The sequence below is a fragment of the Streptomyces armeniacus genome (genome assembly GCF_003355155.1).
Lineage (GTDB): Bacteria > Actinomycetota > Actinomycetes > Streptomycetales > Streptomycetaceae > Streptomyces > Streptomyces armeniacus.
The window spans coordinates 7210978-7268648 of record NZ_CP031320.1 but is presented as its reverse complement, the minus strand read 5'-3'; the positions used below and the strand labels follow the sequence as shown (position 1 = coordinate 7268648).

The following is a 57671-nucleotide window of genomic DNA, read 5'->3' as shown; positions in this document are numbered from 1 at the left end:
GCGGCCTCCTCCAGCGAGGCGGGCACGGCCCGTACGTACCCCTGGAGCATCCAGAGGGCGAACGGGAGGTTCCACACGACGTAGACGAGGATCAGCCCGAACAGCGAATTGATCAGCTGGAAGTTCTTCAGCACCAGGAACAGCGGGATGATGACGAGCACGAACGGGAACATCTGGCTGACCAGGATCCAGCCCGTGGCGGCCTTGCTGACCGGCGAGCGGTAGCGCACCATCGCGTACGCCGCCGGGACCGCGATCAGCACCGAGATGCCCGCCGCCGAGCACGCCACGATCAGGCTGTTCAGCGCCGAACGGGCCAGCGGCTGCTGGTCGAAGGCGTCCCGGAAGTTGTCCAGCGACCAGTGCTGCGGGAGCCAGGACGGGTCGACCGTGCCCAGCTCCTGTGGCGACTTGAAGGCGCTGGAGACCAGCCAGAAGAGCGGGAAGGCGAGGAAGACCAGGTAGCAGAGCAGCGCCGCGTACTGGCCCGCGCGGCCCAGCCGGGGGCCGAGCCTGCGGCGCCGGCGGGCGGTCGCGGGGGCGGGGGCGGGGCCGGGCTCGCGCTGCGGCGCGCTCGCGTTCACCGTGCTGCTCACTGGTCGGCCTCCTTCAGACGGTTGCGCAGGAAGATCGTCAGCAGGACGGCGATGACCGCGATCATCACCATGCCCATGGCCGCGGCGTAGCCGAACTGGCCGTAGCGGAACGCCTCTTCGTAGGCGAACAGCATCGGCAGCCGCGTCTCGCCGCCGGGGCCGCCCTGGGTCAGCACGTAGACCAGGCCGAAGGAGTTGAAGTTCCAGATGAAGTTGAGCGCGGTGATGGACAGCACGATCGGCTTGAGCGCCGGCCAGGTCACCGCGCGGAAGCGGCGCCACAGGCCGGCGCCGTCGAGGGCGGCGGCCTCGTGGAGTTCGTGCGGGACGTTCTGGAGTCCGGCCAGCAGGACGACCGTTGTCTGCGGCATGCCGGCCCACACGCCGACCGCGATCACGGCGGGCAGCGCGAGGGAGAGGCTGGAGAGCCAGTTGACGTTCTCGGTGATCAGATGCAGGTCGCGCAGCGTGGCGTTGAGGATGCCCGCGTCCTGGTGGTAGACGAGCCGCCACATGATGCCGATGACGACCTCGGGCATGGCCCACGGTACGAGCGCGAGCGTGCGCGCCAGCCAGCGGAAGCGGAGGTTCTGGTTGAGCAGCAGCGCCAGGCCCAGCGCCAGTACGAACTGGATGGCCGTCACGCTCACCGCCCAGACCAGACCGATCCGGAACGAGTCCCAGAACAGCGTGTCGTGGCGCAGGTCGGCGAAGTTGTCGAAGCCGATCCACTGCGTCGGGTCCGTACGGCCCGCCTGCGCGTCCGTGAACGCCAGCGACAGCCCGTACAGCAGCGGCCCGACGCTCAGGATCAGGATGGGCAGCAGCGCGGGCAGCAGCAGGAACCAGGCGTCGCGGTCCAGCCCGAACGCCGTTCTGCGCTCGCGGACCGAGCGGGGCGGCGGCGAGCCGCGGTGGCCGGGCGTACGGGTGCCGGGGCCGGAAGCGGGGGGAGGTGCGGGGTCGGCGACGGTCACCGGGTCACCTCCTGGCCGTTCTCCGCCGCGGTGTGCGCGGTATTCGGGGGGTGCGCGTCCTGCGCGTCCTGCGCGGCGTTCGCGGTCTCCGCGGGGGCCGAGGAGGCGCGTACGACCAGACGGGGCGTGACGGTCTCGGTACGGGCGGGCGCGCGGGAGGTGCCGTCCCGTTCGGTGATGCGGTCGAGCAGCATCTCGGCGGCGATCCGGCCGCGTTCGGCGGAGCCGAGGTCGACGCTGGTCAGCGGCGGCCAACTGGCCCTGGTCAGCGACGTGTCGTCCATCCCGGCGACCGCGACGTCCGCCGGAATGCGCAGCCCGCGCGCGTGCAGGGCGTGCGCGGCGCCGAGCGCGAGCTGGTCGTTGGCGCAGAACACGGCGTCGAGGCGGCCGGGTCCGGAGCCGCTTCCGGCGCGGTCTTCGTCGAGCAGCCGGTGCAGGGCCTCCGTACCGGCCTCGATGGTGAAGTCGGTGTTCGTGACGAGCGCCGGATCGGACGCGAGGCCGCAGTCGGCGAGCGCGGCGCGGTAGCCGCGGTACCGGTTGCGGCCCGGCACGGTGTCGGCGGGCCCGTTGACGAAGGCGATACGGCGTCTGCCGGTGCGTATGAGATGGCGTACGGCCAGCTCCGCCCCCGTCACGGAGTCCGCGCGCACGCTGTCGACGGGCGGCTCCGCGTCGTCCGGCAGCGAACCGATGACGACCACCGGCTGCGCGGCGCCGCGCAGCGCCTCCAGGTGCTCCGGCGTGATGCGGATCGGGCAGAGGACCAGCCCGTCGCTCGTACGGTCGGCGAGGCTGCGCACCACGGCGAGTTCGTCCTCGACGACGGCGTCCGTGGAGTGCAGCAGGAGGCGGTAGCCGTGCGCCTTCGTGATGGCCTGTATCTGGCGGACCATCGATACGTAGACCGGGTTGCCGATGTCCTGCATGGCGAAGGTCAGTTGCAGGGAACGGCCGCCCTTGAGGGAGCGGGCGACGGCGTTCGGCACGTAGCCCAGCTCGGTGGCGGCCCGTTCGACGCGCCGGACGGTGTCGGGGCGTGCGCCGTGGCCGTTGAGTACCCGGGAGACCGACGCGATCGAGACCCCGGCACGCTCGGCGATCGTCTCGACGGTGGGAGGCCCGCCTGTCGTCACCACAAGTGCCCCTTCGCTGGATCGGGATGGAGTGGGAGGCTCTGAACTGAAAACGTTTACAGAATCGGCCGCCGGACACAAGGCCGTGGCATGGATGGATGAAGAGAATGTTGCGCGAGGGTTTCCCGGCCGTCAATGCGCTGTGATCCGGATCTCGTCTGAATGTGCTCGGCCCGGGGCGGCTCGGGGAACGGTTTCGGGGCGGCTCGGGGCGGTCCGCAACGCGGGGGCCGAGAGGGCAAAAGCCCTGGTAAGTACGGCCTTCCTTGCTGGCGAGCGCCCTTTCGCGGGCCTACGGTCGAGGTGCCGGAGGGGACGGTGGCGCCGTGGCGGTGGCACCTCGGAGACCCCTCGGGGAAGGGAGCGGGCAGCGATGACGGCCGACGGCAGGGGCACGGGCGGCACAGGCGCCGAAGGCGGCGCAGGTCGTGCCGGTGGCGTCGGTGCGGAGGGCGGAGCGCCCACGGGTACGGGCGCGGGAGCGGGCGCCGGCGTGCCCGCCGGCGGCGCGCTCACGGGCGCCGCCGAGGCGCACTCGCACACGCACCGCGACGTCACCGGCGGCTGGCTGCGCCCCGCCGTGTTCGGCGCCATGGACGGGCTCGTCTCCAACCTCGGCCTGATGTCCGGCGTCGCGGGCAGCTCCGCGTCCTCCCAGGCGATCGCCGTCGCCGGACTGGCGGGACTGGCGGCGGGCGCCTTCTCCATGGCCGCCGGCGAGTACACCTCCGTCGCCTCGCAGCGCGAGCTCGTGGAGGCCGAACTGGAGGTGGAGCGCCGCGAGCTGCGCCGCCACCCCGAGGACGAGCTCGACGAGCTCACCGACCTCTATGTCTCGCGCGGCGTCGAGCCCGGTCTCGCGCGCGAGGTCGCCACGCAGCTGACCCGCGACCCGGAGCAGGCGCTGGAGATACACGCCCGCGAGGAGCTGGGCGTCGACCCGTCCGATCTGCCGTCGCCCACGGTGGCGGCGATGTCGTCGTTCGGCGCGTTCGCGGCGGGCGCGGTCCTGCCGGTGCTGCCGTACCTGTTCGGGGCGACGGCGCTGTGGCCTGCCGTACTGCTGGCGCTGCTCGGCCTCTTCGCGTGCGGCGCTGTGGTGGCGCGGGTCACGGCCAGGCCGTGGTGGTTCAGCGGGCTGCGGCAGCTGGCGCTGGGCGGCGCGGCGGCCGCGGTGACGTACGGGCTGGGCGCGGTCTTCGGCACGGCGGTGGGCTGACCGTACGGGCGCCGACCGCGTGACGGAGCGCATTCACCGTACGGCGCCGGGCTGCCCCTGCGAGGCGGGCCGACCGCACCCATGGCGCCGCGCGCGTACGCCGGTATCCTCGCAAGCCGTCGCCCCTCGCCCGCGACGGATCCGGACGATCCGTGGGTTACCTCTCGGTTTCACGGCTGTCACGGTGGGCAGAAGGCGGAAAGTCCCCAAGCAAGAGTGTCCACGGGCAACGACGCCCGTGCGCGCTGCGTGTCCGCAGCGCGTGCGCCGCGTAACCCGCTGCGTGCGTGCCGCACCCATTCGCCGCGTGTCAGGTCCCAGCAGGGGCGGACAGCGCCCGCTGGGCTGGAAAGCGACTGGAAAGCGAGCCGGAAGACGCGTCCCGGGAAGCGCCGGAACCGCGTCGGAAGGTCACCGGAAGGCCGTCGGAAGGACCCGGAAGAACGGCCGTTCCACGCTTGTGCGGCCGGTCCCGTGCACCCGGCCAACCGTCCGCATGCTGGGATGAAGTATCCGCTTTCTGGGAAGATGCGCCATCATGTAATCTGCACGAAAATTTGTTCTCTGAGGGCCAACGTCGTCCCTCGGCGCCTGCACATGCCACCGACGACGACGGGAGAGCCGATGCGCGCAGCATCTCTGGCGGCCCACCCTGCCAAGCAGGGGATGTACGACCCCCGGTACGAGCACGACGCCTGCGGTGTCGGCTTTGTGGCCACTCTCACCGGCGTACCGAGCCACGAGCTGGTGGAACAGGCACTCACCGTGCTGCGCAATCTCGAGCACCGCGGAGCCACCGGCTCCGACCCGGACACCGGCGACGGTGCCGGCATCCTCCTCCAGGTACCGGACGCGTTCCTGCGCGAGAGCGTCCCGTTCGAGCTTCCCGAGGCGGGCGCGTACGCCGTCGGCATCGCGTTCCTGCCCGTCGACGAGGCGGACGCGGACGCGGCCGTCTCGCAGATCGAGACGATCGCCGCCGAGGAGGGTCTCGACGTCCTCGGCTGGCGCGAAGTCCCCACCGCGCCGCAGCTGCTGGGCGCCGGCGCCCGCGCGACCATGCCCGCGTTCCGGCAGCTGTTCGTCGCCGACGCCGCGGGCGAGCGCAGCGGACTGACTCTGGACCGCGCCGCGTTCGTGCTGCGCAAGCGCGCCGAGCGCGAGGCCGGGACGTACTTCCCGTCGTTCTCCGCGCGGACCATCGTCTACAAGGGCATGCTCACCACCGGCCAGCTGGAGCCGTTCTTCCCCGACCTGTCGGACCGCCGGTTCGCGACCGCCATCGCGCTCGTGCACTCGCGCTTCTCGACGAACACGTTCCCCAGCTGGCCGCTGGCCCACCCGTACCGCTTCGTCGCGCACAACGGCGAGATCAACACCGTCCAGGGCAACCGGAACTGGATGCGCGCCCGCGAGTCGCAGCTCGTGAGCGACCTGTTCGACACCAAGAGCACCGCGGACACGGACGGCACCGCCGACGCCGACGGCAAGCAGGACCTGGAGCGGATCTTCCCCGTCTGCACCCCGGACGCGTCCGACTCCGCGACCTTCGACGAGGTGCTGGAACTGCTGCACCTGGGCGGGCGTTCGCTGCCGCACTCGGTGCTGATGATGGTCCCGGAGGCGTGGGAGAACCACGACTCCATGGACCCGCAGCTGCGCGCGTTCTACGAGTACCACTCCACGATGATGGAGCCGTGGGACGGGCCCGCGTGCGTCACGTTCACCGACGGCGCCCAGGTCGGCGCCGTTCTCGACCGCAACGGCCTGCGCCCCGGCCGGTACTGGGTCACCGAGGACGGGCTCGTCGTCCTCGGCTCCGAGGTGGGCGTCCTGGACATCGACCCGGCGAAGGTCGTACGCAAGGGCCGGCTCCAGCCGGGCCGCATGTTCCTGGTCGACACCGTCGAGCACCGCATCGTCGAGAACGACGAGCTGAAGGCGCAGCTGGCGGCCGAGCACCCGTACGAGGAGTGGCTGGAGGCCGGCCTGATCGGCCTGGCCGACCTCCCCGAGCGCGAGCACATCGTGCACACGCACGCGTCCGTCACGCGCCGCCAGCAGACCTTCGGCTACACCGAGGAGGAGCTGCGCGTCCTGCTCGCGCCCATGGCCCGTACGGGCGCCGAGCCGATCGGCTCCATGGGCACCGACTCGCCCATCGCCGCGCTCTCGGACCGGCCGCGGCTGATCTTCGACTACTTCACCCAGCTGTTCGCGCAGGTCACCAACCCGCCGCTGGACGCCATCCGCGAGGAGCTGGTCACCTCCCTGCACTCCTCGGTGGGACCGCAGGGCAACCTGCTGGAGCCGACCGCGGCGTCGTGCCGCAGCGTCACGCTGCCGTTCCCGGTGCTCGACAACGACGAGCTGGCCAAGCTCATCCACGTCAACGCCGACGGCGACCTGCCCGGCTTCAAGGCCAGCACGCTCTCCGGCCTCTACCGCGTACACGACGGCGGTGACGGGCTGGCGGCCCGGCTGCGCGAGATCTGCGCCGAGGCGGACGCCGCGATCGCGTCCGGCACCCGGCTGATCGTGCTGTCCGACCGGCACTCGGACGCCGAGCACGCGCCGATCCCGTCGCTGCTGCTCACCTCAGCCGTGCACCACCACCTGATCCGCACCAAGCAGCGGACGCAGGTCGGCCTGCTGGTGGAGGCGGGCGACGTACGCGAGGTCCATCACGTCGCGCTGCTCATCGGCTACGGCGCGGCCGCGGTCAACCCGTACCTCGCCATGGAGTCCGTCGAGGACCTCGTGCGTGCAGGTACGTTCCTGCCGGACGCCGAGCCCGAGCAGGCCATCCGGAACCTGATCAAGGCGCTCGGCAAGGGCGTGCTGAAGGTGATGTCCAAGATGGGCATCTCCACCGTCGCGTCCTACCGCGGCGCCCAGGTCTTCGAGGCCGTCGGGCTCGACGAGAGCTTCGTGGACACGTACTTCCACGGGACCACCACCAAGATCGGCGGCGCCGGCCTGGACGTCATCGCCAAGGAGGTCGCCGCGCGGCACGCCAAGGCGTACCCGGCGTCGGGCATCGCCCCGGCGCACCGCGACCTGGAGATCGGCGGCGAGTACCAGTGGCGCCGCGAGGGCGAGCCGCACCTCTTCGACCCGGACACCGTGTTCCGGCTCCAGCACTCGACGCGGGAGCGCCGCTACGACGTGTTCAAGCAGTACACGTCGCGGGTGGACGAGCAGTCGCAGCGGCTGATGACGCTGCGCGGCCTGTTCCAGCTCAAGGAGGGCGAACGGGAGCCGGTGCCGATCGAGGAGGTCGAGCCGGTCTCGGAGATCGTCAAGCGCTTCTCCACGGGCGCCATGTCGTACGGCTCCATCTCGCAGGAGGCGCACGAGACCCTGGCGATCGCCATGAACCAGCTCGGCGGCAAGTCCAACACCGGTGAGGGCGGCGAGGACGCCGACCGGCTGTACGACCCCGCGCGCCGCTCCAGCATCAAGCAGGTCGCGTCCGGGCGCTTCGGCGTGACCAGCGAGTACCTCGTCAACTCCGACGACATCCAGATCAAGATGGCGCAGGGCGCCAAGCCCGGCGAGGGCGGCCAGCTGCCCGGCCACAAGGTGTACCCGTGGGTGGCGAAGACCCGGCACTCGACGCCGGGCGTCGGCCTCATCTCGCCGCCGCCGCACCACGACATCTACTCGATCGAGGACCTCGCCCAGCTCATCCACGACCTGAAGAACGCCAACCCGCGGGCCCGTATCCACGTCAAGCTCGTCTCCGAGGTCGGCGTCGGCACCGTCGCCGCCGGCGTCTCCAAGGCGCACGCCGACGTGGTGCTGATCTCCGGCCACGACGGCGGAACGGGCGCCTCCCCGCTGACCTCCCTCAAGCACGCGGGCGGCCCGTGGGAGCTGGGCCTCGCCGAGACGCAGCAGACGCTGCTGCTCAACGGGCTGCGGGACCGTATCGTCGTGCAGACCGACGGGCAGCTGAAGACCGGGCGCGACGTGCTGATCGCCGCGCTGCTCGGCGCCGAGGAGTACGGCTTCGCGACCGCGCCGCTGGTCGTGTCCGGCTGCGTGATGATGCGCGTCTGCCACCTGGACACCTGCCCGGTCGGCATCGCCACGCAGAACCCGGTGCTGCGCGACCGGTACGCGGGCAAGGCCGAACACGTCGTGAACTTCTTCCAGTTCATCGCCGAGGAGGTCCGCGAGCTGCTGGCCGGGCTCGGCTTCCGCACCCTGGCCGAGGCCGTCGGGCACGCCGAACTGCTCGACACCAGCCGCGCCGTGGACCACTGGAAGGCCCAGGGCCTGGACCTGGCGCCGCTGCTGCACACGCCCGAGCTGGCCGAGGGCGCGGCGCTCCATCAGACGGTCGAGCAGGACCACGGTCTGACCAAGGCCCTCGACAACGAGCTGATCAAGCTGTCCGCCGACGCGCTGTCCGCGGGCAGCCCCGAGGCGGCCCAGCCCGTACGCGCCCAGCTCGCCATCCGGAACATCAACCGGACGGTCGGCACCATGCTGGGCCACGAGGTCACCAAGAAGTTCGGCGGCGCGGGCCTGCCCGACGACACAATCGACCTCACCTTCACCGGTTCCGCCGGCCAGTCCTTCGGCGCGTTCCTGCCGCGCGGCGTCACGCTGCGCCTGGAGGGCGACGCGAACGACTACGTCGGCAAGGGCCTCTCCGGCGGCCGCGTCGTCGTACGGCCCGACCGGGGCGCCGACCACCTCGCCGAGTTCTCCACCATCGCGGGCAACACCCTCGCGTACGGCGCGACCGGCGGCGAACTGTTCCTGCGCGGCCGCGTCGGCGAGCGGTTCTGCGTACGCAACTCCGGCGCCACCGTGGTGTCCGAGGGCGTCGGCGACCACGGCTGCGAGTACATGACCGGCGGCAGGGCCGTCGTACTCGGCAGCACGGGCCGCAACTTCGGCGCGGGCATGTCCGGCGGCATCGCGTACGTCATCGACCTCGACCCCGCGAACGTCAACGCCGGTCTGCGCGACGCCGTCAGCGCACTCGACGAGGACGACGAACGGTGGCTGCACGACGCCGTGCGCCGCCACCACGAGGAGACCGGCTCCACAGTCGCCGAGAAGCTCCTCGTCGACTGGGACGCGGCCGTGACCCGCTTCAGCAGGGTCCTGCCGCCCACGTTCAAGGCCGTGCTCGCCGCCAAGGACGCCGCCGAGCGAGCGGGACTCTCGGAGACCGAGACCCACGAGAAGATGATGGAGGCGGCGATCAATGGCTGACCCCAAGGGCTTCCTGACCACGGGCCGCGAGGGCGCCGAGTCCCGGCCCGTGGGCGAGCGCGTACGCGACTGGAACGAGGTCTACGTCCCGGGCTCGCTGCTCCCGGTCATCAGCAAGCAGGCCGGGCGCTGCATGGACTGCGGCATCCCGTTCTGCCACAACGGCTGTCCGCTGGGGAACCTCATCCCCGAGTGGAACGACTACGCCTACCGCGAGGACTGGTCCGCCGCCAGCGAGCGGCTGCACGCCACGAACAACTTCCCGGAGTTCACCGGGCGGCTGTGCCCCGCGCCCTGCGAGTCGGCCTGCGTGCTGGCCATCAACCAGCCGGCGGTGACCATCAAGAACGTCGAGGTCACCATCATCGACAAGGCGTGGGACGCCGGCGACGTCACCCCGCAGCCGCCGGACCGGCTGTCCGGCAAGACCGTCGCCGTCATCGGCTCCGGCCCCGCCGGGCTGGCCGCCGCACAGCAGCTGACCCGCGCCGGGCACACCGTGGCCGTGTACGAGCGCGCGGACCGCATCGGCGGCCTGCTGCGGTACGGCATCCCCGAGTTCAAGATGGAGAAGGTGCACATCAACCGCCGTATCGAGCAGATGCGCGCGGAGGGCACCAAGTTCCGTACGGAGGTGGAGATCGGCCGCGACATCGACGCGGCGAAGCTCCGCAAGCGCTACGACGCCGTCGTCGTCGCCGCCGGCGCCACCACCTCCCGCGACCTGAAGGTGCCGGGCCGCGAACTGGGCGGCATCCACCTCGCGATGGAGTACCTGCCGCTGTCCAACAAGGTCCAGGAGGGCGACCTCGTCACCTCCCCGATCTCCGCCGAGGGCAAGCACGTCGTCGTCATCGGCGGCGGCGACACCGGCGCCGACTGCGTCGGCACCGCGCACCGGCAGGGCGCGGCCTCCGTCACACAGCTGGAGATCATGCCGCGCCCGGGGGACGAGCGGCCCGCGCACCAGCCGTGGCCCACGTTCCCCATGCTCTACAAGGTCACCTCCGCGCACGAGGAGGGCGGCGAGCGCGTGTACTCGGTCTCGACCACCCACTTCGAGGGCGACGAGAACGGCGACGTGCAGTGGCTGCACATGGTCGAGGTGGAGTTCAAGGACGGCAAGCCGGCGCAGAAGCCGGGCACGGAGCGGAAGATCCCGGCCCAGCTCGTCACTCTCGCGATGGGCTTCACCGGCACCGACCGGGAGAACGGCCTCGTCGAGCAGTTCGGCGTGGACCTGGACGACCGCGGCAACATCGCGCGCGACGCGGACTACGCCACGTCCGTCGACGGCGTGTTCGTCGCGGGCGACGCCGGCCGCGGCCAGTCGCTGATCGTCTGGGCGATCGCCGAGGGGCGTTCGGCGGCCCGCGGTGTGGACCGCTACCTCACGGGCACCAGTACGCTCCAGGCCCCGGTCAAGCCGACGGACCGGCCGCTGACGGTCTGACGGCGGCCACCCGCACGCGTACGGGACGGCGCGGGCCGCACCCGCCCGCCCCCGTACGGCACCGGACCCGGCGCCCGCCCCCACACCCCGACCGGGGGCGGGCGTCGCGGCTTTCCCGTACGTCCCGTACGGCCGCACGGCGCCGTACGGCCTCACGCCGCCGTGCGGGCCCGCGTCAGCAGATCTCCTCGGCGGTCAGCACCGTCATGTCCGCCTCGGTGAAGCCGAACGGGCGTACCAGCCGCAGGAACTCGCCGCTCTTCTTCAGCTTCCGCAGCTCGTCGTTGAACGCCTTCTGCAGCTCCTCCTCGCCGAGGCGGAAGGCGAACGCGCTGGCGTTCCGCACCCGTTTGCCGTCCCCGATCGGCTGGAACGGCTTCGTCACCTCCAGCGACGAGTCCTCCCCGGCCGCGATCTGCGCGGCGATGAGCCGCGTGGTGGCGAAGGCGTCGAAACGGCCCTGGGCGACGGCGTTCAGACCGGCCGCCACGTCGGGCACGGTCGCGACGTCCCGTACGCCCGCGGACTTCGCGTGCTCGAGCTGCGCCTCCCCGTTGGCGACGGCGAGCTTGAGCTTCTTCCCGGCCACGTTCCCGTACGTCGCGACGCCCCGCGGATTGCCCCTGGGCACGAGGAAGGCGTCCTTGATCCGGAAGTCCGCGTCGGAGAACAGGACTTGCTCGCAGCGGTCCGGGTGGACATTCATCGAGGCGGCGATCACGTCGCAGTTCCCCGACTTCAGGCCGGGAACGAGCGCGGTGAAGTCGAGCGTGACCGCCTTGGCGCGCGGGACGCCGAGCCGTTTGAAGATCTCCTTGGCGACCTCGGGCCCCGCGCCCGTAGGCCTGCCGCCGTCGAGGTAGCCGAACGGCTTCTCGTTGGCGATGCCGAGCCTGACCGTGCCCTTGTCGCGCAGCTGCTGGAGGAGCCCGCCGGAACCGCCGGACGTGCCTCCGCCGTTCAGTTGGTACGCCGTGACGCCGGCCGCCGCGGCGACGGCCGCCCCGGTGCCCAGGGCCAGGGCCCGGCGCCGGGTGAACCCCCGGCGCCGGGCCCTGGCCCTGGCACCGGGGCGGCCGGTCGGTCACCGGCAGAGACACCCAAGCCTTCGTCGGCAGGGTCAGATGTGGATAAGAGAAGGGGCTCGGGGGGTACGCGGGGGTAATGATCGACATGTGACCGGCTACGCTGCCAGGGATGGTGGCAGCGATTCATCGACATGCAGCCGCGTAGACAGGAGTACCCCTCGTGACCGTCGACGGGCCGTTCGGGCTGAGCATGCGGGACCGGGCTCTCGAAGCCGATGTCCAGGCAGGGTTGTCGGCAGTCGAAGAAGGTCTCATGGAGGCCACGAAGAGCGACGTGCCGTTCATCACGGGTGCCGCCCAGCACCTCGTACGGGCCGGCGGGAAGCGCTTCCGGCCGCTGCTGGTGATGCTCGGCTCGCAGTTCGGGGACCCGTACGCGCCCGGCGTCGTACCGTCCGCGGTGGTTGTCGAGCTGACGCACCTGGCGACGCTGTACCACGACGACGTGATGGACGAGGCGGACGTACGGCGGGGGGTGCCCAGCGCCAACGCGCACTGGGACAACTCGGTCGCGGTGCTCACCGGCGACTTCCTCTTCGCGCGCGCCTCCAAGATACTCGCTGACCTCGGACCGGAGGCCGTCCGCATCCAGGCGGAGGCGTTCGAACGGCTGGTCACCGGCCAGATCCTGGAGACCGCGGGCCCGCAGGACGGGCAGGACCCGGTCGCCCACTACCTCGAGGTGCTCGCGGGCAAGACCGGCTCGCTGATCGCCGTCGCCTGCCGGTTCGGGGCGATGATGGGGGGCGCGGACGAGGGTGTCACCTCGATCCTCACGCAGTACGGCGAACGCGTCGGCACCGCCTTCCAGCTCGCGGACGACGTGCTCGACATCGCGAGCGACTCACACGAGTCGGGCAAGACCCCGGGCACGGACCTGCGTGAAGGCGTCGCCACACTCCCGGTGTTGTACGTCCGCGCGCACGCCGAGAACGGCGGCGCCGCGGCCGACCGCGAGCTGTGCCGACTGCTCGACGGGGACCTCACGGACGACGCGCGGCACGCGGAGGCGCTGGCGGGGCTGCGCGCGCACCCGGCGCTGGAGCAGGCCCGGCGCGACACCGTCCGGTACGCGCGGGAGGCGCGGGAAACGCTCCGGCCGCTGCCGGACTGCCCGGCGAAGAGTGCCCTCTCGGAACTCTGCGACGCGGTCGTGCACCGCGCGGGCTGAGGCCCGGGGGGTGGACGGCTGACGACTTCGCAGCTCCACCCGGGGGAGACCCACGCGGTGCGTGTCATCCCGTAGGAGTACGCGGACTTGCCTCCCTCGACTGACGCCACGGCGCCGCTGATTTGGTCCTATTGATGGACCATCCCGCACCGGTTCGGGTGACAATGGCGGCAGGGGATGGACGAGTGCGACGTACGGAACGGCCGCCGACCACGGAGGTAGGCACACACATGGCACAGATCCAACCGCGCAAACCGGGCAGGAAAGCGGTCCGGTACGGCGTCCCGGTGGCCGTCGCGGGCGCCGCTGCCGCGACCATCGGGCTCGTCCCGGCGCTCGCGGACACGGGTGACCCGGACCTGCCGAAGGTCACCGCCGAAGAGCTCGTCACAAAGATGGCGAAGTCGGATGTGCAGCACATGTCCGGCACTGTAAAGATCAACACGGACCTCGGCCTTCCCGCGCTTCCGGGCAGCGGCGGCGGCAACGGCGGCCACGGCCCGTTCGGCGGCGGCGACGAGCAGCGGGGCGGCGACAGCGAAGAGGGGGCCGAGAAGGAAGGTTCCGGCGCGGACCCGCAGAGCAAGCTCATGGAACTCGCCTCCGGCGAGCACACGCTCCGGGTCGCCACGGACGGTCCGGACAAGCAGCGCGTCTCGGTCGTCGAGGAGGCCGCCGAGTACAGCTTCATCCACAACGGCCAGGACATCTGGGCGTACGACAGCGCCAGCAACTCGGCCTTCCACGCACAGGCGCCGAAGGACGCGGGCAAGGGCAAGCAGCACAAGATGCCCGAGGGCATGGCGAACCTGACCCCGGAGAAGGCCGCCGACCAGGCGCTGAAGGCCGTCGACAAGACGACCTCGGTGTCCGTGGACGGCACCTCCAAGGTCGCGGGGCGCGACGCGTACACGCTCGTGATCAAGCCCAAGGCCGCCGCGGACTCCACCGTGGAGTCGGTCCGGATCGCGGTCGACGCGGACAACGGCGCACCGCTGAAGTTCACGCTGACCCCGGACGGCGGGGGCAAGCCCGTGATCGACATCGCGTACCGGAACGTCGACTTCGGCAAGCCCGGCGCGGACACCTTCGAGTTCAAGGCGCCGAAGGGCGCGAAGGTCACCGAGAAGGAGCTGGACGGGAAGGCGCCCGAGAAGGGCGCGAAGCCCGACCTCTCCGGCTTCGACGTGCTCGGCGAGGGCTGGAACACGGTCGTAGAGATCCCGCTCCCCGGCAACGCGCTGGCCGGTCCCATGGGCGGCGACAAGGAGGGCGGCGGCTCGGAGCAGATGAAGCGCCTGCTGGACGCCTTCACGGACGAGGCCAAGGGCGACTTCGGCACCGGCAGGGTCTTCGAGACCCGGCTGGTGAACGCCCTGATCACGGACGACGGCAAGGTCTTCGCGGGCGCCGTCACCAAGGACGGCCTGGTCAAGGCGGCCGACGAAGCCGCCAAGTAGGCCGGCCCGGCCCGTACGCCGTACGGGCACACCGGGGCACGCGCGAAGCAGCAGGCGACAAGAAGCACAGGACACCACGCTTCGCCGCTGTCCGGCAGCCGCCGGGCAGCGGCGAAGTTCCTCCCAGAGGAGCACCATGGCAGAGGCGGCCGAAGCCGTTGTCGAGACGCACGGGCTCAGCAAGCGGTACCGAGGCGGTCAGCTCGCCGTGGACAGCCTCGACTTGTCCGTGCCCAGCGGGAGCGTCTTCGGCTTCCTCGGGCCCAACGGCTCGGGCAAGACGACGACGATCCGGATGCTGCTCGGCCTGATCGAGCCGACCGGCGGCACCGCACATCTGCTCGGCGAGCCCATGCCGCGCGCGGCCAACCGTGTCCTTCCCCAGGTGGGCGCCCTGATCGAGGGGCCCGCGCTGTACGACTTCCTGTCCGGCCGCGACAACCTCATCCGCTACGACGCGGCCGACCCGACCGCCGATCCCCGCACCCGGCGCACCCGGGTCGCCGAGGCGCTGGACCGCGTCGGCCTGTCGGCGGCCGGCGCGAAGAAGGCCAAGGCGTACTCGCTGGGCATGAAGCAGCGCCTCGGGCTCGCCGCCGCACTGCTGCAGCCGCGCCGGCTGCTGGTGCTGGACGAGCCGACGAACGGGCTCGACCCCCAGGGCATGCGCGAGATTCGCAGCCTCGTCCGCGAGCTCGCCGACGACGGCATCACGGTCTTCCTCTCCTCCCATCTGCTGGACGAGATCGAGCAGGTCTGCTCGCACACCGCGGTGATGAGCCGCGGCAAGCTGATCACCCAGGGCACCGTCGCCGAGATGTCCGCGGGAGCGCGTGGCCGGCTCGTGGTCACCACCCCGGACACGGCGGAGGCCGTGCCGGTCCTCAAGGAACACGGAGTGATGGACGTGAGCGTCACCGCGGACCGGGTGACCGGCGAGCTGCCCGCCGCCGAGCCGCCCGATCTCGCCGATGTCAACGCCGCACTGGTGCGGGCCGACGTACGGGTGCGGGCGTTCGGACTGGAACGCGCCTCACTCGAGGACGTGTTCGTCGCGCTCACCGGGGAGGGCTTCGATGTCGCGGGCTGAGACCGAGACGCAGCCGGGCCAGGGCGGCCAGGATGGCAAGGATGGCAAGCGCGGCCGGGGTGGCAAGGGTGACCACGACGGCCAGGGCGTACGGGCGACAGCCGGTCCGGCCGCTGTCGCCACCGTGGGCAGGCGGCTGAGGCCGCTGGGTCTGGGCCTCTTCCACAGCGAACTCCTCACCACGTTCCGCCGCTGGCGGACGCTGGCGCTGCTCGCGGTCCTGGCGCTCGTACCGGTCCTGGTCGGGATCGCCGTCAAGATCGAGACGAGTGACGGGGGGACCGTCGGCGAAGGGGGAGGCGAGGGCCCCGCCTTCATCGCGCAGGTCACCAACAACGGCCTGTTCCTGGTGTTCACTTCACTCGCCGTCACCCTCCCCTTCTTCCTTCCCATGACCGTCGGCGTGATCGCCGGCGACTCCCTCGCGGGGGAGGCCTCCAGCGGCACGCTGCGCTATCTGCTGGTCGCTCCGGCGGGCCGCACCCGGCTGCTGCTGGTCAAATACGCCACCACGCTCGTCTTCTGCCTGGCCGCCACCCTGGTCGTGGCGGTCTCCGCACTGGCCGTGGGCTCACTGCTGTTCCCCCTCGGCGAGGTCACCCTCCTCTCCGGCACCACCGTGTCCTTCGGTGAAGGGCTGTGGCGTGCGCTGGTGATCGCCGTGCTGGTCGCGCTCTCCCTGCTCGGCCTGGCGGCGCTGGGGCTGTTCATCTCGACCCTGACGAACAGCGGTGTCACCGCCATGGCCGCCACCGTCGGCCTGCTGATCACCGTGCAGATCCTGGACACGATCCCGCAGTTGCACGCCATCCATCCGTTCCTCTTCCCCCACTACTGGCTGTCGTTTGGCGATATCCTCCGCGATCCGGTGTACTGGGACCCGCTGTTGAAGAACCTGGGCCTCCAGGCCCTCTACGGCGCCGTCTTCGGATCGGCCGCCTGGGCCCGCCTCACGACCAAGGACATCACCGCCTGAATCCGGCGAACCGAGCCGCCACTTGAGGGGTTGTCACCGAGGTGACGGCGAACTGACAGCACTCTGTTGCATCCGGGCTGAACACTGGTCCTGCTTCTCGGCCATTTCCGAGGAGAAGCGGAACCCTCGTCAACAGCCCGCCAACCGGGCTGCCCCCCACCCGGAGGTACCGGATGCGTCGTCGGTTGATCACCGGCCTGTCCAGCGCGGCCATCGCGCTGGCCACGACAGCCGCCTTGGCGGCTCCCGCGAACGCCGCGGACAAACTGCAGGTCATGTCCGACTGGAGCCAGACCAGCGCGAGCAGCCAGCAGGCATTCCTCAACGCACGCGCCAATCAGGGCGATTGGTCGGAGTACGGCTTCGACTGGAGCACTGACAAGTGCAGCAGCTCCCCTGACAACCCCTTCGGCTTCCCCTTCGAGAACGCCTGCATCCGGCACGACTTCGGTTACCGCAACTACAAGGCCGTCGGCCAGTTCGACGCCAACAAGTCGCGGCTCGACAGCGCCTTCTACGAGGACCTGAAGCGCGTCTGCAACGGATACTCCGGTGCGCAGAAGACCGCCTGCGACGGCCTCGCCTGGACGTACTACCAGGCCGTGTCCGCGGTCGGAGTGGCACCGGCCGACACCGCTGCCAAGACGGGCAAGGCCGCCTAGCCCGCTCTCCGGCGAATCATCTGCCTGCCCGCCCGTTCACCGACCGGGCGGGCAGTCGGCTGTCCGGCTCCGGCCCGTGCCTCTCAGTGCACACAGAACTCGTTCTCCTCCGGGTCCTTGAGCACCGACCACTCGCCGGACGGCTCGTTGACATGCTGGACCACCGTCGCCCCCAGTGACTCCAGCCGGGCGACCGTGGCGGCACGCCCCGCCGGGCCGGAATGCACGTCGATGTGCAGTCTGTTCTTGCCGGTCTTCGGCTCCGGCACCCGCACGAAGAGCAGCCTTCTGCCCAGGCCCGCGCCGCTGTCCGGGTCGAAGGGATCCTCGGGGTGCCGGGTCGCGGCGGCGTCCCGCCAGAACTTCCGCCCCTTGAACTCCACGCACAGCGACTCGTCGACGACGCCCTGGTCCAGAAGCCGCTCGATCCGCAGGCTGTTGTCCTCCAACTCGTAACCCAGCACGTCGGACCAGAAGGCGGCCTGGTGCTGCGGGTCGGCGGAGTCGATCACGAGCTTCCAGCCCAGAGTCATGTCCTGTCCTTCCATCGGGGCTTCCCATATCTGCGTAACCAGTTATAGTGGTTACATGAGCGAGACCGCAACGGGGATGACCCTCCATTCACCAGATGGGGTGGCGTACCACTTCGATCCCGGCTCCCTGTGTCTGGAGCTGCTCATGACCGGCGGCCCGGGGCCGCTGTCCCGATACGAAGTGCTGCACCAGCCCTCCAGTCTCGCCGTGTGGGCCGGCAGTTCACGCCTCGATCCGACGCCGCAGCTGGAGGTGACGGAGCTGGAGCTGGCCGCCGCGCGGGTGCTCCGCGACACAGTGCTGACGCTGGCACGTGACCGGCTGCGGGGGCGGGAGCCACGGCCGGAGGACCTGGAGACGGTGAACGCCGCGGCGGCGGAGCCGCCGCTGACGCCGGTTCTGGAGCAGGCCGGCGCGGGCGGCAGCGGGTGGGCGCGTCCGGCGACCGGCACCCAGCTGCTGTCGACCGTCGCCCGGGACGCGATCGACCTGTTCACCGGTCCGTACGCCCACCGGATACGCGAGTGCGGGGCCGACGACTGCTTCCTGATCTTCGTGGACACGTCGCGGCCCGGCCGGCGCCGCTGGTGCTCCATGGAGCGCTGCGGCAACCGCCACAAGGTGCGCGCCCTGCGCGCCCGGCAGGAAGAGCAGGACTCACCGCGGGAGAACGAGGGAGTGACCGCCATGGCCGGCAGCGCAGGAAGCAAGGGCAGCACCGTGACCAGTGGAAGCGCCGGGGCCGCGGCGAGCATCGGACTGACCGGGGACGCCGGATGGGAGATCGGCGTCTCGAAGACCCTCGCCCACCCGCCCGGCGCGGTATGGGACTTCATCACCGGTCCCGAGGGTCTGTCCTGCTGGCTCGGCGACGGCGTCGACCTGCACGACGCCGATCGGGGCCAGTCGTTCGAGACGGCGGACGGGACCGTCGGAGAGGTCCGCAGCCACCGCCCCGGCGACCGCATCCGGATCACCTGGCGGCCACCGGGCTGGGACCACGACACCACCGTGCAGGTCGCGGTGTCACCGGCCCGTGGGGCGAGCGAGAGAGCCGTGCTCCGCTTCCACCAGGAGCGGCTGGCCGGACCCGAGGAGCGGGAGCGGCAGCGCGCTCACTGGCGGGCGGTGATGGAGTCCGTGGTCGCCGCACTCGACGGCTGATCCGCCGCTGCCGCGGCGGCCGCCCGGGTGCGCAGCTCCACCCGGCCGTGGTGGGCCCGGCGCAGGGCGTCCCACGTCAGCAGGACCAGCGCGGTCCACACCAGCAGGAAGCCCGCCCAGCGCTCGGGCGGCATGGGCTCGTGGAAGACCAGCAGCCCCAGCACGAACATGAAGGCGGGAGCCATGTACTGAAGCAGTCCGATCGTCGACAGCGGCAGCCGTACGGCCGCGGCGCCGAAGAAGATCAGCGGCAGTGCGGTGGCGATGCCGGTGCACGCCAGCAGCAGCCCGTGCCCGAGACCCTCCGTGGTGAACGTGGCGTCACCGCGGGTTCCGAGATAGAGGAGGACGCCCAGCGCCGGCAGGAACTGCATGGCCGTCTCCGTGCTGAAGCTCTCCACGCCGTCCAGCTTCACGCGCTTCTTCAGCAGGCCGTACGTGGCGAAGCTGAAGGCGAGCGTGATGGACAGCCACGGCACCTGGCCGTAGCCGACGGAGAGCACCACCACCGCCAGCGCGCCGATGCCGACGGCCAACCACTGTGCGGGCCGCAGCCGTTCGCGCAGCATCAGCACACCGAACGCGATCGAGACGAGGGGGTTGATGAAGTAGCCGAGGGACGCCTCGATGACACGGTCGTTGGCGACCGCCCAGATGAACAGCCCCCAGTTCACGGAGATCACGGAGGCGGCGAGGAAAAGCAGCCCGAGCTTCTTGGGTTGCCGTGCCAGCGGCCGTATCCACGACCAGCGGCCCATCAGCACCAGCACCAGCAGCGCGGTGGGCAGTGACCACGCCATCCGGTGCGCGAGAGTCTCGAGGGCGGGGGTGGACTCCAGCAGATGCCAGTAGAGAGGGAGGAGGCCCCACAGGCCGTAGGCGGTGAATCCGAAGATGAGGCCGGTACGGGCCTGGCTCGTCGGCTGCATCTGGATCCTCCGGGGGCTGGGGCGAGACACCACGAAGGTAACGCCGAAACACCCGACTGTCATTCCCGTTCTGTGTGACGGTCATGACAGCCGGGTGAACGGCAGGAACGCGGCCGCCGAGCAGGTCAGCCGCCGACGGCGGTGGCCGGCCTCAGCCGACGACGGTCCAGGTGTCTCGGCCCGCGAGCAGCGAGCCCAACTCGCCCTTGCCCTGGTCCTGGACGGCCTGCTCCAGCTGATCCGACATCAGCGACTCGTAGACCGGGCGCTCGACATCCCGCAGCACACCGATCGGCGTGTGGTGCAGGGTGTCCGGGTCGGCGAGCCGGGACAGGGCGAAGGCGGTCGTCGGCGACGAGGCGTGCGCGTCGTGGACGAGGACGTCCGCGGTGCCGTGCTCGGCGACGTCGATGATCCGCAGATCACCCGTCGCCGGGTCGCGCACCACGCCGCGTGCCCCGAGCCCGTCGCCGCCGTCCTCCTCGCGCCAGGGTGCGCCGAAGCGGATCGGCTCGCCGTGCTCCAGCCGGATCACCGCCTCCTGCGCCTGCTCCTTGTCCTTGAGGATCTCGAAGGCACCGTCGTTGAAGATGTTGCAGTTCTGGTAGATCTCCACCAGCGACGTGCCCGGGTGGTCGGCGGCGGCGCGCAGCACCGAGGTGAGGTGCTTGCGGTCCGAGTCGACCGTACGGGCCACGAAGGACGCCTCGGCGCCCAGCGCGAGCGAGACCGGGTTGAAGGGGGAGTCGAGCGAGCCCATCGGCGTGGACTTGGTGATCTTCCCCGGCTCCGAAGTCGGCGAGTACTGCCCCTTGGTGAGGCCGTAGATCCGGTTGTTGAACAGCAGGATCTTCAGGTTCACATTGCGCCGCAGCGTGTGGATCAGGTGGTTCCCGCCGATGGAGAGCGCGTCGCCGTCACCCGTGACGACCCACACCGACAGGTCGCGCCGCGCGGCGGCCAGCCCCGTCGCGATGGCCGGGGCGCGGCCGTGGATGGAGTGCATCCCGTAGGTGTTCATGTAGTACGGGAAGCGGGAGGAGCAGCCGATGCCCGAGACGAAGACGATGTTCTCCTTCGCCAGTCCGAGGTCGGGCATGAAGCCCTGCACGGCGGCGAGGACGGCGTAGTCACCACAGCCCGGGCACCAGCGCACTTCCTGATCGGACTTGAAGTCCTTCATCGACTGATTGCCCTCGGCCTTCGGCACCAGGGACAGCAGGCCGCGATCCCGGGAGTCCCGGGTATCAGGCCCCTCCATGAGCTGCTCAGCCATTGTCTATGGCCTCCTTGAGAGCGTTCGCGAGCTGTTCCGCCTTGAACGGCAGCCCGCGGACCTGCGTGTAGGACTGCGCGTCGACGAGGTACTTGGCGCGCAGCAGTGCGGCCAGCTGCCCGAGGTTCATCTCCGGCACGACCACCTTGTCGTAACGCGCCAGCTCCTCACCGAGATTCCGCGGGAACGGGTTGAGGTGGCGCAGATGGGCCTGCGCTATACGGCCGCCCGCGCGCCGGATGCGCCGCACGGCGGCGGTGATCGGCCCGTAGGTGGAGCCCCAGCCCAGCACCAGCACGCCGGCCGGCCCGTCGTCCTCGGCGCCCGGGTCGTCGACCACCAGGTCCGGGACGTCGATCCCGTCCACCTTCGCCTGCCGGGTGCGCACCATGAACTCGTGGTTGGCCGGGTCGTACGAGATGTTGCCCGAGCCGTCCTGCTTCTCGATGCCGCCGATCCGGTGCTCCAGACCGGGCGTGCCGGGCACCGCCCAGGGCCTGGCGAGCGTCTCCGGGTCGCGCTTGTACGGCCAGAAGACCTCGGTGCCGTCGTCCAGTTGGTGGTTCGGCGCCTGCGTGAACTGCACGCGCAGGTCGGGCAGCGAGTCGATCTCGGGGATGCGCCAGGGCTCGGAGCCGTTGGCCAGGTACCCGTCGGACAGCAGGAAGACCGGCGTCCGGTACGTCAGCGCGATACGCGCCGCGTCCAGCGCAGCCGTGAAGCAGTCCGCGGGTGTCGACGGCGCGACGATCGGCACCGGCGCCTCGCCGTTCCGCCCGTACATCGCCTGCAGCAGGTCCGCCTGCTCGGTCTTGGTGGGCAGGCCGGTGCTCGGCCCGCCGCGCTGGATGTCGAGGATCAGCAGCGGCAGTTCCAGGGAGACCGCGAGGCCGATCGTCTCCGACTTCAGCGCCACGCCGGGCCCCGAGGTGGTGGTGACGCCCAGCGCTCCGCCGAAGGCCGCGCCCAGCGCGGCGCCGATGGCGGCGATCTCGTCCTCCGCCTGGAAGGTGCGGACGCCGAAGTTCTTGTGCTTGGACAGCTCGTGCAGCACGTCCGACGCGGGCGTGATCGGGTACGAGCCGAGGAACAGCGGCAGATCCGCCTGCTGGGAGGCGGCGATCAGCCCGTACGACAGCGCGAGGTTGCCCGAGATGTTGCGGTACGTCCCCGGGGGGAAGGCCGCCGCGGCCGGCGCGACCTCGTAGCTGACCGCGAAGTCCTCGGTGGTCTCGCCGAAGTTCCAGCCGGCGCGGTACGCCGCGACGTTCGCCTCGGCGACGTCCGGCTTCTTCGCGAACTTCGTCCGCAGGAACTGCTCGGTGGACGCCGTGGGCCGGTGGTACATCCAGGACAGCAGTCCCAGCGCGAACATGTTCTTGGACCGGCCGGCTTCCTTGCGGCCCAGGTCGTACTCCTTGAGCGCCTCGACGGTCAGCGTCGTCAACGGCACCTCGTGCACGCTGTACCCGTCCAGCGAGCCGTCCTCGAGCGGACTGGTCTCGTAGCCGACCTTGGCCATGGCGCGCTTCGTGAACTCGTCGGTGTTGACGATGAGCTCGGCGCCGCGCGGCAGGTCGCCGATGTTCGCCTTCAGCGCGGCCGGGTTCATGGCCACGAGCACGTTCGGGGCGTCGCCCGGAGTGAGGATGTCGTGGTCCGCGAAGTGGAGCTGGAAGCTGGAGACGCCGGGCAGCGTGCCTGCGGGGGCACGGATCTCGGCGGGGAAGTTCGGCAGCGTGGAAAGGTCGTTTCCGAAGGACGCCGTCTCCGAGGTGAAGCGGTCACCGGTGAGCTGCATGCCGTCGCCGGAGTCTCCCGCGAACCGGATGATCACCCGGTCCAGCTGCCGGACTTCCTTCTCGTTGGGCGGCCGTGCTCCGGCTGGGCTACTGACCTGACTGGTCACGGTAATTCTGACCTCCCTCGAGGCGGCGGCTCCACCGTCATCCTACGTGGGTCGTGTTCCTGCGGGTGGTCACATGCTGGACACTGGTGAGACGCCCAGACACTCGGACATGCCATCATCCGCCGGCGACCTAAAGCCTGCCTTGAGCTCCGAGCCAGGCTGTGGCCAGTGCTGACCGGCCCTGTCGGCGTTCGGCGGTGCCGCTCCGCGGCCACCGAGCCGCGGAGCGCGTGCTACGAATTGAGGTACGTGAGCACCGCGAGCACCCGGCGGTGATCCCCGTCACTCTGCGAGAGCCCCAGCTTCAGGAAGATGTTGCTGACGTGCTTCTCCACGGCTCCGTGGCTGACGACCAGCTGCGCGGCGATCGCCGAGTTCGTACGCCCCTCCGCCATCAGTCCGAGCACCTCGCGCTCCCGCGGGGTGAGCCCGGCCAGCACGTCCTGCTTGCGGCTCCGCCCCAGCAGCTGCGCGACGACCTCCGGGTCGAGCGCCGTACCGCCCTCGGCGACCCGTACGACCGCGTCGACGAACTCGCGTACCTCCGCCACCCGGTCCTTCAGCAAATAGCCGACCCCGTGGCTGGATCCGGCGAGCAGCTCCGTCGCGTACTGCTCCTCCACGTACTGGGACAGCACCAGCACCCCCAGCCCCGGGTGCGCGGCGCGCAGCCGCACCGCGGCCCGTACGCCCTCGTCGGTGTGCGTCGGCGGCATCCGTACGTCGGCGACCACCACGTCCGGCAGCTGTCCGCCGTCCGCGAGCTCCGCCACCGTCTTGACCAACGCCTCGCCGTCGCCCACCCCCGCGACGACCTCGTGCCCGCGGTCGGTCAGCAGACGCGTGAGCCCTTCCCGGAGCAGCACCGAGTCCTCAGCGATGACCACACGCACTCTGTCCTCCACAAGTCCGCCCCCGACCCACGATGGGGATGCGCACAGCATCCCAGACCGCGCCGCATCCCAGACCGCGCTCGGGGAGGCAGACGCGGTCAGGGCGGGCAGGGTTCAGCGCGCGGCGTGACGGGCCGGGGGACCGATCAGTCGCGCCATGGCAGTTCGGCCGTAACAGTAGTCGGGCCGCCCTCGGGCGAATCCAGGACGAGCAGCCCGTCGACGGAGTCCAGCCGCTCGGCAAGGCCGGCCAGCCCGGTGCCCGCGCCGGCGCCGGCGCCGCCCTTGCCGTCGTCCGTCACCTGGAGCATCAGCCGGTCCCCGGTCCGCCAGACGTCCACCGAGGCGCGGGTGGCGCGAGCGTGCTTGCTGATGTTCTGGAGCAGCTCGGAGACCGTGAAGTACGTGATGCCCTCGATGGCCTGGGCGGGCCGGGCATCCAGATCGACCGTGACCCGTACCGGCACGGTGCAGCGTGCGGCGACCGCGGACAGCGCGGCGCTCAGACCGCGGTCGGTGAGGATGGCGGGGTGGATGCCGCGGGCCAGGTCGCGGAGCTCCTGGAGGGCGAGCTTCACTTCGCCGTGCGCCTCGTCGACCATCCCCGCGGCGGTCTCCGGGTCCTCGAGGAGCTTCTCCTTGGCCAGGCCCAGGTCCATGGCGAGGGCGACGAGCCGGGCCTGCGCGCCGTCGTGCAGGTCGCGTTCGATACGGCGCAGGTCCGCGGCGGCCGTGTCCACCACCGCGCCTCGGTCCGACTCCAGCTCCCAGACCCGCGCGGCCAGCTTGGACGGGCCGAGCAGCCCGGCCACCATCAGCCGGTCGACCTGGGTCAGACCGCGGATGATCCACGGCGTGACGAGGACGAGTGCCAGGCCGGTGGCGGAGGCGAGGGCGATCTCGGGCGGGCTGTCGAGGTAGAAGCCGTGCCCTTCCGCGTCGCCCCACAGCTGTATGCCGGGCTGGTCGAGGTACGTGGGGAAGACCCACTGCCAGAGGGGATAGACCAGCAGCGCCCAGGCGTTGGCCCAGAAGACCACCGACACGGCGAAGGCGAACGTCGCCCACGGGAAGTGCAGCACCGCGTAGAGCAGGCTGCGCCAGGACACCCCGCTCCGGAACAGCGCGCCGACCCACGCCATCAGGCCCTTGCCGCGCTGCAGCGCGCGTACGGGCTCGGGCTCCGCCACGTCGTACCAGAGCAGCGCGCGGGCCCGCGCCCGTTCCATGGCGCCGATGGCGCGGCAGCACGAGAGGCCGGCGGCGAGCACGGGCACGCCCAGGAACGTGATCAGGAGTCCGGCGCCCAGCGTCACCATCGTGATCGAGAAGACGAAGGTGACCACGGCGATCGGCAGGCTGGTCAGCACGTAGAGGAGCTCGCGCCAGGCGCGTCCCGCGACGGGCGCGAGCAGAATCTCGGCCGCCCAGGAGCGGCGGTGCTCAGCCGGCCGGTGCTGCGGGGGGCCGTATGCCATGGCCGTGGTTCCCATGTGTCCTGTCCTTATCCGTCAAGTACGTCCGTCGGTGCCGGGTTCCGTCCCACCACTACGAGCGGGCTGACTCCAGCATCGGGCGCGCGGCGGACCCGGGCCATGGCGCCGGTCGGTGTCTTCGGGCTGGGGTTTACCCCACCTCCCGAGGGGACTCAGCTGCCCGTGCGTCACCGCGTCGGCACCCTGGGCAAGGAGGCGGACAGGCGGCCAGGGGCCTCAGCGGTCCGCGGACTCCCGGCGCCGCCACGGCAGCTCCGCGGTGATCACGGTGGGGCCGCCCTCGGGGGAGTCCAGCACCAGCAGGCCGTCGACGGAGCCAAGCCGCTCGGCGAGACCGGCCAGCCCCGTGCCGCCGGAGCCGGAGGGGCTCGCGGTCAGCGACGAGGTCGCGCCGCCCTTGCCGTCGTCCTGCACCTGCACCAGCAGCCGCTGGTCCGAACGCCACAGGTCCACCTGGGCCGTACGCGCCCCGCTGTGCTTGCTGATGTTCTGCAGGAGCTCCGAGACGGTGAAATACGCGATGCCCTCGATCGCCGCCGCCGGGCGCTCCGTGAGGTCCGACACCACCTTGACGGGGACCGTGCAGCGTGCGGAGAGCGCGGACAGCGCCGGGCCCAGGCCGCGGTCGGTGAGGATGGCGGGGTGGATGCCGCGGGCCAGGTCGCGGAGCTCCTGGAGGGCGAGCTTCACTTCGCCGTGCGCCTCGTCGACCATCTCGGCAGCGGCCTCGGGGTCTTCGAGGAGCTTCTCCTTGGCCAGGCCGAGGCCCATGGCGAGGGCGACGAGCCGGGCCTGGGCGCCGTCGTGCAGGTCGCGTTCGATACGGCGCAGGTCGGCGGCGGCCGTGTCCACCACCGTGCCCCGGTCCGACTCGAGTTCGGCGATACGGCGCTCCAACTCGTCGGAGGGCGACAGCAGGCCGCGTACGAGCGCGCGGTCCACGTTCGTCAGGCCGCGCGCGACCCAGGGCAGCACCGGCCAGCCGACGAAGAGGGACATGAGCGTGATGACGAACGTGAACACGTCCCACGGCAGCCGTATGAAGGCGTAGAGCGCGTGCCGCCACGCGACCGAGTCCTTGAGGTGCGCCCAGATCCAGGAGACGGCGCCCTTCTCCGGAACGTGGACGGGGCTGGGCTCGTCGATCCGCATCCTCAGCAGCCCGCGGGCCCGCGCCCGTTCGAGCTTGCCGAACAGCCGGCAGCCGAGCAGGCAGAGGGCGAGCAGCGGCAGCCCGACGACCGTGACGGACAGGCCGCCGCCCACGAAGACGCAGGCGGTGACGTAGACGAAGCCGATCAGGCCGACCGGCAGATTGCCGAGGAGGTGCGCGATCTCCCGCCATGTCTGCGCACCGAAGGTGCCGCGTGGTGGCGGGAGGCGCTCTTCCCCGGACTCGTAGGGGCTCGCGGGGCTCGCGGACATAGGCCTAGCCTGCCGGTCGGGGGCGTCTGGCGCCATGGGGCTGGCCCTTATAAACACTCGACGCTGCCGCCGAAGGCATAGGGGTGGCTCTCGTTGCGAGGTACGGAGGCGGCGGGCGCCGCGCGTACGGGGGCGCGGGGCGCCGGGGGCTCGCACGCCGGCAGCCGCGCCCGCGGCCGGCGTGATCCCGAACGCTCCGACTCGCTGCGCAGGCTGGTGCCGCAGGCGCTCGTCGTCGCGTTCCTGGCGGGCAGCACCTCGGCGTTCGTGGTGCACGACAAGTCGGTCACCCTGAACGTGGACGGCCGCCAGCGCACCCTGCACACCTTCGCGGACACCGTGGACGAACTGCTGGCGGAGGAGGGTGTGGAGCTCGGCGCGCACGACGCCGTCGCCCCCGCCCCGGACACGTCGCTCGACAGCGGCGAGGAGATCGCCGTACGCCGTGGCCGCCCCGTCGACGTCACGCTGGACGGCGAACTGCGCACGGCGTGGACGACGGCGCAGACGGTGGCGGGCGCGCTCCGGGAGTGGGGAGTGCGGGCGGAGGGCGCGTACGTGTCCACCGGGCGGCACGCGCGGATCGGCCGTACGGGCGGGACGCTGGTGGTGCGGACCGAGCGGAGCGTCACCGTGCTCGCGGACGGGCGGCGGCACCCGCTGCGGACGAACGCGGCGACGGTCGGGGAGGCCGTCGGGCAGGCGGGCGTCACGCTGCGCGGCGAGGACACCACCTCGGTGCCGCCGGACAGTTTCCCGCGGGACGGCCAGACGATCACCGTCCTGCGGATCGTCGGGAAGGAGAAGATCCGCGAGGAGACGATCGGCTTCGAAACGGTCCACCGCGAGGATCCCGAACTGAGCCGCGGCACCTCGCTCGTCGCGCGGGCGGGCCGCCACGGCGTACGGCGGGTCACGTACCACCAGCGCACCGTGAACGGCGTGGCGCAGCGGCCGAAGCGCGTCGGCACCGAGGTGGTGCAGAAGCCGCTGTCGCGGATCGTCCGGATCGGGACGAAGTCGCTGCCGGCCTCCGTGGCGGGCGCCGACTCGCTCAACTGGCAGGCGCTGGCGGAGTGCGAGTCCGGCGGCAGGGCCAACGCGGTCGATCCGTCGGGGACATACGGCGGCCTGTACCAGTTCGACACCCAGACCTGGCAGAGCCTGGGCGGTGAGGGCCGCCCGCAGAACGCGCCCGCGTCGGAGCAGACGTACCGGGCCAAGAAGCTGTACGTGCAGCGGGGGGCGAGTCCGTGGCCGGTGTGCGGCCGTAAACTGCACCAGTGAGCGCAGCCCCCGACCCCTCCGGCCCACCGGACCCGCACGGGCCCGCCGGGGACCCCGGCACCGGCCCGGGCCCCCACCCCGATCCCGGACCCGGCACCGCCAGTCCCCTCCTCGGCCCCGCGGACGTACGGGAACTCGCCGCCGCCCTCGGCGTACGCCCCGCCAAGCAGCGCGGCCAGAACTTCGTCATCGACGCGAACACGGTGCGCCGCATCGTGCGGACCGCCGGAGTCCGCCCCGACGACGTGGTGGTGGAGATCGGCCCGGGCCTCGGCTCGCTGACCCTCGCGCTGCTGGAGTCGGCGTCGCGCGTCGTCGCCGTCGAGATCGACGAGGTGCTGGCGGCGGCGCTGCCCGCGACCGTCGAGGCACGGCTGCCGTCCCGTGCGGGACGTTTCGCGCTGGTGCGGTCCGACGCGATGCTCGTACGGGAGCTGCCCGGGCCGCCGCCCACCGCGATGGTCGCCAACCTCCCGTACAACGTGGCGGTGCCGGTGCTGCTGCACATGCTGGAGACGTTCCCGGGCATCGAACGGACCCTGGTGATGGTGCAGTCGGAGGTCGCCGACCGGCTGGCGGCGCCGCCCGGTTCGAAGGTGTACGGCGTGCCGTCCGTGAAGGCGGCGTGGTACTGCGAGGTGAAGCGCGCGGGCGCGATCGGGCGCACGGTGTTCTGGCCCGCGCCCAACGTGGACTCCGGGCTGGTCTCGCTGGTCCGCCGCGAGCCGCCGGAGACGGGCGCCACGCGCGAGGAGGTGTTCGCGGTGGTGGACGCGGCGTTCGCGCAGCGCCGCAAGACGCTGCGCGCGGCGCTGGCAGGCTGGGCCGGTTCGGGGGCCGCGGCGGAGGAGGCGCTGGTGGCCGCGGGCGTCTCGCCCAAAGCGCGCGGGGAGTCGCTGACGGTCGAGGAGTTCGCCCGTATCGCGGAGCGGCGGCCGGCGGCGGCCGGGCGGGACGGGCACGCGCAGCGCGCCCAACAGGCCGCGCGGGGACGGCAGTACACGGAGAGGGCGCGGAGCGCACCCGACGAGCACGACGCGCGGCCGGCGCACGACGCGCGGCGCCCGCGGGACGGAGGCGGCACAGCATGACGGACACCGTGACCGTACGGGTCCCGGCCAAGGTCAACGTCCAGCTCGCGGTCGGCGGGCTGCGCCCGGACGGCTTCCACGGGCTCGCGAACGTCTTCCTCGCCGTCGGCCTCCACGACGAGGTCACCGCGTCCCCGGCGGACGTTCTGCGGATCGGCGCCACCGGTCCGGACGCCCACCAAGTTCCGCTGGACGACACCAATCTGGCCGCCCGCGCGGCACGGGCGCTCGCCGCGCACCACGGCCTGGACGCTCCCGCCGTACACCTCGGCCTGCGCAAGGACATCCCCGTCGCGGGCGGCATGGCCGGGGGCAGCGCGGACGCGGCGGGCGCGCTGGTGGCGTGCGACGCGCTGTGGGGCACCCGTACGCCGCGCGGGGAACTGCTCGCGCTGTGCGCCGAGTTGGGCTCGGACGTGCCGTTCAGCCTGCTCGGCGGTGCCGCGCTGGGCCGGGGCCGCGGCGAACTGCTCACGCCGCTGGCGGTCGGCGGCACGTTCCACTGGGTGTTCGCGGTGGCGGACGGCGGGCTGTCCACGCCGGAGGTCTACCGCGAGTGCGACCGTCTCCGCGAAGCCTCCGGTACGGGCGCCACGGTGGCCGCCGTACCGGAGCCGGAGCCCTCCCCCGCGCTCCTCGACGCGCTCCGCGACGGTGACGCGGCGGCGCTCGCCGCATCGCTGGCGGGCCCGGACGGCGCCTCCTCCAACGACCTGCAGCCCGCGGCGCTTTCGCTGCGCCCCGCACTCGCCGACACGCTCAAGGCGGGCACGTCGGCGGGCGCGCTCGCCGGACTCGTCTCCGGATCGGGCCCGACGTGCGCGTTCCTCACGGAGAGCGCGGAGTCGGCCGCTTCGGTCGCCGAGTCGCTGCTGGCCTCGGGCACCTGCCGCACCGCCCGCCCGACCACCGCCCCGGCCCCGGGCGCGACGCTGCTGAGCTGAGCCGTACGGAGCACGCGCGGGCGCGCACCGTACGGGAGGGCGGCACCGTACGGAGCACGCGCGGGCGCGCACCGTACGGGAGGGCGCGCGGTCAGCCCTGGAGGGCGCGGCGCAGGCCGAGGTTGCTCGTCAGCAGGCCGCCGTCCACCGGCAGGGTGACTCCCGTGACCCAGGCGGCGTCCGCCGAGGCGAGGAAGGCGACGGCGGCGGCGATGTCGTCCGGGCGGCCGACCCGCCCCAGCGGGTACTCGCTCACGGCCCGTTCGAGCGACCCTTCGCGGCCCACCCAGGCGCCGGTGTCGACGGTGCCGGGCGCGACCAGGTTCACGCGCACCCCGCGTTCCGCGCTCCGGCCCGCGAGCGTCCTGGTGAGGCTCGCGAGTCCGGCCTTGGCCGCGCTGTACGAGTGGTTGCCGAAGTCCCGTTCGCCGTTGACGGAACCGATGTTCACGATGGCCCCGCGGCCGCCCGCCGCCGCCAGGTGCGGCATCGCGGCGCGGGCGCAGCGGAAGGCGCCGTTCAGCGTGATGTCGAGGTCGCGCTGCCACACCTCGTCGGTCTCGTCCTCGAACAGCGGGGTGTCCGGGTGGCAGGAGAAGGCGTTGTTGACGAGGACGTCCAGGCCGCCGAAGCGTTCGACGGCGTACGCCACCGCCGCCTCCACCGCCGTACGGTCGCCCACGTCGCAGCCCATCGCCGCCGCCTCGCCGCCGGTGCTGCCGCGGCCGGAGCCCCCTGGGCCGGGGCCGGCCGAACCCCCGGCGGCCTGCCGGGCGTTGAGGGCCGCGGCGGCGCGTTCGGCGCGTTCCGTGTCGAGGTCGGTGACGAGCACCCGCGCGCCCTCCGCGGCCAGCCGTCCGGCGACGGCCTCCCCGATCCCCCGCCCCGCTCCGGTGACCAGCGCCGTGTACCCCTCAAATCGCCACATCGGCTCAGCATATGCCGCCCCGCCTCGGCCAAGCGGGTCTCGTACGGCGGGGCTCCGCGTCAGTCCGGCAGGCAGCCGCGCAGCGCCCGTACGAGCGCCTGCGCGCGCGGGTCGGAGGTCACGGAGCGCTGCATGCCCGCCGTGACGTACGCGAAGGCGATCCCCGTGCCGGGGTCGGCGAACGCCAGCGAGCCGCCGCGCCCCGGGTGCCCGAACGAGCCCTCGCCGAGCATCGGGGAGGCGGGGCTGTGCAGCATGTAGCCGAGCCCGAAACGGGTGTTGACGACCAGCACCCGGTCCGGGCCGCCGGACTCCTGCGAACGCGCCTGGGCGAGCGTCGCCGGGGTGAACAGCCGTCGCCCGCCGTCCACGCCGCCGATGAGCGACGCGTAGAACGCGGACAGCGCACGCGCCGTGCCGACGCCGCCCGAGCCGGGGAGCCCGGCGGCCAGATACGCCGGGGCGTTCTCGTCCACCGGCTCCCCCGGGGCCCCGTCGCCGGGTGCGCCCGCGCCCACCGCCCCGAACGCCCGCCGCGTCAGCGAGTCCGGGTCCCGGTACGCCGCGGCCACCGCCGGCTTGGCCCGTACGCGCAGCCCGCGTCCCGGCGCCCGTTCCGGCACCGGCGCCTCCGCGATACGGGCGACGCGCGGGGTCTCCGACGGCGGCAGCCCGAGCCACAGGTCCAGGCCGCCCAGCGGCGCCGCCACTTCCTCCGCGAACCAGCGGCCCAGCGTGCGGCCGGTGACCCGCTGCACCAGTTCGCCGAGGAGCCAGCCGAAGGTGTGCGGGTGGTAGCCGTGCGCGGTGCCGGGTTCCCACTCGGGCGCCTGCGCGGCCACCGCGCGCGGCCCGCTGACCCCGTCGGCGGCCTCGGCGGGGCTGAGCGGCCGGTCGAGTACGGGCAGTCCGGCGCGGTGCGAGAGCAGGTGCCGTACGAGCACCCGCTCCTTGCCGTTCGCCTTGAACTCCGGCCAGTACGTGCCCACGGGCGCGTCCAGGTCCAGCAGGCCGCGCTGGTGCAGCAGGTGCGGTACCGCGGCCGCGGGGCCCTTGGTGGCGGAGCGCAGAAGCACGGCCGTACCGGAAGTCCAGGGCTGTGCAGGCTGCGTACGGTCCTTGGCGCCGCCCCACAGGTCGACGACGGGGTGGCCGCCGCGGTGTACGGCGAATGCCGCACCCGTGTCGCCGCGTTCGGTGAAGTTCGCCGCGAACGCGTCGCGGACCGCCTCGAACCCGTCCGCCACCGTGCCCTGGACGTCCACCACGTGCCTGCCCCCGTTCCTCACCGTTCCTCAACATGCCGTGCCGGGCCGTTTATGCCATGGCGTACTTGCCGTGCCGTCTGCGCCGCCGTCCACACCGTGCGGTTTGCGCCGTACCGCACCTTCCATGCTGCTACGCGCGCGGCGCCTGTACGGATCCGGGGTCGAAACCGAAGGGCAGCTCCAGCCGGTGGGCCCGCATCAGTCCGTCGTCGCACAGCAGGTCGCGGGTGCCCCCGTCGGCGACGATCACACCGTCGCTGAGGACCACCGCGCGCGGGCAGAGCTCCATGGCGTACGGCAGGTCGTGCGTGACCATCAGCACGGTGATGTCGAGGTCCCGCAGGATGGCGGCCAGTTCGCGGCGGGAGGCCGGGTCGAGGTTCGAGGACGGCTCGTCCAGTACGAGGATCTCCGGCCGCATCGCGAGGACGGTGGCCACCGCGACGCGGCGCCGCTGCCCGAACGACAGGTGGTGCGGCGGTCGGTCGGCGTACGGCTCCATGCCGACCTGGCGGAGCGCGTCGGCGACCCGCGCCTCCAGTTCGTCGCCGCGCAGCCCGGCCGCGGCCGGTCCGAACGCGACGTCCTCCCGGACGGTGGGCATGAACAGCTGGTCGTCCGGGTCCTGGAAGACGATGCCCACCATGCGGCGTACGTCGGCGAGACGGTCCCGGACGACGGGCAGCCCCGCGACCGTCACGGTGCCTGCGCCGGGGCTCAGGATGCCGTTGAGGTGGAGGACGAGGGTGGTCTTCCCGGCGCCGTTCGGGCCGAGCAGCGCGACGCGTTCACCGCGCGGCACGGTCAGGTCGACGCCGAACAGCGCCTGGTGCCCGTCGGGGTAGGCGTACGCGAGCCCGCGCACCTCCAGCGAAGGCGGGGCGGGGGCGGGCTCCGGGTGGCGGCCGTGCGGGGCGGCTTCCGGCTCGCCCGCGGCGTCTCGTGCGGTCATCTCAGCAGCCATCCTGCCAGGCATACGGCGAGCGCCGTCGCGGGGAGCAGTGCGGTACGCGCCCACTGCGCGCGGGTGGCGGTCACCTCGTCGATGACGGGCATGGTGCCCGCGTAGCCGCGGCTGAGCATGGCCAGGTGGACGCGTTCGCCGCGCTCGTAGGACCGGATGAACAGGGTTCCCGCGGACTTCGCGAGCACCCCCCAGTGCCGGACGCCGCGCGCCTCGAAGCCGCGGGAGGCGCGGGCGATGCGCATGCGGCGCATCTCGTCGGCGATGACGTCGCCGTAGCGGAGCATGAACGACGCGATCTGCACGAGCAGCGGCGGGAGCCGCAGGCGCTGCAGGCCGAGCAGCAGGGCGCGCAGTTCGGTGGTGGCGGCGAGGAGGACGGAGGCGGCGACGCCGAGGGTGCCCTTGGCGAGGACGTTCCAGGCGCCCCACAGGCCGGGTTCGGAGAGGGACAGGCCGAGCCACTCGACGCGCGGGCCCTCCGCGACGAACGGCAGCAGCACGGCGAAGGCCACGAACGGCACCTCGATCAGCAGCCGTTTGAGCCACAGCCCGAACCGGACGCGGGCCACCGCGGCGACGGCCGCGAGCAGCACGGCGTACAGCCCGAACGCCCACATCACCTCGCGCGGCGTGGACACCACGACGAGGACGAAGCAGAGGACGGCGACGAGCTTGCAGTGCGGCGGCAGCGCGTGCACAGGTGAACTCCCGTGCTGGTACAGCCTGTGCGCGTGCCCCGCGCCGCCGCCGGCGCCCACGTCAGCGGCCGTCGCGGTCCGCGGCGGGGACGGCCGGTGTCTCCGCCCCGGCCGCCCCGTGGGACTCGCCGGGCGCTACGGGTGCTACGGGTGCTACGGGTGCCTCGGACGCACCAGCCGTGCGTGGCGTACGTGCCGTGTCGGGTGCTTCCGGTGCCTGCGGCCGGCGGCGGCGTACGACGACGAACACGCCCGTGCCGACGGCGAGCGTCGCGCCCACGCCGATCACGCCCGCGGTGCCGCCGGACAGGCGGGCGTCGGTGATGTCCTCCACGCCGTAGTCGGCCAGCGGCGAGTCCGCGAGGCCGTGTTCCTCGGCCTTCTTGTCGATGCCGTGGTCGGCGGCGACCTTCTCCAGCCCGTCGGGGTCGACGGAGGCGTAGAAGCTGACCACGCCCGCGCACACGAGCGCGGCGGCGAGCCCGGCCAGCCACAGGCGCCGTGCGGACCGGCCACGGCCCGCACCGGCGCCCGCACCGGTGGTCGCCCGCGGTTCCGCTTCGGGCTCCGTTTCCCGTTCCGCTTCGGGCTCCGCAGCGGAGTGCGCGGCGGAGTGCGCCCCGCCCGGCACCGCAGCCGTGACGTTCCGGAGCACCAGCGGGGCCGTCAGCCCGCGCGCGCCGTAGACGAGGTCGGGGCGTACGGAGAGGACCGCGCCCACCGTCAGCGCGGTGATCGCCGCCTCGCCGATGCCGATCAGCACGTGCACGCCGACCATGGCGGTGAAGACCTTGCCGAGGGAGACGTCGGTGGTGCCGCCGAGCGCGTACAGCGCGGTGAAGGCCACCGCCGCGGCGGGCACGGACACCAGCGCCGCGGTGAACGCGGCGCCCGTCACCGCCCCGCGGCCGCGCGGCAGCATACGTACGAGCGCGCGGAACAGCCCGTACGCGACGGGGACCGCGACGACGGCCATGTCCGTGATGTTGACGCCGAGGGCGGTCAGCCCGCCGTCCGCGAAGAGCACGCTCTGCATCAGCAGTACGACGGAGACGCACAGCACGCCCGTGTACGGGCCGACGAGGATCGCGGCGAGCGCGCCGCCCAGGAGGTGGCCGCTGGTGCCGCCCGCGACGGGGAAGTTGAGCATCTGGACGGCGAAGATGAACGCGGCGACCAGCCCGGCGAGCGGCGCCGTGCGCTCCTCCCCGAGGCCGCCCGACGCGTACGCCCCGGCCTCACGCCCGCCCTGCCCGCCCTTCCCGGCCGGGACGGGCCCGGCGGGGCCCGCGAGTTCGCGGCGGGCGCCGCGCAGCGAGAGGGCCACGGCACCGGCCGCGACGGCACCGGCGGCGACCGAGACGGGCGCGTTGATGAATCCGTCCGGGACGTGCATGACGGGCTCCGCTTCCTCGGCTGTCAGGTTCCTCGGCTGTCACGCGGAAGGCGCTGGACGTCGGTGCGTGCCGCGGGGCACGCGGCGGAATGGCAGAAGGGTGAACCGTCCCATAGTAGTGGCCAACTGCGAGAGGCTTGCAAGAGAGCCCTGGTCTCAGTAGCACCTGGCCGCCATGTGGAAATTCCTCTGGAATATGCCCGGAGTCAGTAGCAGAATCCGATTTGCCGCTGACATGTGGTACAGCTCACGCCGTCCCGCTCGTGACTGCCGTGCCGCGCCAGGCGTCTGACTGGACAGGGGGGTACGCAGCCGACGGCGGGCGCCCGTCCCCCGCCCTTCGCCGTCACACACCCGGAGGAGCCGACGATGTCCGGAGTCATCCAACAGAACGCGCAGGCCCGTCTCATCGCCCGTGCGAGCGCCGCGCGACCGCTCTCCGCCGTGCTGCGTTACGACGAGGGGGACCCGCTCGCCGTCCGCATCGTGTTCCCGCCCGACGCCTCCCTGGACGGCGCCGAGGTGACCTGGGTCTTCTCCCGGGAGCTCCTCGACGAGGGAACGGACTCGCCGACGGGCGAGGGCGACGTACAGCTGTGGCCGTGCGGCCCCGCGCACACGATGCTCGAGCTGCACACCGCCGAGGGCATGGCGCTGATCGAACTGCGCAGCAGTGACGTGCGGCGCTTCCTGCGGAGCTGCTACGCGGCCGTGCCGCGCGGCCGGGAGCAGGCGGCCGCCGGACTGGACACCGGGCTCAGCGACCTACTGCGGGGCGTCTGACCGCCGACGCGGCCGACGCCGCCAACGTCCGCCCTCCCGCACACACGCACCCGGAACGCACGGAACCGCCCGCGCCTCTCGCGCGGGCGGTTCCGTTTCCCTGCGGCCCTGCGGCCCTGCGGCCGAGTGGTCCTGCCGACCGTGTGGTCCTGCCGGACCTGCCGGTCACGGCCCGTGGCGGCGGCCGTGACTGGTGACCGTGCGGCGCGTCAGACGCCGCTGGTCTCGTGCTGCCGCTGCAGCGGCATGGTCGGCGTGTCCGGGTATCCGCCCGGCCCGTCGAGCTGCTTGCGCAGCTTCTCGCCTTCCACGTCCACGTTCGGCAGCATCCTGTCCAGCCAGCGCGGCAGCCACCACGCCTTGTCGCCGAGCAGTCCGAGGACCGCCGGGACGATGGCCATGCGGACCACGAACGCGTCGAAGAGGATCGCGATCGCGAGCCCGAAGCCCATCATCTTGATCATCGCGTCCGACGCCCCGATGAACCCGGCGAAGACGCTGATCATGATGACGCCTGCCGCGCTGACCACGCGTGCGCCGAGCTTGAAGCCGGAGGTGACGGCCTCGGACGCGGTCTCCCCGTGCACGTACGTCTCGCGCATACGCGTCACGAGGAACACCTCGTAGTCCATCGCCAGGCCGAAGATCACCCCGACCATGAAGATCGGCATCATGCTCATGATCGGCCCGGTCTGCTCCACGCCGATCGCACCGGCCAGCCAGCCCCACTGGAACACCGCGACCACCGCGCCGAGCGCGGCCAGCACGGACAGCAGGAAGCCGAGCGCCGCCTTGAGCGGCACCAGCACCGACCGGAAGACCAGCATCAGCAGCAGGAACGCGAGCCCGACGACCAGCGACAGATACGGCACCAGCGCGTCGTTCATCACCTGCGAGAAGTCGATCGCGACCGCGGTCGAGCCGCTGACGAGCAGCTTGGCCCCGGTGCTCTTCTCGATGGAGCCCGCTTCGCCGCGGATGTTCTTCACGACCGTCTCGGTGTCCGCGTCGCTCGGCCCGGCGTCCGGTATGGCGGTGATGGTGGCGGTGTCGCCGCCCTTGTTGAACGTGGCGGGGCTGACGCTGACGACGCCGTCCACGCCCTTGACGGTCTCTTGGACCTCCTTGGCGGCGGCCTTCGGGTCGTCGCTGCCGCGGGTGTCCATGACCAGCATCAGCGGACCGTTGAAGCCCGGCCCGAAGGCGTCGGACAGCATGTCGTACGCCTTGCGCTGGGTGGTGTCCGTCGGCTGGTTGCCCTCGTCCGGCAGGCCGAGCGACATGCTGGACACCGGCAGCGCGATCACGCCGAGCCCCAGCACGGCGGTCACCAGCACCAGTACGGGACGGCGCAGCACGAACTGCGCCCAGCGGGTGCCCGCGTTGGCCTTGTCGCCCGGTGCGGGCGTGGGCACGCCGGTCTCCGGGTTGGCCTTGCGCACCTTGCGGCCGAAGATGCGCTTGCCGACCATGCCGAGCGCCGCGGGCACCAGGGTGATGGCGACCAGGACGGCGATGACCACCGTGCCGGCTGCCGCCAGACCCATCTTGGTCAGGACCGGGATGTTGACGATCGCCAGCCCGGCCAGCGCGATCACGACCGTCAGCCCGGCGAACACCACGGCCGAACCGGCGGTGCCCACCGCCCGTCCCGCGGCGTCCTCCCGTTCTCTGCCCTCGATCAGCTCAGCCCGGTAGCGGGACGCGATGAAGAGGGCGTAGTCGATGCCGACCGCGAGGCCGATCATCATCGCGAGCGTCGAGGTGGTGGCCGAGAGTCCGAGCGTGGCACCGAGCGCCGCGATGGACGAGATGCCGATCATGACGCCGATCAGCGCGGTGATCAGCGGCAGCCCGGCGGCGACCAGCGAGCCGAAGGTGATGATCAGCACGATCGCGGCGACGCCGATGCCGAAGATCTCGGCGCTGCCCATCTCGGGCTCGACCATCAGCGCGTCGCCACCCGTCTCGACGGCGAGCCCGGTGTCACGCGCCTGCTGGGCGGTGTCCTCGATGCCGTCGCGGGTCGAGTCCTCGAGCTCGTTGGTGGGGACCTTGTAGGTCACCGAGACGTACGCGATGTCGCCCTTTTCGCTGATGGCACCGCTGCCGGGGGCGAACGGGTCGGCGACGGCCGCGGTCTGCTCGGTCTTCAGGCCGTCCGCGGCCTTCTTGACGGCGGCCTTGTTGTCGGTGGCGGTGATCTTCTCGCCGTTCGGCGCCTTGAAGACCATCCTGGCGGTCGCGCCCTCGGCGGCCGCGTCGGGGAAGCGCTCCTCCATCACGTCGAAGGCCTTCTGGGCCTCCGTGCCGGGCAGCGCGAAGTCGTCCTCGGGTGGTGCGGATGCGGTGGAGGCGCCCACTCCCGCGGCCACGAGCAGCGCCACCCACAGAAGGGCGACGATGCGGCGGCGCCGGAAGGCGAGTCTGCCTAGTTTGTACAGAAGGGTGGCCACGAGGCTGGTTCTCCGGTCTCGGGTCGCAGGGGCAATGACAGTCCACGCCAAAAGACGCCGACTCTTACGACAGGGATGAGCCTTGGCCCGAGATGAGAGCCAAGTCACAACTTGCCACTCGGCAATCGCCCCGAAGAATGGGAGAGGTGACCGAAAACGGCGCTTATCTCCGGTTTCCACACCTGCACGGCGATCTGATCTGCTTCAGCGCCGAGGACGATCTGTGGGTGGCGCCACTCGCCCCCGCCGGACGCCCGGACCGTACGAACCGTACGGAGCCGGACCGCGCGTGGCGGCTCACCGTCGACCGTACCCGCATCGGACACCCCCGCTTCTCACCGGACGGCCGCCACATCGCGTTCACCAACTGGCGCAGCCTCGATCCCGAGGTCCATCTCGCGCCCGTGGCCGGCGGACCGGCCCGGCGGCTCACCTACTGGGGCTCGACCGACACCCGCGTCTGCGGCTGGGCGCCGCCGGACCGCGAGGGGCGTACGGACATCCTCGCCGTCGCCTCACACGGCCAGCCGTTCTCGCACTTCACCTGGTCCTACCGCGTGCCCACCGACGGCGGCCCCGGCAGCCAGCTCCCCTGGGGCCCGGTCGCGCACCTCGCGATGACCGAACGCGGCGGCGGGCAGGACGGCGGACACGCCGGCGAGCGCCGTACGCTGCTGCTAGCGGGCACGCCGCCGCACGAACCGGCCTCCTGGAAGCGGTACCGCGGCGGCGCCACCGGCCGGCTGTGGCTCGGCGGCGAACGGCTGCTGCCGGAGCTGAACGGCCACCTGGACTGCCCCATGTTCGTCGGCGAGCGGATCGCGTTCCTCTCCGACCACGAGGGCGTCGGCAACCTCTACTCGTGTCTGCCGGACGGCACCGGCCTGCGCCGCCACACCGACCACGACGACTTCTACGCCCGCCACGCCGCAACCGACGGCAAGCGCGTCGTCTACCAGTGCGCGGGCGAGATCTGGCTCGCCGACGACTTCTCCCCCGGAGGCACCCCGCGCCGCCTCCGCGTACGGCTGGGCGGGCCGCGCGCCGGCCGCCGTACGTACCAGGTGCCCGCCGCCGCCAACGTCGACTCGCTCGCCGCCGACCACACCGGGCGGGCCAGCGCCGTGTGCGTACGCGGCAGCCTGTACTGGCTGACGCACCGCGACGGGCCCGCCCGTACGATCGCCGACACCCACGGCGTACGGGTGCGGCAGCCCGTGATGCTCGGCGACAGCGGGCAGATCGCGTACGTCACGGACGCGGACGGCGAGGACGGCATCGAGATCGCGGACCTGCCCCGCGCGACCCGCCCCAGCACGCCGCGCCGGGTCGGCACGGGCCGGCTGGGCCGGGTGCGGGAGATGAGCGCCGCGCCGGACGGCGAGTCGGTCGCGGTGGCCTCGCACGACGGGCGGCTGCTGCTGGTGGACGTACGCGTCCCGGAACCATCCGAAGGGGACGACGACGGCGGCACGGGCGGCAGCGTCACCGAGGTGATCCGGTCCGTGAACGGCCCCGTCCACGACCTCGCGTACTCCCCGGACTCCCGCTGGCTGGCCTGGGCGCACCCGGGCATCGGGCGCTCGCTCAGCCAGATCAAGATCGTGAAGCTGGACGGCAGCCGTACGGTCATCGACGTGACGGACGGCCGGTTCGAGGACGAGCAGCCGGTGTTCACGCACGACGGGCGCTATCTGGCGTTTCTCTCCTGGCGCGGCTTCGACCCCGTGTACGACGTGCACACCGGCGACCTTTCGTTCCCGCTGGGCTGCCGCCCGTACCTGGTGCCGCTGTCCTCCGCGACGCACTCCCCATTCGCCCTGTCCCCCGACGGGCGGCCCGCGGCCGGCGGCCTCGACCCGCAGGACTGCGCGGCCGAGAGCGGCACCGTACTGGTCGAGGCGGAGGGGCTGGCGAGCCGCGTGACGCCGTTCCCGGTGGCCGCGTCCAAGTACGCGGCGCTGCGCCCGGTGGCCGGGGGCGGCCTCATCTGGCTGCGCTACCCCATCTCCGGCGCGCTCGGCGAGACCTTCGTCAACCCGGCCGACACCTCCGGCCGCCCCACGCTGGAGCACTTCGACCTGGTGAAGGCGCGGCGCACCGAACTCAGCGGCTACGTCGACTGGTTCTCGCTCAGCGGCGACGGCACCCGGCTGGTCGTCAGCGACAGCGGCGACCTGCGCGTCATCCCCTCCAACGAGCTCGCCGACGCCGACTCCACCACTCCCCTCGACCTGCGCCGCATCCTGCACGAGGTGGATCCGGCGGCGGAGTGGCGGCAGGCGTTCGACGAGGCGGGGCGGCTCATCCGGGCGTACTTCTGGGAGCCGCACATGTGCGGCATCGACTGGGACGCCGTACTGGACCAGTACCGGCCGCTGGTCGAACGGATCGCGTCCCCCGACGAGTTCGCCGACCTGCTCCGCGAGGTCCTCGGCGAACTGGGCACCTCCCACGCGTACGTCACCGCCGCCCGCCGCAACGAGGGCCCGCCGCACTACCAGCGGCCCATCGGGCTGCTCGGCGCCAACTTCTCCCGTACGGAGGCGGGCGAGTGGCAGATCGCCCGCATCCTGCCCGGCAACTCCTCGGACTCCAGGGCCCGTTCGCCACTGGCCGGCTCCGGCATCCGGGAGGGCGCCACCCTGACGCACGTGGACGGGCGGCCGGTCGACCCGGTCGCCGGGCCGGCGCCGCTGCTGTCCGCGGCGGGCGGCACGACCGTGGAGCTGACGTTCTCGCGCTCCGACCCGGAGCGCCCGCCGCGCCGCGTCGCCGTCGTCCCGCTGGTGAACGAGCGGCCGCTGCGCTACCAGGACTGGGTGGCCCGGCGGCGCGAGGTCGTACGCGAACTCAGCGGCGGCAAGTGCGGCTACCTGCACATCCCCGACATGGGCGGCTCGGGCTGGGCCCAGTTCAACCGGGACCTGCGGATGGAGGTGTCGCGGCCCGCGCTGATCGTGGACGTACGCGGCAACGCCGGCGGCCACATCAGCGAACTTGTCATCGAGAAGCTGACGAGGGTCATCCTCGGCTGGGACCTCACCCGCGACGCACAGCCCGTGAGCTACGCCGGCAACGCCCCGCGCGGCCCGGTCGTCGCGCTCGCCGACGAGGCGACGTCCTCCGACGGCGACATGATCACCGCCGCGTTCCGGCTGCTCGGGCTGGGGCCCGTCGTGGGCAGCCGTACGTGGGGCGGCGTGGTGGGCATGACCGGGCGGCACCGGCTGATGGACGGCACGGTGATCACGGTGCCGATGAACGCGGCGTGGTTCGACGCGTACGGCTGGTCCGTCGAGAACCACGGCGTGGCACCGGACATCGAGGTGCTGCGCACTCCGCTGGACTGGGCGGAGGGGCATCACACGGTGCTGCGCGCCGCCGTACGGACCGCGTTGGACCGGCTGGAACAGCACCCGGCGTCCGTACCACCGGACTACAGCGGCGTACCCGACCTGCGGCGGCCTCCGCTGCCGCCTGTCCTTTATACACATCTGACTCTGCCGACGAAGGCTCACGTGGAGAACGCGGCGGTGGCGGTCTTACTCAAGCAAAAGCACGATTGGTTTGGCAGTGTAAGTACGGGCTGCGGGGCTGGGTCCGAGGTGGGGTCTGGGGCTGGGTCTACGTCCGCGTCTCACAGTTCCTCCCGGTGGGGTTCGGGCTGTGCTTCGGTCCGGCCTCCGCATTGTGTGCGGCCGGGCCCCGGAGCGGTAGCCCAGGACGCGCCACCCCACGGGACATCGCGGACCGCCGTACGAACCCGGCCCGCCGACCCCCGCACGCGGCTACGCCCGGCGCGTGATCATGCGCCGGGCGTAGGGCCGGTTGCGGTACTGCCAGTACGGCCGTCAGTCCGGGAAGTCCGCCGCCTCGACGAAGTCGGGGCGCGGGTCGAGCGCGGCGGCCAGCCGGAAATGGCGGCGCGCCTCGTCGCCCCGGTCGGCGCGCTGCAGCGTACGGGCGAGTGCGAAGTGGGCGAACGCGTTGTCCGGCTCCCGCTCCAGCACCGTCTGGAATTCGCTCTCGGCAGACCGCAGTTGGGCGCTCAGGAAGTAGGCGCGGGCGCGGAGCAGCCGGGCGGCGGTGTTCTCGGGGTGGGCGGCGACGACCGGCTCCAGCAGTTTGACAGCACCGCGCGGATCACGGGCAGCGAGCAGCTGCTCGGCCGCGCGGAATCCGATGACGTGGGTCGAGGCCGTGGACTCGGACACAGAGATCCTCCTCACCTGGTGCGTACGGGGCCGACAACGCCCCACGCGGCCCGCGTATTCCGGCCCGCGTCAGCGGGCCGCGCGTCCCGGGACGCGAACGGGAACGGCGGACCGCACGACGTGGAATACATGCCCGCGACGGCCCTCTCCCACTACTCACCAGCCCGTCCGGCGCTTGAGGACGACCCTCGACCACCGACAACCTGCGCCCGGCCAGATGTCGCAGCGGACCCAAGCCAAATCCAGCCCGTCCGGCGCTTGAAGACGGCCCCCGGCCACCGACAACGTGCCCGCCACCACAGGCTCACGGCCCACCATCCAGCCCGTGGGCCCACAACCGCCCCGTTGACGCTCAGCAAGCGGACACACACCCACCCGGCGACGGCCCCGGTCCGTCCTCAAACGCCGAACGGGCTTAGAGGGCTGGGGCGCACGCGCTCAGCCCCCGGCACCCCGCAGCTCGTGCCAGATCTTGCGGACCTGCGGTTCCAGCCCCTCCAGCGGGCCGTCGTTGTCGATCACCACGTCGGCCACCGCCAGCCGTTCCTCCCGCGTCGCCTGCGCCGCCATCCGGGCGCGGGCTTCCGCTTCCGTCATGCCGCGCAGCCGTACCAGCCGGTCGAGTTGGGTCTCCGGCGACGCGTCCACGACGATCACCCGGTCGTACAGCGGCGCGAGGCCGTTCTCGGTGAGCAGCGGCACATCGTGGACGACCACCGCGTCCGGCCCGGCCGCCGCCTCCACTTCCGCGGAGCGGGCGGCCACCAGCGGGTGCACGATGGCGTTCAGGGCGGCCAGCCGCCCCGTGTCGCCGAAGACGAGTTTGCCGAGCTTCGGCCGGTCCAGGCCGCCGTCGGGGCCGAGGACGTCCTCACCGAACTCCTCGACGACCGCCCGCAGCCCCTCCGTACCCGGCGCCACGACCTCCCGCGCGATGCGGTCCGCGTCCACGATCACCGCGCCGTACGAGGCGAACAGCCGCGACACCTCGCTCTTGCCCGCGCCGATGCCGCCCGTCAGTCCCACCTTCACCATGCGCGCCACGCTATACGGTGCGCGGTGCCAGCTCCGCCACGAGGTCGCCCGCCGTGACCCGCTCCAGCGCGGCCGCGTCGGACGGGCCGGGGAACAGCCGGTACGCCGTCCCCGTCACGTCGCCGGGCAGCCCGGGGAGGTCGGCCTGTACGAGGGCGCAGAAGGCGCGCGTGCCCGGTTCGAGCGCGGGCGCGGTGCCGCGCGCGACTCCGTCCGGTGCCCAGCCCTCGCGCAGCCGTGCGGCGAAGGCGGGCAGGGACTCGTCCCGGCGGCGCCGGTACGTGTGCAGGTCGGTCGCCCGCGACGCGTGCGGCTCCGCTCCCCCGGGCGCGGCCGACGCCCGTACGAGGACCGGCGCGCCCGCGCGCGTACGGGCCGCCGCGTGCCAGCACGCAAGGTCCCACAGCGTGGTGCGGGTGCCGGTGCGGTACGCGTCGGTCATGTCGCGGCCGAGGGCGGCGAGCCGGTTCCGGTACCGCCAGACGTTGTGCCCGACGCCCTCGCTGCCCAGCGTGACGTCGGTCCACAGCGCCTGCCGTGCCGACAGGTCGACCGTCATCGGCACGCTGATCTTCGTGTCGCCGGTGAGGTCGAAGCGCTGCCGGACCGTACGCGGGTCGTACTGCGGGGGCGGCCCGGCGGCCGCGGCGCGGCGCGCACGGCGACGCGTACGCCGGGCACCACGCGCCCCCTGCTCGGCCGCACCGGTCGCGCCCGCCCCGCCGTCTTCGGCGTCGAGGCGCATGAAGCCCGCGAAGGCGTCCGGCAGTTCCTCGAAGGGCACGTCGTTGTACGAGAAGACGACGGTGACCAGGTGCCGTACGCCCGCCTTCGCCAGCCGCGCCGGGTCGAGGTCCACGTACTCGGTGGCGCCGTGCGGCGCGGGCGCCGACGTGAGGTCGCCGGAGTGGACGGCGGCGCCGCCCGCGTACTCGAGGCGTGTGTAGTCGCAGAGGCCCAGGAAACGCCAGGTCTCGTCGTACATCGCGACGGACAGGTCGAGGTCCACGCGCACGCCGCGCGGCTGCGTCCAGTGCAGGAACAGCCGTACGCGGCCGTCCGCGCCCGGCATCGGCAGCGCGCTGCCGCGCGGGATGGCGACGAGGGACGCGGCGGCGCCGCGTTCGGCGGCGGGCACGGGGAGGTCGGCGAGGCCGGTGTCCAGGACGGCGGCGTCGTACGGGGCGGGTGCGGGCGAGGGCGCGGGCGCAGGCGCGAGCGCCGGGGCCTCTCCCGTACGCACCCCCGCCGCGAGCCGGTCCAGGATCTCGCCCTCGAGCAGCGCGCACACGCTCGCCACCACGTCGGGGGCCAGCCCAGGGCGCTGGTCGGGCACCGCGAAGGCGCGGGTCAGGCTGCCGCGCGGGAAGAACACGCGGCGCGGGCCGGTGTCGTACGCGCCGTCGCCCCCGTACGCGCCGTACGCGCCGTACGCCCCGTACACGTAACGGCTCGCGGGCAGCGGCGCCGTGGCGTACGCCGCCGGCTTGCCGCCCCCGCCCTGCGGCAGCGCGCGGGCGCGCAGCGCGCCGAGTGCGCCCAGGAGCGGCCCGGGCGCTGTCTTCGGCAGCGCGTGCGCGAGCGCGTCGGTCACGGCGTCCGGCAGCGGGCCGCCCGTCGCGGCGGCGCGGCTGAGCAACTGGCCGAGGCGGCGCAGCAGTTCGCCGGGCCGGGCGGCGAGCAGCGCGGCGGCGGTGGCCACGTCGTACGACGCCAGCGCGTCTTCCACGCGCGCCGCCCAGGTGGTCAGCCGCAGTCTGCGGCCGGTGAGGCGTATGTGGTCCGGGTGCCGTCCGGCCTCGGCGATCAGCAGCTCGGCCAGAGGCGTGCCCGTGGTGACGTCCGTGCCGCGCAGTGCGGCGAAGGCCAGCGCGGCGCGCGGGTGCCGGGCCGCGTACTCGAAGGGGTGCAGCCGCTCGGCCACCCGCTTCCACAGCACCGGGTGCCGGGCCAGGTCCTCGGCGAGCGACGCGAAGGGCAGGCCGTCGAGCAGTTGGAGCAGCACGCGGCGCAGCGGGCGCGGCAGGCCGGTGATGCGATGCGGCGGCGTCAGCAGGTCGGGGTCGCCGCCGGAACGGACGCACAGCAGGCGCAGCACGTCGGTCGCGGTGTCGACGCGGGCGCGCAGGATCTCCGCGTACGTCCCGGGGTCCGGGGTGCCGCCGAGCAGTACGTCCAGGGCCAGCGCCTTGCTCTCGCGCAGCGGGATGCGCGCGGGCAGCCAGCCCGGCGCCGTGCCCGGGTCGCCCGGCGCGTGCGGGGTGTTGGCGGCCCCGGCGGCCCCGGCGGCCCCGGCGGCCTCGGCGGCCTCGGCGGCCCCGGCGAGCAGCACGTACAGGTCGTCGTGGTCCTGCGGGTTCAGCGGGGTGCGGCGGGCGAGGAGCGCGGCCAACTCGGCGTGGACGGCGGCGGCGCGCGACGGCGCGAGGTGGAGCAAGCGCAGCACGCCGTCGGCGCCCGGAGTCGCGCCCCGGCCCGGCTTCCGGTCCGGCTCCCGGTCCCGATCGGGCTCCGGCACCCTGCCGCGGTCCCGGTCCCGGTCCCGGTCCTCCCAGGGCGAGGTCGGCTCCCCCGTCGGGTAACGCTCCAGGCAGACAGGGCAGTCGAACCAGTCGCAGCACTCCTCGCAGCACGACCACCCGGCGACCGCCCAGCAGTGGCGGCACACGAGGTGGCCGCAGCCCCGCAGTTGGCCGGCGCCGCCCGGCACCGCCCCGCAGACCATGCAGGGCTGGTCGGGCTGCGCGGCGAGGAAGGCGCGGATACGGGTGGTGTAGAGGCTGTGGGCGTCCCCGTACGGGACGGACTCCGGGAAGTCCCGGAACAGCGGCAGGTGCGTACGGTCCGCGCCGAGCAGCGCGTCGACGCCGGCCAGCAGCCGCTTGCCCTGCTCGGCGAGGGCGTCGTGGGGCAGCGCGGCGAGGGCCTGGCGCAGCGGGGCGGTCAACAGGTGGCCGCGGTCGGCGAGTTCGGCGTCGAGTGCGGTCAGGCCCTCGGCGGTACGGCGCGCCGGCACGGGCGCGTCCCCGCGCACATCCCCCCGCATGTCCCCCCGCGCGTACACGGCCGTGTCCGCGTTTCCGGTCGCGCCCCCGCCCTCGTACGTATGCCCTCCCGCGTGCTCGTCCGCACGCTCCGGCCGCACCCACACCGCGTGGCGGCGGCGCAGCAGCACCTGGTCCACGTCGTCGGCGTCCATACCGGCGTCCCCCGTCCCCCTCGTCCCCGTGACGCATGCCGCCCCCGTGGCAGGACATGCGGAACGCGGGGGCGGAGAGTAGGTGCGCTACTGGTTTCTTTTCAGAGAGGAAGGAGAAGGAAGCACAGCCCGGAGCCGCCCCCGCGCACGACAACCATCCCCTGCGGACGGCCGGTCCCGCACCCGCTTTTCCCCGGAAGATGCGGGCGGCCCCGCCCGTCAGCCGTCGTCGCCGGGCCCGGTGCCCTGCCCGTTGCCCGGCCCGGTTCCCGGCTCCGGCCCGAGGCCGGGGTCCCCGCCGCCCAGGTCGGCGAGGAAGCGCTCGAAGACCTCGCCCAGTTCGTCCGCGGACGGCAGGTCGACGGCCTCCGCGACCAGGTTCCCGCGCGTCTCGGCCCCCGCCACCGCGTCGTACTGCTGCTCCAGCCCCCGTACGACGGAGACGAGTTCGTCGTCGCCTTCCGCGAGCTGCCGTTCGATCTCGTTCTGTGTTTTGAGTGCCGCGCTGCGCAGCCGCAGCGCGATGTCCGGGAGGACCAGCCCGGTGGCGGAGGTGATCGATTCGAGGACGACGAGGGCCGCGTCCGGGTACGTCGAGCGCGCGATGTAGTGCGGCACGTGGGCGGCGACGCCGACGACGTCGTGCCCGTACTCGCTCAGTCGCAGCTCCGCCAGCGCCGCCGCGCTGCCCGGCACCTGCGCTTCGTCGAACGGCGAACGGTAGCCCGGCACCAGGTCGGTGCGGCTGCCGTGCGGCGTGAGGCCGACGGGCCGCGTGTGCGGCACGCCCATCGGGATGCCGTGGAACGTCACCGCCAGCCGCACGCCGGTGCGTTCGACGATCTCGCGGATCGCCTCGGTGAACCGCTCCCACTCCACGTCCGGTTCCGGCCCGGACAGCAGCAGGAACGGCGCGCCGGTCGCGTCCCGTACGAGGCGCAGCTCGAGCTGCGGTGTCTCGTACGCGACCCAGCGGTGCCGCTTGAACGTCATCGCGGGGCGGCGGGCGCGGTAGTCGATGAGCCGGTCCACGTCGAACCGGGCCACGGTCAGATGCGGCTGCGTGTCCAGCACCTGCTCCACGATCTGGGCGCCTGTGTCACCGGCGTCGATGAAGCCCTCGAAGTGGTAGAGGAGCACCAGGCCGCCGCTGTCGGCGCCGCCGATGATCTCGTCGACGGCCCGCAGCCCCGCGGGCTCCCACTCGTACAAACCCTTCGGTTCCAGCACGTTCAGCTCCTTCGCTACGTAGGCGCCAACACGCCGGTGACGGTCCGCATTCCCGCACGACCGGCGCGTCAAGGTCCAGACCAAATGCGTCAGAGTCCTTGACGGCGGTGTGCGGCGACCGTAACTTCCCCACCACTCAGAGGTGTTCATGTCAACGGCCGTCATTCATGTCACTGAACCGGCCACTCTTCGAGGAGCCCCCCATGCTCATCCGCAGACGTACCGCCCTGTCCACGGTCGCCCTGGCCGGTATCGGAGCCGTGATCGCCGTCGGCACGGTCGCGGTCGGCGCTCCCTCCGGCACGGGGCACGGCCCGGAGAACGGCCCGTGGAGCGGTCCGGGGAACGGCACGGGCCCGGCCGAGGTCATCGAGGTCTCCGACGCCGCCGGACTCAAGGACGCGCTCGGCTCGGCCCAGGCCGGCGACACCATCCAGCTCGCGGACGGCACGTACGAGGGCAACTTCGAGACGACCGCGTCCGGCAGCGGCTCCGCCCCCATCACCCTGACCGGTTCCGCCGACGCCGTCCTCACCGCGGGCGGCGGCTACGGCCTGCACCTGGACGGCGCGTCGCACTGGAAACTCGAGGGCTTCACGGTCACCGGCGGCCAGAAGGGGATCATGATGGACGCCGCGAACGGCGTCCACATCGACTCCGTCACCGTGCACGGCCTGGACATGGAGGGCGTGCACTTCCGCGAGTCCAGCTCCGACGGTTCGATCACGAACTCCACGATCTACGACACAGGGAACGACGGCCGCGGCATGGGCGAGGGCGTCTACGTCGGCAGCGCGGGCGGCACCGACGACAAGAGCGACCGCATCCTCATCGAGGGCAACACTCTCGGCCCGGACATCCGCGGCGAGAACATCGACATCAAGGAAGGCACCACCGGCGCCCGTATCGTCGGCAACACCTTCGACGGGAACGGCCTCACCGGGGCCAATTACGACGACTCCTGGGTCGACATCAAGGGCAACGACGTGCTGGTCGAGAACAACACCGGCAAGAACACCACCAACGACGGCTACCAGACCCACGACGCCCAGGACGGCTGGGGCTGCGACACGGTGTTCCGCGGCAACAAGTCCGATCTCAACGGCGCTTCGGGGCCAGACCGGTTCGCCATCAACGTCACCAACTACGACGAGCAGGACTGCCCGGTCACGGTGACCGGCGACAACACCGTCACGGGCGGCAAGGGCCTCACCAACCCCGGTGTTCCGGTGGGCGACTGAGGGATTGAGGGCCTGAGTGCCTGAGGGCCTGAGGGACGGCGGCAGACCGGCCGGACAGCCGCACCGCGTACACACGCGAGTGAGGCCCACCCCGCGCGGGGTGGGCCTCACTCGTGTGCTGCTTTGCTGCTGTGCTGCCTTCAGCCGGTCCTCAGCGGATCAGCTCTGGCCTCCGGCCAGCTTCTCGCGGAGCGCCGCCAGCGCTTCGTCCGAGGCCAGCGCGCCGGAGTCGTCGGACGACTCCGAGGAGTACGACCCGCCGCCCTGGCCGCCGCCACTCGGCTGACCGCCGCCGCCACCGCCCTGCTGGGCGGGGGCACCGGAGGCGGCACCCTCGGCCGCGGCCTGCTCGTCGGCCTCGCGGGACTTGACGACCTGCGCCTGGTGCTGCTCGAAGCGGACCTGCGCCTCGGCGTACTGGTGCTCCCACTCCTCGCGCTGCTTCTCGTAACCCTCGAGCCAGTCGTTGGCCTCCGGGTCGAAGCCCTCGGGGTAGATGTAGTTCCCCTGGTCGTCGTACGAGGCGGCCATGCCGTACAGCGTCGGGTCGAACTCGACGATCGACGGGTCGGCGCCGAAGGCCTCGTTGGCCTGCTTCAGCGAGAGGCTGATGCGGCGGCGCTCCAGGTCGATGTCGATGACCTTGACGAAGATCTCGTCGTTGACCTGGACGACCTGCTCCGGGATCTCCACGTGGCGCTCGGCCAGCTCGGAGATGTGCACCAGGCCCTCGATGCCCTCGTCCACCCGGACGAACGCGCCGAACGGCACCAGCTTGGTGACCTTGCCGGGAACGACCTGGCCGATCTGGTGCGTACGGGCGAACTGCTGCCACGGGTCTTCCTGGGTCGCCTTCAGCGACAGGGAGACGCGCTCGCGGTCCATGTCGACGTCCAGGACCTCGACCGTGACCTCCTGGCCGACCTCGACGACCTCGGAGGGGTGGTCGATGTGCTTCCAGGACAGCTCCGAGACGTGCACGAGACCGTCGACACCGCCGAGGTCCACGAACGCGCCGAAGTTGACGATGGAGGAGACGACACCGGAGCGCACCTGGCCCTTCTGCAGGGTGGTGAGGAAGGTCTGGCGGACCTCGCTCTGGGTCTGCTCGAGCCAGGCACGGCGGGACAGGACCACGTTGTTGCGGTTCTTGTCCAGCTCGATGATCTTGGCTTCGAGCTCCTTGCCCACGTAGGGCTGGAGGTCGCGGACGCGGCGCATCTCGACGAGCGAGGCCGGCAGGAAGCCACGGAGGCCGATGTCGAGGATGAGACCACCCTTGACGACCTCGATGACGGTGCCGGTGACGATCCCGTCCTCTTCCTTGATCTTCTCGATCGTGCCCCAGGCCCGCTCGTACTGGGCACGCTTCTTCGAGAGGATCAGGCGCCCCTCCTTGTCCTCCTTCTGGAGAACAAGGGCCTCGATCTCGTCACCGACGGCGACGACCTCGTTGGGGTCGACGTCGTGCTTGATCGACAGCTCGCGCGAGGGGATGACGCCCTCGGTCTTGTAACCGATGTCGAGCAGGACCTCGTCCCGGTCGACCTTCACGATGACGCCGTCGACGATGTCGCCGTCGTTGAAGTACTTGATCGTCTCGTCGATCGCGGCGAGGAAGGCTTCCTCGGAACCGATGTCGTTTACCGCAACCTGCGGGGTGGTCACGGTGGTCTCGGTGCTGCTCGTCATGTGGAAAAGGGCTCCGGTACGGACATTGAGTCGTAGGTACTGCTACGCCGTGAACCCGTATCGCATCACATGCAGCCAGCCGGATCCTTTCAGACAGAATCCTGGGGGACATACAACGATGCGAGCGCGACCTGCTATGTCTGAGGAGCGCAGGCCCGCAGCGCAACTTGTAGCATACGGGGGCAGCCGGGCACGGTCAATGCGCGAACGAGCACACCCGGGGCGTAACCACCCATTCCCGGCACAATTCGCTGGAGGGCACTCCGCGCGGCGCAACGGCCCCGCCCCTACCAGCTTTTTCCGCACATTACGACGACGGGCGCGATGAGCCAAGACCACGAGCCGGAGGCCACGCGCCGTGAGTCCGGCGAGACGGAGAGCAGCAGCGCGAACCGGGCCTGGTGGGACCGGAACGCCGACGACTACCAGCGGGAACACGGCGACTTCCTCGGCGACCACCGCTTCGTGTGGGGCCCGGAGGGCCTCGACGAGGCCGACGCGGGGCTGCTGGGCCCGGTGGCGGAGCTGCGCGAACGGCGCGTGCTGGAGATCGGCGCGGGCGCGGCGCAGTGCTCGCGCTGGCTCGCGGAGCAGGGCGCGCGGCCGGTCGCGCTCGACCTCTCGCACCGGCAGCTCCAGCACGCGCGGCGCATCGGGGACCAGGCGGGCACCGTCGGCACGGGCAGCGGCGGCGGGGCGGGCGCGGTGGCGCTGGTCGAAGGGGACGCGGGGGCGCTGCCGTTCGCGGCCGGGTCGTTCGACCTGGCCTGCTCGGCGTACGGCGCGCTGCCGTTCGTCGCCGACCCCGTACGGGTGCTGCGTGAGGTCCGCCGGGTGCTGCGGCCGCACGGCCGGCTGGTCTTCTCGGTCACCCACCCGGTGCGCTGGGCGTTCCCCGACGAGCCCGGCCCGGAAGGGCTGACGCTGACCGCCTCGTACTTCGACCGCACACCGTATGTGGAACAGGACGAGTCGGGCCGCGCCGTCTATGTCGAGCACCACCGGACCATGGGCGACCGGGTACGGGATGTGGTGACCGCCGGTTTCCGGCTGATGGACCTGGTGGAACCGGAATGGCCCGCCTGGAACCGGCAGGAGTGGGGCGGCTGGTCACCGCTGCGGGGTGCCCTGATCCCGGGCACGGCGATCTTCGTCTGCGAACGGGACTGAGAACCGGCCGTACGGGCTGAGCGCGCGGCCGTACGGGCTGAGCGCGCGAACGCGCCCGCGGTGCGCGCGGGCGCGTCGTACCGCCGTGGTGCGCTGCCCCGGATCCCATGAGGGCAGGGCACCACGGCGGTGGCGCGGGCGGCCGGGCGTCAGCCCTTGGTGACGTTCAGCTGGACCATCAGGTGTGCGGAGCCGTCGCCGGTGGCGATGCGGAGGTGGTACGTCCCCTCCTTGGCGCCCGCGAAGATCTCCGGGAGCCTCAGCACGCCCTTGTCGTTCGTCTTCAGGCCCTTCAGGGCGCGTACGGGCTTCCCGTCGGCGTCCTTGAAGAAGGGGCCGTTCTCCACGGGCGTGCCCGTCTCCGTGACCATCGTGGCGGTCATCGGGGTGTCGGCCGACACCTGGCCCTTGTAGCTGGCCTTCACCTCGACCGCGTCGGCGAACGCGCCGCCGGCCACCGCGGTGAGCACCTTGTCGTCGGTGCGGGCCACCGTGTCGGCCTGCGGCTTCGCCTTGACCGTGGCGGTGAACTCGGCGTTGAGGCTGCGGCCGACGACCGTGGCGCGGACCTTGAACTCGCCCGTCTTGCCGCCCGCGCGCAGCGTCGGCGCGGTGGCGACACCGTCGCCGTCGGTGCGGACCGTGGCCTTCTTCGCGCCGCCGGAGAACGTCGCCTCGGTGGCGCCGACGATGGCGTACTCCACCCGTACGTCGTCCACGGGCTTGCCGCCCGAGGCCGTCGCACGGACCTTGAAGGGCTTGGCGAACCGGGTGCCCTCGATGGCCGTCTGCTGCCGGTCGCCCACGTGCTTCAGCGCGTTGGGCACCGCCGGGGACGGCTCGTCCGGGTCCTCGCCGCCGGGGTCCTCACCGCCCGGGTCGCCACCCGGGTCCTCCCCGCCGGGGTTGTCGCCGCCCGGGTCCTCGCCGCCGGGGTCCTTGGGCTTGTCGCCGCCGCCGTCGCCGCCCGGCTTGTCGCCGCCGGGCTTCTTCGACGGCGTGCCCGGGTTCTTCGACGGCTCGCCGCCGGGGCGGCTGTTGCCGCCGGGGCCGTCCGTGTCGGGCAGCGGGCCGTCACCGTCGGGCACTTCGTGCACGCCCTTGCGGTAGAACTCCAGCCACGACAGGACGGTGCGCAGATAGTCCTGCGAGTGGTTGTAGCTGAGGATGGCGCGGTCCAGGTCGGCCTTCACCGACAGGTTCCGTTCGCCCGCGCAGAGGTACTCGCCCGCGGCCAGCGCCGCGTCGAAGATGTTGTTGGGGTCGCGGCGTCCGTCGCCGTTCCCGTCCGCGCCCCAGCGGGCCCAGGTGGACGGGATGAACTGCATGGGGCCGACCGCGCGGTCGAAGGTCGCGTCGCCGTCGTAGACCCCGCTGTCGGTGTCGGTGATGCGGGCGAAGCCGGCGCCGTTCAGCACCGGGCCCAGGATCGGCTTGAGCGTCGTGCCCGCCTTGTCGACGGCGCCGCCGCGCGCCTGCCCGGACTCCACCTTGCCGATGGCGGCGAGGAGTTCCCAGGGCAGGCTGCAGCCGGCGTCGGAACCGGCGAGGGACTTCTCCGCCTTCTTGTACGCCGCCAGCACCGTCGCCGGCACTCCGGACGCGTCCCCCTCGGCGCGTTCCGGATCGCCGTCGGGCGCCGGTGACTCCAGCGGCGGCAGCTCGGTGTGATACGAGTCGTCGCCGGGGCCGTTGCTGTCGGGCGCCTCGGACTGCCGGTCGTCGTCGTCACCGCCCGGCTGCACCACGTCCAGGCCCGGGGCCTGGGACGCCGTGAGCGCGGCCATGGCCGCTGCCGCCACGGCGGCGGTGCTCACACTTCTGCGGAGTCTGGCACCGCTGAACTCGCTGAATTTCGCCGCCGCGTGCCTGCCGCGATATCGCGCCATCGATCAGACCGCCCTCTCCCCTGCGGACCTGCTGACTCCAACATCTGGTGACCCTACGACAACTGCGGGCCCTAAGTCAGCGTCCCTTTGCGTCTCATGGCGGCTGGTGCCGAGTCGTGACGGGGGGCGGGAGCCGCGTACGCCGCTCGTTCACCGCGCCGTACGGTCCCGGTCCCGTACGCGGTTCCCCACGGCCCCGCCCGGTCCCGTACGGGTCCGCCCCCCGTACGGCCCCCGCTCCGCGTGCCGTTCAGTGCGCCGCGGACTCCCAGTCCTCGCCGGAGCCCACCGACACGTCCAGCGGTGCCCGCAGCTCCACCGCGCCCGCCATCTCGCGCCGCACCAGCTCCTCGACCTGCGCCCGTTCGCCCGGGGCGACTTCGAGGACGATCTCGTCGTGCACCTGGAGCAGCATCCGCGACGCCAGCTGCTCGCTGCGGAGCGCCTTGGCGACGCGGAGCATCGCGACCTTGACGATGTCGGCGGCGGTGCCCTGGATCGGGGCGTTCAGCGCCATCCGTTCGGCCATCTCGCGGCGCTGCCGGTTGTCGCTGGTGAGGTCCGGCAGATAGCGGCGGCGGCCCATGATGGTCTCCGTGTACCCGATGGCCCGCGCCTCCTCGACGGCCCGGTGCAGATAGTCGCGGACGCCGCCGAACCGCTCGAAGTAGTTGTCCATCAGCCTGCGTGCCTCGTCCGGCGTGATGCTCAGCTGCTGGGAGAGCCCGAACGCCGAGAGCCCGTACGCCAGTCCGTACGACATCGCCTTGATCTTGCGGCGCATCTCCGGGTCGACCTGCGTCGTGGGCACCCCGAACACCTGCGAGGCGACGGTGTCGTGCAGGTCCTCGCCCGAGGTGAGCGCCTCGAGCAGGCCCTCGTCGTCGGACAGGTGCGCCATCACGCGCAGCTCGATCTGGCTGTAGTCGGCGGTCAGCAGCGACTCGTACCCCTCGCCGACCCGGAAGCCGCGGCGGATGGCGCGGCCCTCGTCGGTGCGGACGGGGATGTTCTGCAGATTCGGGTCGGTCGAGGACAGCCGGCCGGTGGCGGCCACCGTCTGGTTGAACGTGGTGTGGATACGGCCGTCGGGCGCGATCGTCTTGATGAGGCCCTCGACGGTGGTGCGCAGCTTCTGCTGCTCGCGGTACCGCAACATCAGCACCGGCAGCTCGTGGTCGGTCTGCGCCGCGAGCCAGGCGAGGGCGTCCGCGTCCGTGGTGTAACCCGTCTTGGTCTTCTTCGTCTTGGGCAAGCCCAGCTCGCCGAAGAGGACTTCCTGCAGCTGCTTGGGCGAGCCGAGGTTGAACTCGTGGCCCACCGCGGCGTGCGCCTCCGTGACCGCCTGCTGCACGGCGTCCGCGAACTGCTGCTCCAGGCCGGTCAGCCACTCGCGGTCGGCCGTGATGCCCGCCCGCTCCATCTCGGCGAGCATCGCCGACGTCGGCAGCTCCAGGTCGCGCAGCAGCTCCGCCGCGCCGACCTCCGCCAGCCTGCCCTCGAACGCCTCCCCGAGGTCGAGGATGGCGCGGGCCTTGCCCATCAGGGCGTCGGCCTCGGCCTGTTCGTCCTCCTCCACCCCGAGGGCCAGCTGCCCGCCGCCCTCGGCGGGCGCGGGCGCCAGCTCGCGGCCGAGATACTCCACCGACAGCGTGTCCAGCGCGAACGAGCGGCGGCCCGGCTTCACCAGATACGCCGCGAGCGCGGTGTCCATCCGGACGCCGTCCACCTGCCAGCCGTGCTCGGCGAAGACCCGCATGACGGCCTTCGCGTCGTGCAGCACCTTCGGCCGGGAAGCGTCCGCGATCCACGACGCGAACGCCTTCTCGTCGGCCTCGTCCAGCTGCGCCGGGTCGAACCAGGCCGCGGGGCCGCCGACGGCGGCCAGCGCGATCTCGCTGACGCTGCCGCTGCCCAGCTGCCACACGTCGGCCGTGGCCAGGCCGAGCGGGCCGGCCGAGCCGTGCTCCTCCAGCCAGCCGGGCAGCTCGCCCGCGCCGAGCACCTCGCCGTCCACGGCGATGCCGGCGGCCGGGGCGGCCGGCTCCTCCTCGGCGGCACCGGGGTCCACGGCGAACAGCCGCTCGCGGAAGTTCTGGTGGCGGAACTCCAGGGCGTCCAGCACGACGGCCAGCGCGTCCCGGTCGTACGGGGCGCGCTCCAGGTCGGCGGGGCGCTCGGACAGCTCGACGTCCCGCACCATCTCGGTCAGCCGGCGGTTGAGCTGCACGGACGGCAGGTGCTCGCGGAGCTTCTCGCCCGCCTTGCCCTTCACCTCGTCGACGCGCTCCACGAGGGAGGCGAACGAGCCGAACTGGTTGATCCACTTCGCCGCGGTCTTCTCGCCGACGCCGGGGATGCCCGGCAGGTTGTCGGAGGGGTCGCCGCGCAGGGCGGCGAAGTCCGGATACTGCTCGGGCGACAGGCCGTACTTCTCCTGCACCTTCTCCGGCGTGAAGCGGGTCAGCTCCGAGACACCCTTCGTCGGATACAGCACCGTGACCTGGTCGCTGACCAGCTGGAAGCAGTCCCGGTCGCCGGTGACGATGGAGACCTTGAAGCCCTCCGCCTCCGCCTGCGTGGCCAGCGTGGCGATGACGTCGTCCGCCTCGAACCCGTCCACGGCGAAGCGCTTGACGCGCATCGCGTCGAGCAGCTCCCCGATGAGCTCCACCTGTCCCTTGAACTCGTCGGGAGTCTTGGAGCGGTTCGCCTTGTACTCCGCGAACTCCTCCGACCGCCAGGTCTTGCGCGACACGTCGAACGCCACCGCGAAGTGCGTGGGCGCCTCGTCACGCAGGGTGTTCGCGAGCATCGACGCGAAGCCGTAGATCGCGTTCGTCGGCTGGCCGGTGGTGGTGGAGAAGTTCTCCGCGGGCAGCGCAAAGAACGCGCGGTACGCGAGGGAGTGCCCGTCCATGAGGAGCAGGCGCGGAACGGTGTCTTGCGATGCTGTCTTTGCCACGTCCCGAATACTCCCACGGACCACTGACAATCGACTCCGGCACGGGTGCGGGCGGGCTCGAGCCCCACGCCGTACGACGGCCTGTCGCGCATTCCGCCGGACCCTCGCGATCGTGGTCACGCGCCGCGGCGGCGGAAGGATTTCCGCTGCGCGGAATCCACGGCGGGCTGACGCCCGCCGGATGCGCCGCCCAGGCGCACTCCATGCGGCCCGCGGCGTCGCGTCGGCGTCGGCGTCGGCGTCGGCGTCGGCGGGAATCCATCCCGCCGACGCGGCGCGCAACCACCGCGCCGAGAGTCCGGCGGAATCCGTGGGCGGTGTTGGGGCGGGCGGGCGCGGGGCTAGCATCGGATACAAATGTCAAAGACTGTCCCTAGGTATCATGAACAAAGAAATCAAACCAACAAGTAGTATCGGTAATGCAGATTGTTATTCCATGCTAAGATATAAAGGACAATAATCTGATGTAAACAGTCAAATTTCAGAAAAATAACAGGCTCGAAAAGTAACAGTTTTTTTTTTT

The 57671-nt window shown here is 72.1% G+C and carries 39 protein-coding genes and 2 pseudogenes (1 of these 41 running past the window's edge); 17 read left to right on the top strand and 24 right to left on the bottom strand.

Translation table 11 applies throughout. The annotated features are described in order from the left end of the window. The 3 genes from DVA86_RS31585 to DVA86_RS31575 form a co-directional block, all read right to left on the bottom strand. Positions 1-500: the 5' portion of a carbohydrate ABC transporter permease gene (locus tag DVA86_RS31585; protein ID WP_245997799.1), read on the bottom strand. The gene continues 319 nt to the left of window position 1, outside the view; only the first 500 of its 819 coding nucleotides appear in the window; the start codon lies at positions 498-500; its stop codon lies beyond the left edge, outside the window. Positions 501-592: 92 nt separating this feature from the next. Further along, the gene (locus tag DVA86_RS31580; protein WP_425470948.1) at positions 593-1573 is read right to left on the bottom strand and encodes a carbohydrate ABC transporter permease; all 981 of its coding nucleotides are present in this window, start codon (positions 1571-1573) and stop codon (positions 593-595) included. Next, positions 1570-2715: a LacI family DNA-binding transcriptional regulator gene (locus tag DVA86_RS31575; RefSeq protein WP_245997408.1), complete on the bottom strand. Its 1146-nt coding sequence runs from the start codon at positions 2713-2715 to the stop codon at positions 1570-1572. The genes DVA86_RS31580 and DVA86_RS31575 overlap by 4 nt, the downstream gene beginning before the upstream one ends. 370 nt (positions 2716-3085) lie before the next feature. Between DVA86_RS31575 and DVA86_RS31570 the strand changes: the two genes are divergently transcribed. The 3 genes from DVA86_RS31570 to DVA86_RS31560 all read left to right on the top strand — a co-directional run bounded on the left by DVA86_RS31570 (position 3086) and on the right by DVA86_RS31560 (position 10619). Continuing rightward, positions 3086-3931: a VIT1/CCC1 transporter family protein gene (locus tag DVA86_RS31570; protein ID WP_245997407.1), complete on the top strand. Its 846-nt coding sequence runs from the start codon at positions 3086-3088 to the stop codon at positions 3929-3931. A gap of 666 nt (positions 3932-4597) precedes the next feature. Beyond that, a complete protein-coding gene (gene gltB / locus DVA86_RS31565; RefSeq protein WP_208885425.1) occupies positions 4598-9166 on the top strand; it encodes a glutamate synthase large subunit in 4569 nt (1522 codons plus the stop codon). Next, positions 9159-10619 carry a glutamate synthase subunit beta gene (locus DVA86_RS31560; RefSeq protein WP_208883437.1) on the top strand — a complete coding sequence of 487 codons (1461 nt, stop codon included), beginning with the start codon at positions 9159-9161 and terminating at the stop codon, positions 10617-10619. The genes gltB and DVA86_RS31560 overlap by 8 nt, the downstream gene beginning before the upstream one ends. A 175-nt stretch (positions 10620-10794) precedes the next feature. Here DVA86_RS31560 and ehuB read toward each other — a convergent pair whose 3' ends face one another. Beyond that, on the bottom strand, positions 10795-11634 hold the full coding sequence (ehuB, locus tag DVA86_RS31555) for an ectoine/hydroxyectoine ABC transporter substrate-binding protein EhuB (protein ID WP_208885423.1): 840 nt from the start codon (positions 11632-11634) through the stop codon (positions 10795-10797). 233 nt (positions 11635-11867) lie between these two features. Here ehuB and DVA86_RS31550 point away from each other — a divergent pair, with 233 nt between their 5' ends. From DVA86_RS31550 to DVA86_RS31530, 5 genes are all read left to right on the top strand, one after another. Further along, complete coding sequence (locus tag DVA86_RS31550; RefSeq protein ID WP_208883436.1) at positions 11868-12878, top strand: polyprenyl synthetase family protein; 1011 nt, start codon at positions 11868-11870, stop codon at positions 12876-12878. Positions 12879-13108: 230 nt separating this feature from the next. Beyond that, positions 13109-14338 carry a LolA family protein gene (locus DVA86_RS31545; RefSeq protein ID WP_208883434.1) on the top strand — a complete coding sequence of 410 codons (1230 nt, stop codon included), beginning with the start codon at positions 13109-13111 and terminating at the stop codon, positions 14336-14338. A gap of 136 nt (positions 14339-14474) precedes the next feature. After that, the gene (locus DVA86_RS31540; RefSeq protein ID WP_208883432.1) at positions 14475-15428 is read left to right on the top strand and encodes an ABC transporter ATP-binding protein; all 954 of its coding nucleotides are present in this window, start codon (positions 14475-14477) and stop codon (positions 15426-15428) included. Then, positions 15415-16404 (top strand): ABC transporter permease, encoded by a 990-nt coding sequence (locus tag DVA86_RS31535; RefSeq protein WP_208883429.1) that lies wholly within the window; start codon positions 15415-15417, stop codon positions 16402-16404. The genes DVA86_RS31540 and DVA86_RS31535 overlap by 14 nt, the downstream gene beginning before the upstream one ends. A gap of 173 nt (positions 16405-16577) precedes the next feature. Then, entirely contained in the window at positions 16578-17066 is a 489-nt protein-coding gene (locus DVA86_RS31530; RefSeq protein ID WP_208883428.1) for a phospholipase, read from the top strand. 83 nt (positions 17067-17149) lie between these two features. Here the strand turns inward: DVA86_RS31530 and DVA86_RS31525 are convergent, their stop codons facing one another. Next, a complete protein-coding gene (locus DVA86_RS31525) occupies positions 17150-17599 on the bottom strand; it encodes a VOC family protein (RefSeq protein WP_208883426.1) in 450 nt (149 codons plus the stop codon). A gap of 55 nt (positions 17600-17654) precedes the next feature. Here DVA86_RS31525 and DVA86_RS31520 point away from each other — a divergent pair. Beyond that, positions 17655-18254 (top strand): annotated as a pseudogene (locus DVA86_RS31520) (CGNR zinc finger domain-containing protein); the annotation flags it as partial. Between the two features lie 99 nt (positions 18255-18353). Beyond that, positions 18354-18764: an SRPBCC family protein gene (locus tag DVA86_RS31515; RefSeq protein ID WP_425471011.1), complete on the top strand. Its 411-nt coding sequence runs from the start codon at positions 18354-18356 to the stop codon at positions 18762-18764. Here DVA86_RS31515 and rarD read toward each other — a convergent pair. The 6 genes from rarD to DVA86_RS31485 form a co-directional block, all read right to left on the bottom strand. After that, positions 18716-19693, bottom strand: a complete 978-nt coding sequence (rarD, locus tag DVA86_RS31510; protein WP_208883424.1) for an EamA family transporter RarD — start codon at positions 19691-19693, stop codon at positions 18716-18718. The two genes, DVA86_RS31515 and rarD, sit on opposite strands and share 49 nt — an antisense overlap. 151 nt (positions 19694-19844) lie before the next feature. Further along, on the bottom strand, positions 19845-20969 hold the full coding sequence (locus DVA86_RS31505; protein WP_208883422.1) for a 2-oxoacid:ferredoxin oxidoreductase subunit beta: 1125 nt from the start codon (positions 20967-20969) through the stop codon (positions 19845-19847). Beyond that, positions 20962-22878 (bottom strand): 2-oxoacid:acceptor oxidoreductase subunit alpha, encoded by a 1917-nt coding sequence (locus DVA86_RS31500; RefSeq protein ID WP_208883420.1) that lies wholly within the window; start codon positions 22876-22878, stop codon positions 20962-20964. The genes DVA86_RS31505 and DVA86_RS31500 overlap by 8 nt, the downstream gene beginning before the upstream one ends. 233 nt (positions 22879-23111) lie before the next feature. Beyond that, positions 23112-23771, bottom strand: coding sequence for a response regulator transcription factor (locus DVA86_RS31495; protein WP_281279336.1), 660 nt, complete (start codon positions 23769-23771; stop codon positions 23112-23114). Between the two features lie 146 nt (positions 23772-23917). Then, positions 23918-25264, bottom strand: coding sequence for a sensor histidine kinase (locus tag DVA86_RS31490; RefSeq protein ID WP_245997405.1), 1347 nt, complete (start codon positions 25262-25264; stop codon positions 23918-23920). Positions 25265-25483: 219 nt separating this feature from the next. Further along, positions 25484-26692 carry a sensor histidine kinase gene (locus DVA86_RS31485; RefSeq protein ID WP_208883417.1) on the bottom strand — a complete coding sequence of 403 codons (1209 nt, stop codon included), beginning with the start codon at positions 26690-26692 and terminating at the stop codon, positions 25484-25486. 93 nt (positions 26693-26785) lie between these two features. Here DVA86_RS31485 and DVA86_RS31480 point away from each other — a divergent pair, with 93 nt between their 5' ends. Genes DVA86_RS31480 through DVA86_RS31470 form a run of 3 tightly spaced genes read left to right on the top strand, consistent with a single transcriptional unit; the run spans position 26786 to position 30014 of the window. Beyond that, entirely contained in the window at positions 26786-27979 is a 1194-nt protein-coding gene (locus DVA86_RS31480; protein ID WP_208883415.1) for a resuscitation-promoting factor, read from the top strand. Continuing rightward, entirely contained in the window at positions 27976-29070 is a 1095-nt protein-coding gene (rsmA, locus tag DVA86_RS31475; RefSeq protein ID WP_208883413.1) for a 16S rRNA (adenine(1518)-N(6)/adenine(1519)-N(6))-dimethyltransferase RsmA, read from the top strand. The genes DVA86_RS31480 and rsmA overlap by 4 nt, the downstream gene beginning before the upstream one ends. Further along, positions 29067-30014 carry a 4-(cytidine 5'-diphospho)-2-C-methyl-D-erythritol kinase gene (locus DVA86_RS31470; protein ID WP_208883412.1) on the top strand — a complete coding sequence of 316 codons (948 nt, stop codon included), beginning with the start codon at positions 29067-29069 and terminating at the stop codon, positions 30012-30014. Before rsmA ends, DVA86_RS31470 begins: the two co-directional genes overlap by 4 nt. 91 nt (positions 30015-30105) lie before the next feature. On the opposite strand, the gene DVA86_RS31465 is transcribed toward DVA86_RS31470, so the two are convergent. The 5 genes from DVA86_RS31465 to DVA86_RS31445 all read right to left on the bottom strand — a co-directional run bounded on the left by DVA86_RS31465 (position 30106) and on the right by DVA86_RS31445 (position 35271). Further along, positions 30106-30942, bottom strand: a complete 837-nt coding sequence (locus DVA86_RS31465) for an SDR family NAD(P)-dependent oxidoreductase (RefSeq protein WP_208883410.1) — start codon at positions 30940-30942, stop codon at positions 30106-30108. A 59-nt stretch (positions 30943-31001) separates the two neighbouring features. Then, complete coding sequence (locus tag DVA86_RS31460; protein WP_208883409.1) at positions 31002-32210, bottom strand: serine hydrolase domain-containing protein; 1209 nt, start codon at positions 32208-32210, stop codon at positions 31002-31004. Positions 32211-32340: 130 nt separating this feature from the next. After that, positions 32341-33162, bottom strand: coding sequence for an energy-coupling factor ABC transporter ATP-binding protein (locus tag DVA86_RS31455; protein ID WP_245997404.1), 822 nt, complete (start codon positions 33160-33162; stop codon positions 32341-32343). Then, positions 33159-33935: a cobalt ECF transporter T component CbiQ gene (gene cbiQ, locus DVA86_RS31450; protein ID WP_208883405.1), complete on the bottom strand. Its 777-nt coding sequence runs from the start codon at positions 33933-33935 to the stop codon at positions 33159-33161. Before cbiQ ends, DVA86_RS31455 begins: the two co-directional genes overlap by 4 nt. A 1-nt stretch (position 33936) precedes the next feature. After that, the gene (locus DVA86_RS31445; RefSeq protein WP_208883403.1) at positions 33937-35271 is read right to left on the bottom strand and encodes an energy-coupling factor ABC transporter permease; all 1335 of its coding nucleotides are present in this window, start codon (positions 35269-35271) and stop codon (positions 33937-33939) included. A 369-nt stretch (positions 35272-35640) separates the two neighbouring features. Between DVA86_RS31445 and DVA86_RS31440 the strand changes: the two genes are divergently transcribed. Then, complete coding sequence (locus DVA86_RS31440) at positions 35641-36054, top strand: SsgA family sporulation/cell division regulator (protein ID WP_208883401.1); 414 nt, start codon at positions 35641-35643, stop codon at positions 36052-36054. Between the two features lie 209 nt (positions 36055-36263). On the opposite strand, the gene DVA86_RS31435 is transcribed toward DVA86_RS31440, so the two are convergent. Continuing rightward, on the bottom strand, positions 36264-38510 hold the full coding sequence (locus DVA86_RS31435; RefSeq protein WP_208883399.1) for an MMPL family transporter: 2247 nt from the start codon (positions 38508-38510) through the stop codon (positions 36264-36266). A 137-nt stretch (positions 38511-38647) separates the two neighbouring features. On the opposite strand from DVA86_RS31435, the pseudogene DVA86_RS31430 reads away from it, so the two are divergent. Continuing rightward, positions 38648-41992 (top strand): annotated as a pseudogene (locus tag DVA86_RS31430) (S41 family peptidase); the annotation flags it as partial. A gap of 372 nt (positions 41993-42364) precedes the next feature. On the opposite strand, the gene DVA86_RS31425 reads toward DVA86_RS31430, so the two are convergent. The 4 genes from DVA86_RS31425 to DVA86_RS31410 form a co-directional block, all read right to left on the bottom strand. Beyond that, the gene (locus tag DVA86_RS31425; RefSeq protein ID WP_425471010.1) at positions 42365-42742 is read right to left on the bottom strand and encodes a tetratricopeptide repeat protein; all 378 of its coding nucleotides are present in this window, start codon (positions 42740-42742) and stop codon (positions 42365-42367) included. Positions 42743-43165: 423 nt separating this feature from the next. Then, positions 43166-43762, bottom strand: a complete 597-nt coding sequence (coaE, locus tag DVA86_RS31420) for a dephospho-CoA kinase (protein WP_208885410.1) — start codon at positions 43760-43762, stop codon at positions 43166-43168. A 10-nt stretch (positions 43763-43772) separates the two neighbouring features. Further along, positions 43773-46961 carry a hypothetical protein gene (locus DVA86_RS31415; RefSeq protein ID WP_245997403.1) on the bottom strand — a complete coding sequence of 1063 codons (3189 nt, stop codon included), beginning with the start codon at positions 46959-46961 and terminating at the stop codon, positions 43773-43775. Between the two features lie 219 nt (positions 46962-47180). After that, entirely contained in the window at positions 47181-48191 is a 1011-nt protein-coding gene (locus tag DVA86_RS31410) for a proteasome assembly chaperone family protein (protein WP_245997402.1), read from the bottom strand. A gap of 203 nt (positions 48192-48394) precedes the next feature. On the opposite strand from DVA86_RS31410, the gene DVA86_RS31405 reads away from it, so the two are divergent. Next, positions 48395-49432, top strand: a complete 1038-nt coding sequence (locus tag DVA86_RS31405) for a right-handed parallel beta-helix repeat-containing protein (protein ID WP_208883397.1) — start codon at positions 48395-48397, stop codon at positions 49430-49432. Positions 49433-49591: 159 nt separating this feature from the next. Here DVA86_RS31405 and rpsA read toward each other — a convergent pair whose 3' ends face one another. Continuing rightward, positions 49592-51124, bottom strand: coding sequence for a 30S ribosomal protein S1 (gene rpsA, locus DVA86_RS31400; protein WP_208883395.1), 1533 nt, complete (start codon positions 51122-51124; stop codon positions 49592-49594). 324 nt (positions 51125-51448) lie between these two features. Between rpsA and DVA86_RS31395 the strand changes: the two genes are divergently transcribed. Next, a complete protein-coding gene (locus DVA86_RS31395) occupies positions 51449-52294 on the top strand; it encodes a class I SAM-dependent methyltransferase (protein ID WP_208883394.1) in 846 nt (281 codons plus the stop codon). A 149-nt stretch (positions 52295-52443) separates the two neighbouring features. Here the strand turns inward: DVA86_RS31395 and DVA86_RS31390 are convergent, their stop codons facing one another. Both DVA86_RS31390 and polA read right to left on the bottom strand, forming a co-directional pair. Continuing rightward, complete coding sequence (locus DVA86_RS31390; RefSeq protein ID WP_425470947.1) at positions 52444-54111, bottom strand: lytic transglycosylase domain-containing protein; 1668 nt, start codon at positions 54109-54111, stop codon at positions 52444-52446. A gap of 322 nt (positions 54112-54433) precedes the next feature. Continuing rightward, positions 54434-57148 (bottom strand): DNA polymerase I, encoded by a 2715-nt coding sequence (polA, locus tag DVA86_RS31385; protein WP_208883391.1) that lies wholly within the window; start codon positions 57146-57148, stop codon positions 54434-54436. Positions 57149-57671 lie beyond the last annotated feature (523 nt).

Coding starts and splice junctions, on each gene's coding strand:
- DVA86_RS31570 (WP_245997407.1), top strand. CDS start 3,086: ATGACGGCCGACGGCAGGGGCACGGGCGGCACAGGCGCCGAAGGCGGC.
- gltB (WP_208885425.1), top strand. CDS start 4,598: ATGTACGACCCCCGGTACGAGCACGACGCCTGCGGTGTCGGCTTTGTG.
- DVA86_RS31560 (WP_208883437.1), top strand. CDS start 9,159: ATGGCTGACCCCAAGGGCTTCCTGACCACGGGCCGCGAGGGCGCCGAG.
- DVA86_RS31545 (WP_208883434.1), top strand. CDS start 13,109: ATGGCACAGATCCAACCGCGCAAACCGGGCAGGAAAGCGGTCCGGTAC.
- DVA86_RS31540 (WP_208883432.1), top strand. CDS start 14,475: ATGGCAGAGGCGGCCGAAGCCGTTGTCGAGACGCACGGGCTCAGCAAG.
- DVA86_RS31535 (WP_208883429.1), top strand. CDS start 15,415: ATGTCGCGGGCTGAGACCGAGACGCAGCCGGGCCAGGGCGGCCAGGAT.
- DVA86_RS31530 (WP_208883428.1), top strand. CDS start 16,578: ATGCGTCGTCGGTTGATCACCGGCCTGTCCAGCGCGGCCATCGCGCTG.
- DVA86_RS31525 (WP_208883426.1), bottom strand. CDS start 17,599: ATGACTCTGGGCTGGAAGCTCGTGATCGACTCCGCCGACCCGCAGCAC.
- rarD (WP_208883424.1), bottom strand. CDS start 19,693: ATGCAGCCGACGAGCCAGGCCCGTACCGGCCTCATCTTCGGATTCACC.
- DVA86_RS31505 (WP_208883422.1), bottom strand. CDS start 20,969: ATGGCTGAGCAGCTCATGGAGGGGCCTGATACCCGGGACTCCCGGGAT.
- DVA86_RS31490 (WP_245997405.1), bottom strand. CDS start 25,264: ATGGGAACCACGGCCATGGCATACGGCCCCCCGCAGCACCGGCCGGCT.
- DVA86_RS31485 (WP_208883417.1), bottom strand. CDS start 26,692: ATGTCCGCGAGCCCCGCGAGCCCCTACGAGTCCGGGGAAGAGCGCCTC.
- DVA86_RS31470 (WP_208883412.1), top strand. CDS start 29,067: ATGACGGACACCGTGACCGTACGGGTCCCGGCCAAGGTCAACGTCCAG.
- DVA86_RS31465 (WP_208883410.1), bottom strand. CDS start 30,942: ATGTGGCGATTTGAGGGGTACACGGCGCTGGTCACCGGAGCGGGGCGG.
- DVA86_RS31455 (WP_245997404.1), bottom strand. CDS start 33,162: ATGACCGCACGAGACGCCGCGGGCGAGCCGGAAGCCGCCCCGCACGGC.
- DVA86_RS31445 (WP_208883403.1), bottom strand. CDS start 35,271: ATGCACGTCCCGGACGGATTCATCAACGCGCCCGTCTCGGTCGCCGCC.
- DVA86_RS31440 (WP_208883401.1), top strand. CDS start 35,641: ATGTCCGGAGTCATCCAACAGAACGCGCAGGCCCGTCTCATCGCCCGT.
- coaE (WP_208885410.1), bottom strand. CDS start 43,762: ATGGTGAAGGTGGGACTGACGGGCGGCATCGGCGCGGGCAAGAGCGAG.
- DVA86_RS31415 (WP_245997403.1), bottom strand. CDS start 46,961: ATGGACGCCGACGACGTGGACCAGGTGCTGCTGCGCCGCCGCCACGCG.
- DVA86_RS31405 (WP_208883397.1), top strand. CDS start 48,395: ATGCTCATCCGCAGACGTACCGCCCTGTCCACGGTCGCCCTGGCCGGT.
- rpsA (WP_208883395.1), bottom strand. CDS start 51,124: ATGACGAGCAGCACCGAGACCACCGTGACCACCCCGCAGGTTGCGGTA.
- DVA86_RS31395 (WP_208883394.1), top strand. CDS start 51,449: ATGAGCCAAGACCACGAGCCGGAGGCCACGCGCCGTGAGTCCGGCGAG.